Consider the following 56826-nt stretch of genomic DNA (forward strand, 5'->3'; position numbering starts at 1 on the left):
ATATCAATGGAGAAAACGGCAAAGTCGCAAAACACGAGCAAAAGAAACAAGCACATATTTCAAAAACAAAAGCGCATCAAATCGCACTGAACAAATACAAAGGCGCAGTTCAATCTTCTGATCTGAAGAAAGAAAATGGCGTTTACATCTACGTTGTAAAAGTGCTTGGCGAAGATGGCAGTACTCATACAATCCATGTCAACTGTGACAGCGGTAAAATCGTAAAACAAGAAGTGCAAAAGAAAAACGCAGCCATTACGAAAACAAAAGCACATAACATTGCCCTAAACAAATGCAAAGGAACAGTGAAATCTTCTGCTTTGAAGAAAGAAAACGGTAAATACGTTTACGTGATTAAAATCACTGCCCAAAACCACACTGAGCAAACAGTGAAAGTGAACGCTGAAAACGGAAGCATTTGCAAATAAAAATTGATACTTGCCAGCAGTGAAACAACTGCAATTCAACGTGTAACACCAGTCTTGTTTTAACACGAAGTTCTAAGTTCATGTCTACCTTTTTCTAAATACTTTTTAAACTGAACGTGCGTGACCCGCGTTCAGTTCTTTTTACATCATCATCTAAGGAGGACGTAAAAATGAATGTAAAAATATTATCAGCAGCTGCTTTAGGCGCTGTTATCTCAATCAGTTCTTTATCTTCCGCACACGCGGCTGTTCTGCATAAAGAGGACACTGCTAAAGTCCAAACACAGCAGCAGGCTTCTATTACGCTTTCTAAAGCGAAAACTGTGGCATTACACAACTGCAAAGGCGCGGTTCAATCAGCACAAATGAAGAAAGTAGACGGCGTTTATGTCTATGTCATTAAAGTGCTAGGTGAGGACGGCAAAGTTCACACCTTCAACGTCAACTGCAGCAGCGGAAAAGTCGTCAAACACCACGTTGAAAACAAACAAGCCGCAATCACAAAAGCAAAAGCTCAAAGCATTGCGCTGAACAAATGCAAAGGCACAGTAAAATCTTCTGCATTGAAGAAAGAAAATGGCATCTATGTGTACTTCATTAAAATCTCAGCCAGCAACCACACGGAACAAACCATTAAAGTAAACGCTGAAAACGGAAGCATTTGCAGCTGACAGGCACTGCCTGCTGTTTCACGTGTAACACCCATCTTGTATTTTTCTTCATATTCGATATATCCTTTTTCAACTGAACGGGCTGACCCTCGTTCAGTTTTTTTTGCATGAAAAAGCAGTCTGGCAACGGTGCCAGACTGCTTTTGTTAACTTCCTAATTGGTCTGCGGAGGAGAGCTTAATATCAACGGATTTTTCTTTTCCGCCGCGGTAAAACCTCACCTTCACCCGGTCACCGACTTTTTTCTGATAAAGCCGTTTCCGCAAATCAACAATATCATTTACTTTGTGTCCGTCAAATTCCGTGATGACATCCAGTTCCTTAAGCCCTGCTTTTCCGGCAGGTGAAAAGGCGTCGACACCCATCACAACCGCGCCATTGGTGACATCCTTAGGAAGCTTCAGTGTTTCATCCCAATGATAGCTTGCGATGTCGCTTAGCGATTTCATTTCAATGCCAAGGAACGGTCGTTTGACTTCGCCATATTTCTCCAGATCCTCTATCACCGGAATCACAAGCTTAGACGGAATCGACAGGCCAATCCCTTCAACCGCCGACTCGGCAATTTTCATTGAATTGATGCCAATGACTTTCCCGTCCATATTTAACAAAGCGCCGCCGCTGTTCCCAGGGTTAATGGCCGCATCTGTTTGCAGGACTTCTGCGTTCCAGTCAGGCTGTCCGTCATCGTTTGAATCCACTGGAATTGCCCTCTCCGTACCTGAGATGACCCCCTGTGTGACAGAGCCTGCAAACTCAAGGCCTAACGGGTTGCCAATCGCAATAACCGGCTCCCCTGATTTCACTTTATCTGAATTTCCGAAGTCGGCGACTGCTTTTATTTTATTGCTTTTCACCCGTAAAACAGCCAGGTCCATCAGCTGGTCGCTGCCGACAAGGTCAGCCGATACACGCGAGCCGTCTTTCAGGCTGATTTCAATTTGGGAAGCGCCCTCGATAACATGATGGTTGGTCACGACATAAGCGGAGTTGTCATTTTTCTTATAGATGACGCCTGAGCCGCTCCCAGCCTCGCCGCTCTCTCCCCAAATATCTGATTTTTGGATGTTCACAACACCGACAACGGCGGGCGACACATTGCTGACAATCTTGGTGACGGCGTTGTTGACACTGACATTCACCGTTCGGATTGATTCTTGGCCATTGTTGTTCTGCTGCTGATCTAAGGCGCCCGTATCTAACCCTTCATTTGACAGGTACGGCATGATAAACGCCATTAATACGGCACCGACAATCACGCCAATCAGACTAGAAAGGAAATATCCTTTTTTGCTTCTCTTTGGCTGTTCAGGAGTAGTATGTTCTTCCTCACGATCGTAATCCACCATATTCCATCCTTTCCAAGAACGTTAATATGGTTATATTGTGGGTTAGAAACTCCTATAATAGTCATGATTTACATAGAAAAATTATACAGCGCAAAGCGGCGTGGCCTTCTTCGGATCGGTGTCATACAAATCAAATGTCTCACCCGTCACAAACCCTTTAGAAGCTAATGTCTGCTGCACAGACATTCTCGCCAGCTCCTTCATGTTGTTGTCCTGGCTCAAATGTGCCAAGTAAATTCGTGACGTCTCATCGCCAATGACATCGGTCATCGCCAAGGCAGCATCTTCATTTGAAACGTGCCCCACGTCACTTAAAATCCGCCGCTTAATGCTCCACGGGTATCTTCCCATTTGCAGCATACCGACATCGTGATTGCTTTCAAACACAAACACATTCGCTGACCGGATGATCCCTTTCATCCGGTCGCTGACGTATCCCGTATCTGTCATTAATGCGAGCTTTCGGCCGTTATAATGGAATACATAAAACATGGGTTCCGCCGCGTCGTGAGAGACGCCAAACGATTCCACGTCAAGTCCGCCGAACGACTTCACCGTCTCCATCGGAAACACAAATTTTTGATCGGTGTCTATTTTGCCGATATGGTTCTCCATCGCTTTCCATGTCTTCTCATTCGCATAAATCGGAAGCTTGTACTTTCTGGCGACCACACCGAGTCCCTTAATATGGTCACTATGCTCATGCGTCACAAAAATGCCGTCTACATCATCCAGCTTACGCCCGATCTGCGCCATCAGTCCATCCATGGCTTTCCCGCTCAAACCGGCGTCCACTAAAAATGCGTGATCCTCTGTTTCGAGGTAAAACGCATTTCCCGTACTCCCGCTCGCAAGTACGCTAAATTGCAAGCTCATGTCTGTTCACTCCATTATTTTCATTGATCTGTATCTAAAATCGTACTCTCCAAAGCATTCACAGTAAAATACTCTTGTACTGTCTTTTTCTCACCGTTCACCTTTTTATCGTACTCGACCGTAATTCTCCATACCGGTGCCAGCACCTGCGTACTTGTCAGCGGATATTGTGCTACGTAGCCGAATTTACAGCTCTTCACAGTGCTGTATTCTTTTAATTGATTTTGATAGTACAATAGCTCAACCGCATCCATTTCAGTGATTAAGCTTTCTTTCTGAATTTGCTTAAAGGTCTCAAGCGTTGTCTGGTCGTACGACACAACCTCGTTTTTAGCGTTTAAGTGCAGCACCACTTGCCCGATCATATTAGAGGAATTGTCGGTCTTCTGGTAAATATAATGACCTTCATACGTTTGGAAGAAAACAATTTCTTTCTTCGATTTATCAACCTTCCAAAGCTTATATTTTTCGCCATCTTGGATTTTCGAAGAAACAAGCGTCTGAGCATCGTCCTCGATATTCTTCTTTGATAGGGCGATCGGATTCGTGAACTTCATTTTCAGGCTCGTTACTTTATGATCATCACTAGGCATGTCCATCAAAGGCTTTTGATCCTTCAGCGCCTCAATTTCCTCCTTGGTGAAGGTCTTTTGATTTGCTGTGATCCGGTAGCCTTCTGTCGCTTCCTTATTCAGGCCTTCATACGTGATATGGTCGGCCTTCATATCATGCTCGACATCATTTTTAATGACCTCATATTCCTTGCTGGTCGCCTGCCATTTTTGAAAAAACTGATAACCTAAGAAAATATCTAAAATGAGGAAGGCAACGATGAAGATTGATTTTGTCTTATTCCACTCCACTGTTTGCCCCCTCCTTCATCAATAAATCCTTTGTGATCGGCACAATTTTTCCATTTACTTTCATCGCCCAGACCGGTTCCAGTTCAACAAGAGGATCATCGTTGGTTGATGTTGATACCAATTGATAAGCAAGGAAGATCTGATCAATTTTGTCCGTATCATAAGCGGTTTGTTTGGCAAGCAGCATCTTCACCTCGCTGCCGCTCATCAGCTCTGTCTCACTTGTTTTAATCGGGTTCGTTCCGAGACTGTAATTCGGCCGCTTATAGCTGAGAATATCATCGTTCGCCCACTGCACCGTAATCGCCGATGTCGCTCCGAACGGTTTGGCGGTGCTGTTAATGACCGGCATCTGATCCATAAAGATATAGAAGCTCAGCTGCTGGCTGTCATTGATATTGAAAAATTGATAGTGATCCGTCCAGCTTCCCGTATCCTCAAGGTATTTTTGGCTCTTTTTGATTAATTCACCTGTTTGATAGGATGTGCTCTGCACTAAATTGCGCTGCTGGAATTGCACCTGGCGCTGGCTTAGATTCACATCTAACCGGCTGATCCCATCTGTCAGGACATTTCTGTTGTTGTAATTCGAATCTTCTCTTACAATGCTCGGATCGCTGAACAAAGCCTGCTTAAAGGTGTTAGTTTTAATCGATTCTGTGACAAACTCTTTTTTGTCCATCGTAAGCGGTTTGTTCGGCAGCAGGAATTCTTTTTTAGAGCCAATTGAGAACAAACTGTACGCCGGCATGTTTGATTGCCTGTTTTCCAAGTCGTTCATAATGTTCCGGTAGTTTGCCGATTCAACGGTCACTTCCAGAATGAGCTGTTTGCTGTAAGACACCAAATAGATTTTCTTGTTCGCTTTTGTTTCATTGAACGGAATCAGAATATGATCAAACGAACTGTATTCAAACGACTGATTAGACCATTTAAACAGCGTTTGGAATATATCAATAGGAATCGTGTCACTGAATTGCAAGTCAAGCTTCGCTTCATAACCGCCTATTCCATAAAACCAGCTCTTGAATCCAACCTTGTCATACTGATCAGAGATATCTTTAATTCCTTTTACATCCCAATGCGGCAAGTCAGACCAGACTTCTTCATAGAGGGCTTCATTATCCACTTTGTAATGAGCGCCGTCATCATGGATAAACATTTCCCTTGGCCTTATCGTTTCAGACAGCTTTTGGGTGTTTTTTTCGATTTTATGCTTCTCACGCACAGTAGACTCTGTTGATGATGAGCCTTCAGAAAAGTTTGGCTGGAACGTCCATATCCCCCACGTAAAAACAAGACTGATGACGACGAGTACCGTAAGTAATATCGTTTTTATATTTTCACGCTTCATCCCAATCATCCTCTTGTTCCTCTTTATATGGAAGAGTAAATGTAATCGTCGTGCCTTTTCCTTCTATGCTGTCCGCCCAAATATCTCCGCCGTGCGCCTGAACCATTTCTCTTGCAATCGCCAGCCCCAGGCCGGTGCCGCCAAGCTTTCTCGTTCTCGCTTTATCAACCCTGTAGAAGCGGTCAAAGACTTTTTCGACATCTTTTTTCGGAATTCCGATCCCTTCATCCTTGACGCTGATATAGAGGAGTTCTTCCTCTTCATTTACATCAATGGAGAACGTGACATGTCCGCCTTCCGGTGAGTATTTTAAAGCGTTGGAAATAATATTATCGAGCACCTGGGTAATTTTATCCTGGTCAATCTCGACGTACAGATTTCTGTCCGGCAGATTGCGGATAAATTCCACATGCTGTTCTTTTGTCATTTCAAAACGGTCAATAATAAGCGACATAAACCGGACAATCTGAATCCATTCCCGGTTGAATTGATAATCCTTGCTGTCAAATTTCGAAAGCTGCAGCAAGTCATTGACAAGCCGGATCATACGCTCTGTTTCATTTTGCGTCACCATTAAGAAACGCGGGGCAATGTCTTTATTTTCCCACGCACCCTCAGCTAACGCCTCTAAATAACTGCGCATTGTCGTGAGCGGCGTCCGCAGCTCGTGTGATACATTCGCAACGAATTCCCTGCGTTCCTGATCCATTTTCTCTTGCTCGGTTACATCGTAAATGACAGCGATTAAACCATCAATTTTACCATGTTCCCTCTGAATCACAGAGAAATTCACGCGAAGCACCGTTAATTGATCATCGCGCTCAATTTCAAGCAGCATAGAATCCTGCTGCTCTACTAAATCTTCAAATGTATAATTCTCTTGAATCCCCAGCAAGCTCGTAATCGGCATTTCTAAGGCTGTTTCACGTGAAACGTTCAGCAGCTCCAGCGCCGGGCTGTTTAAGAGAATAATCGCTCCGTTTCGATTTGTTGCGATAACGCCGTCTGTCATATAGGCAATAACAGAGGCAAGCTTTCTGCGCTCTCCTTCCGTCATCGCCTGGGCATCTTCAAGCTCTCTCGTTAAGTGATTAAACGTGGTGGCTAGCTGCCCAATTTCATCATGTCCATACTTTTTAACCTTCCTCGAGAAGTTCCCTTTCGCAAGCTCCATCGCCTGCTTTCTCATATCCGAAAGCGGATGGGTAATGGTTCTTGCCAGAAAAATACCGAGAAGGGCCGTCAAAACGAGTGCCAAACCAGTGCCGGACGCCAGTATCGTGTTGATGGTCTTCATTTGATTAAAGACCTCTTCCATACTCGCGACAACATAGATCGCGCCGACAACCTCTTGGTTTTCAGTCATGACGGGCTTCGCGGAAATGAGGACTCTGATTTTGCTTTTCGGGTCATAGTACTTTCTTAAATACGATTGTTTAGTAGAAAAAATTCTTTTAAAGATCAGATCGGTTGTTTGTTTCCCTGCAACTTCCTCACCATACGGTTTTGAAGAACCGACCACTTCATAGCTTTTATCTACAAAACTAATTTCCCGAACCTCATCACTTTTCGTGAAGTCATTCAAAATACGGCTGACGTCATCCTTGATGACGGTGCTGTCATTATCGCTTTTATATTCTTGTTCGATATAGTAAGAAAGGTTGTCGATTCGCTGATTCAGCGATTGTTCATAAGAGCTGATCAGCGACTTCTCTACCTGATTGACAAAATACACACCAATGATTTGCATTGCAATGATAATCAAAAGCACATAAATCAAGGTAATCTTAAATTGGATCGACCGAAAAAAACCAACCTTATTCATATGGGCATTAGTCCTGTTCTGGGTTTCTCAAGTAATAACCTACGCCGCGGCGTGTGACGATCCAATTTGGATGGCTCGGGTTGTCCTCGATTTTTTCACGAAGCCGGCGGACTGTTACGTCAACCGTTCTGACATCGCCAAAGTAATCATATCCCCAAACGGTTTGAAGCAAATGTTCACGTGTCATCACTTGTCCGATATGTTTTGCTAAATAATGAAGCAATTCGAACTCACGATGAGTCAATTCGATTGTTTCATCTCGTTTTGATACGACATACGCGTCAGGGAAGATGACGAGAGAGCCGATATGAATCTCGTTAGAGGACGACTCTTCCTCCGCAGGCGCTGTTGTCAGCTGACGGCGCAGGTTCGCTTTTACACGTGCCAGAAGCTCGCGTGTGCTGAATGGTTTTGTGACATAGTCATCAGCGCCGATTTCAAGCCCGATGACCTTGTCAATTTCTGAATCCTTTGCCGTCAGCATAATGATCGGCATATCATATTTCTTTCTGACTTCACGGCACACTTCAACGCCGTCTTTATTAGGAAGCATAATATCTAAAAGAATTAAATCAGGCTGAAGCTCTTCTACCATTTCAACGGCTTCATTTCCGTCGTGGGCACAGTGCACTTCATAGCCTTCTTTTCTTAAGTTAAATTCCAATATATCTGCAATCGGTTTTTCATCATCTACTACAAGGATCTTTTTATCCATCATTTTGATTTTCCTCCTGCCGAATAACTTCATTTCATCTATATAACATTCGTTTCATCACTTATGGCCCATGTAAACAATGGGTCCTTGTCTATTATAACGGTTTAAGGTCAAAAGATAAAAAAAATAAAGGTTTAGAAAAAAAACACATGTTTCACCTTTATCCTCCAATTGTTTATCTTTTGTCATGCTGGTCAACTTTTTTAAAAAAAGATAACTTTACTGAAACCTCCCCTCACCGGAGTGCGTCTTTATCAATGACGTCTTCTTCTTTGAACCGGCCGCAGGGCCGGTTCTCCCTTTTTCTTCTATTATAACACTCCTCATGTTTGCCTTTTTCCTAAAAGAAAAAACGCACCTACGATTGCAGATGCGTTTGGTAAGTGGCTCGGGACGGAATCGAACCGCCGACACACGGATTTTCAGTCCGTTGCTCTACCAACTGAGCTACCGAGCCAAATGTTTTATTTTTCTCTACTAAGTAAAGTAAAATGGCGGTCCGGACGGGACTCGAACCCGCGACCTCCTGCGTGACAGGCAGGCATTCTAACCAACTGAACTACCGGACCTTACAGTAATTGCCCGGAGAGCTGTCGTGTCAGCTCTCACAGACAAATAAGGAATTTAGCAATAACGCTAAAGTAAATCAATGACCCGTACGGGATTCGAACCCGTGTTACCGCCGTGAAAGGGCGGTGTCTTAACCGCTTGACCAACGGGCCTTCACGAAATGGTGAGCCATGAAGGACTCGAACCTTCGACCCTCTGATTAAAAGTCAGATGCTCTACCAACTGAGCTAATGGCTCTTAAGATGTCGGAATTTCCATAGAGCAAACGACTTGGAATATGTTCTCATCTTGTACTCTATTGAAGCAGTTTCCGTAACAACGAGATTTATAATATCACGAACAAATAGAAGTGGCAATAACTTTTTTGGTTTTTTTTCATATTTTTTTCTCAGACCAACTTATCTGCGGCTTTCAAACAAAAAACAAGCCCCTATATCAGGGGCTTGCAAGCATATTCTATTTAGTTCGCGCGGTACACGCTGCGAAGGACATTTGTTTGTGAACGGTCTGGACCGACAGAGAAAATAGAAAGCGGAATGCCTGTCAGCTGAGACACGCGCTCAAGATAGTGGCGCGCGTTTTCCGGAAGCTCGCTCAAGCTCTTCGCACCTGTGATATCCTCAGTCCAGCCCGGCATTTCTTCATATACCGGCTCACATTCAGCAAGTGCTTTAAGGCTTGCTGGGAATTCTTCAATGATTTCGCCTTTGTAGCGGTACGCCACACAGATTTTCAGCGTTTCAATTCCTGTTAAAACGTCGATTGAGTTCAAAGAAAGATCTGTAATTCCGCTCACACGGCGGGCGTGGCGGACAACAACGCTGTCAAACCAGCCGACACGGCGCGGACGGCCTGTTGTTGTTCCATATTCGCGTCCGACTTCACGGATTTGATCGCCGATTTCATCTTTCAGCTCAGTCGGGAAAGGACCGTCACCGACACGAGTCGTATATGCTTTTGATACACCGACAACGTGCTGGATTTTGGTCGGGCCGACACCAGAACCGATTGTGACACCGCCGGCAACCGGGTTAGATGACGTAACAAACGGGTATGTTCCTTGGTCAATATCGAGCATAACCCCTTGCGCGCCTTCAAACAATACACGGCGCCCTTCATCAAGAGCATCATTTAAGACAACAGATGTATCGCAAACATACTTTTTAATCTGCTGGCCGTACTCATAATATTCGTCTAAGATATCCTCAATTTTAAATCCATCTGTCTCATACATTTTCTCAAGCAGACGGTTTTTTTCTTCAAGATTGCGTTCAAGCTTCTCCGCAAACGCGTCACGGTCTAACAAATCCGCGATGCGAATTCCGATGCGGGCCGCTTTATCCATGTAAGCAGGGCCGATCCCTTTTTTCGTTGTGCCGATCTTGTTAGCCCCTTTGCGCTCTTCTTCCACCTCATCCAATTTCAAATGATACGGCAGAATGACATGAGCTCTGTTGCTGATTCTCAGGTTATCTGTACTAACGTTGCGCTCATGAAGATACGCAAGCTCTGTGACTAATGCTTTCGGATCTACAACCATTCCGTTTCCGATCACACACGTTTTATCCTTATAGAAAATTCCTGACGGGATTAAGTGAAGCTTGTATGTGATTCCGTCAAACTTGATTGTATGCCCTGCGTTATTTCCGCCTTGATAACGGGCGATCACTTCTGCATTTTCTGACAGGAAATCTGTGATTTTACCTTTCCCTTCATCGCCCCATTGCGTACCTACTACAACTACTGAAGACATGTCCGTGCACCTCCGTTAACCTTTCAAAACGATTCTATTCAAACAAATCAAGTTTATCAGTGAAGAAACAGAAAGTCAATTGTAAATCCGAACATTAAATTATTGTAAATCTATATTCGTTCGCTTTCATTCGTTTTATAAGCGTTTTCTCACCGTTTTGTCATAAAAAGCTCGCGAAACTTTCATCCTTTAGCACAAAAAAGAATCACTTGCCTGATATTCCTTTTGTATTCATAAAAACGACTCGCCAGCCATCCGGATCCTCTATCGTCACGCCGCCATGGCTCCAGTACGGATTCTCAGATTCGACCTCTTGATAGCCCATGTGTCTCAGCCTTGAAGTGATCGCTGTCAGTTCATCCACATTCGGCACATAAAAAACGAGGAGGCTGTCGGGGTGAGGAACAGGGGCACTACTTTCCTTCTCATGCTGGGTGAACTCCAAATGATAATCGGCATGCGGGAGACCGAACATGACACCGTCATACCCGTTATGCTGCGAAAATTCGCCAATTCGTTTCAAGCCCAGCCCTTCTTCATAAAAACGAATGATTTCATTAAGCTGGCCCGTAGGCCGCGCAATCCGGATTTGCGCTGCATGAAAATATGAAAAACGATTTCCCATATTACCATCTCCTTTTTGCACCATTTTATTAAAACGCTTTCAAATTTACATCGGCTGAGCGGACGGTATTTCTTCCGTCTTTCGAATGAAAAAAACCCCAAGATCAGCTCTTGGGGGTTATGCGCCGGGCGGAACACCTGCGTCATCAAAACGCCGTTCCAGGTTGACGAATTTATTGTATTCTTTTACGAACGCAAGAGACACGGTTCCTACCGGGCCGTTACGCTGTTTGGCAATAATGATTTCGATAATATTTTTATTCTCGGTTTCTTTGTCATAGTAGTCATCACGATAAAGGAACGCGACAATATCCGCGTCCTGCTCGATACTTCCTGATTCCCGGATATCAGACATCATCGGACGTTTATCCTGACGCTGCTCAACGCCCCGGGAAAGCTGAGAAAGCGCGATAACAGGGACTTGCAGCTCCCTGGCGATCGACTTCAGTTCACGGGAAATTTCTGATACTTCCTGCTGACGGTTATCCTTTGAACGTCCGCTTCCCTGAATCAATTGCAGATAGTCGATCAAAATCATGCCAAGTCCGCTTTCCTGCTTCAAGCGGCGGCACTTGGCGCGGATTTCACTCACGCGGATCCCCGGTGTATCATCAATGTAAATCCCGCTGTTCGACAGGCTTCCCATCGCCATCGTCAGCTTGCCCCAATCCTCTTCCGTCAGGTTACCGGTACGGAGATTCTGGGCATTGATATTTCCCTCGGCACAGAGCATACGCATAACGAGCTGCTCTGCCCCCATCTCTAGACTGAAAATCGCTACGCTCTCGTCGGTCTTGGTTGCCACGTTTTGTGCGATGTTCAGGGCAAAGGCTGTTTTCCCCACTGACGGACGGGCAGCCACAATGATCAAGTCGTTGCGCTGGAACCCGGCAGTCATCCGGTCAAGCTCAGTAAACCCTGTCGGAATCCCCGTGATATCGCCTTTTCGATTGTGAAGCTGTTCGATATTGTCATATGTTTGGACAAGGACGTCCTTAATATTTTGGAAGGCACTCGTATTTTTGCGCTGCGCCACTTCCATAATCGTTTTTTCCGCTTCACTGAGTAAATCCTCAACCTCATCCTCACGGGTATACCCGTCTTGAGCAATGGTTGTCGCTGTTCTGATCAATCGGCGAAGAATCGACTTTTCCTCAACGATTTTCGCGTAATATTCTATGTTAGCCGCTGTCGGCACCGAGTTTGCGATATCTGTCAGATACGAAATGCCGCCCACTTCTTCCAGCAGGTCTGTGTTCGCAAGCTCTGATGTAACCGTCACTAGATCAACCGGTTCACCTCGGTCTCCGAGCACCAGCATCGCATTATAGATTTTTTGGTGGGACATTCTATAAAAATCATCTGGAATCAATACTTCTGAAGCCAGTGTTAAAGCAGACGGCTGTAAAAAAATAGCGCCTAACACGGCTTGTTCGGCTTCTATATTTTGCGGAGGAAGCCGATCATTTAGAAGGTCTGTCATGCTAAGCACCGTCCTCTCATTAAAAAATCTCCAAACTCCATTCTACCATTTCTGCAGAAAAAAAATAGAAAAATTGTCTGTTTCCTGTTTTTTTCAGCTAGCCGATTGGATCGTTTCGGACAGTAACAGGGCGGGAAAAACGCAATAAAACGTGAGGGAGGAATGAAAGATGATAAAAAAATATGCGGTTACACCCAATGTCGATGCGGACGGCTGGTTTATTAAGGTGGAGAATGTGGCTCCGACAGCTTTGTATACATCTAAAGACGCCGCAATTGAAAAAGCCAAACAGGTGGCAAAGGAAAACAGCCCGGCAAAGCTTGTGATTTATGACCAGTTTAAAAATGTGGAAGAAGAACACTCATTTTAATGAATGAAACCCTTCGCTGCAGCGGGGGTTTTTTAGCGGATATCAGCTTATTTCATCCATTTGAAGCCTGTGTGCATCATCAGATCGGCCGCCTTTTGATACAAATCCCACTCCTCGAACGAAGCACATTTCCCCATCAGCTCCTGAAGCTTTAGCCTTACTGCTATATATTCTTCAAAAGTGACAGCTTTCTCAGTGTCTTTTTGGTGTTCCTTCAGCATTTGTTTTAATAATGACAACGGTGCATGCATAAGACCCCTCCTTTCCTCTTTTATAACGGGCATTTTCGGATTGCTCCATTCCTTTGTTACATCTTCTTACATTTCACACCTGATTCTTGTACAATGGACAGAAGAGAGGAGGGATCTTTTGTGAGACCTTTGCAAATTTCCGCTGAAACTGCACAAAAGCTTGCAGAGTCCTTGAATCTGCCGCTTGAACAGATCATGCATATGCCTCAGCATATTCTGCTTGCCAAAATGGCTGAATTGCAGAAAGAAGAAAAACAATCGTAGCATTCGTTCGCATACTTGCTTTCATCTTACGGAATTATAATTAGTATATGTTAGAAAGAAGGAGTAACTGCTTTGCCACATCCACAAAATAAAAAAATCCAATCGTTTTGGCTGATCGCCGGCATTATCTTTATCGCGTTTAACTTACGGCCTGCGATCACTTCAGTCGGTCCGGTCATCAGCTCTATCCGGGCAGAGCTGCACATGTCCAATGGGGCAGCCGGGTTTTTGACCGCACTCCCACTGCTTTCGTTTGCCATTCTTTCTCCGCTTGCGCCTAAGGTTGGACAGCGCCTCGGAAATGAGCGAACCTTGTGGCTTGGTCTCATGATACTGTTTATCGGCGTTTTGATTCGTTCTACCGGCTATACTGCCGCTTTGTTTTTCGGAACGGCACTCATCGGAGTCGGAATTGCGATTGGCAACGTACTTTTGCCAAGCTTAATCAAACATAAATACCCTGAAAAATCAGGGATCATGATCAGCCTGTATACGACATCAATGAATATATTCGCGGCTTTAGCATCGGGTATCAGCGTTCCTTTAGCAACCCAGATGGATGGCGGATGGAAGCAGGCCTTTCTCTTATGGGGCGGGCTGGCTTTCCTTGCATTGCTGATTTGGATACCTCAGCTGCGCCATCGGGATACGGCAAACCAGGCGATGAAGCTTCAATCAAGTTCCATATGGTCTTCCAAAATGGCATGGCATGTCACCATCTTTATGGGACTCCAATCATTTTTATTCTACAGCAGCATCGCTTGGTTTCCTGAAATTCTCCGTTCACACGGGATTGATACGTCAACAGCCGGATGGATGGTGTCACTCATGCAATTTGCGAGTCTGCCTTCCACTTTTCTGACACCTGTTTTAGCAGATCGCTTGAAACATCAGCGCGGCATTGTTGCGGGACTGACCGCAGTCTATCTGATTGGCCTATGCGGATTATTAGCGGGTGGCAGCCATACACTGCTTGCCATCTGGATGGTGATTATCGGTATCGGACAAGGCTCAAGCATTAGTCTGGCGCTCACCTTGATTGGTCTCCGCAGTGAAAATGCCCAGCAAGCCGCGGCACTGTCAGGCATGTCTCAGTCATTCGGCTACCTGCTTGCGGCCGTCGGTCCAATCTTTGTCGGCTATCTTTTTGACCAGACGCATTCATGGACAATGCCGATTGTGCTTCTGATTGCTGCCCTGATCGTAATGGGTGCAGCCGGGCTGGGAGCCGGACGAGATCGATACATTCTTCAGACAGAGAAACAAAGAAATTCAGCATAAAAAGCGGGGAAGATCTCTCCGCTTTTTTCTATGAAATTCTTCGAATATTTATGGTTTATTCATAAGTTTTTCATATTTGTTTTTTACAATAAGACACCATAAAGAGGTGAAAAACGATGAAAACCAAACGATTCGACTTAGTCCTTATTCTTATTTTGCTTGCAGCGGCTTTTCTGAATACGTATCACATTTGGCAGGATGACACAGCGAACCAATACTATTTAGCGGCTGTGAAAAGCATGACGCAAAGCTTCCACAATTTCTTCTATGCGTCATTTGACCCTTCCGGATTTGTAACAGTGGATAAGCCGCCTGTTGTGTTATGGATTCAAACGATTTTCGCACTGATTTTCGGCGTTCACACATGGAGTGTAATCCTTCCTCAGGCTCTCGCCGGAGTTGGATCTGTATTCCTACTCTACAGAATGATCAAACCGGCCTTTGGAATTGGAGCGGCTCGCATTGCCGCACTTGTTATGACACTGACGCCTATCGCAGCAGCCGTCAGCCGGACAAACAACATCGACAGCATGCTTGTCTTTACCTTATTGCTCGGTTCAGCTTGCCTGCTTCGGGCAGTGAAACAGGATAAGCTGGTTTGGCTGCTGACGGCATTTGCCTTGATTGGGCTCGCCTTTAACATGAAGATGATGCAAGCGTTTATGGTATTGCCTGCATTTGTGTTATTCTACCTGATTGCATCTCGGGTTTCTCTGAAGAAAAAAACCGGGTCTCTGATTCTGTCTCTTGTCCTTCTGACAGGCCTTTCGATCTCATGGGCGGTTGTGGTGGATTCAACCTCATCCTCCAGCCGGCCGTATGTAGGAAGCAGCCAGACCAATTCAGTGTTAGAACTGGCCTTCGGCTACAACGGCACCGAGCGGCTGCTTGGACAAACCACTGGCCTTGCACAAGGTGATATCAATGCAGCTGGCGGCGGTAACATGCAGAATCATAACACCATGCAAGCGCCAAACAGCAGCGAATCATCTGGAAACAGCAAGCTTGACGGAAGTGCCGCTAATCAAAACGGCAATCAATCATTCGGGAATCATTCACAGGCGCCTCAGCCGCCTACCGGACAAAACGGCACCTCCAATGGAGGCGAAGGCACACCTCCAACAGGCGGTAACGGACCTGGAAACGGAGGGCCTGGCGGTGGCGGCGGAAAAAGCATGAATATGTTCGGCACAGGCGATGCAGGACCGCTTCGTCTCTTCCAATCGGCACTTTCCGGCCAAATCAGCTGGATGCTTCCATTCGCATTGATCGGATTGCTGGGCGGAATCGTCAGCTGGTACCGTGATCGCCGCGGACAGGCAGCTGAAATGAAAGAAACGATATTCTGGGCGGCTTGGCTCGTTCCAGTGGCTGGTTTCTTCAGCATCGCAGGTTTCTTTCACCAGTATTATTTGATAATGCTGGCACCTCCGATTGCCGCCCTTTCCGGTATCGGATGGTATACGATGTACCGCTTATACAAAAACAATAAAGACTGGGCCAGCTGCCTGCTGGCGGCAGCCGTTCTGATCACAGCTGCATTCCAGGTGTATATTCTGAGCGCTTATACAAGCCAAATCGGCAGTGTATGGATGTATGTCCTGGGACTCTCAGGACTCGGCATCACCCTTGCGCTTCTGATACTTAAACGCAGCCATCCGTTCAGCAAGCAGCTGACTATCATCAGCTTATGCGTTCTGTTGCTCGCACCGGTCTACTGGTCAGCTACGCCGTTTCTATACGGAGGCAACAGCGTCCTTCCTGAATCGGGCCCGCAGCTCAAAAGCTCAGCAAACGGCGGGAACATGTTCTCCTCAGAGGTTGACACTGGACTCCTGTCCTATCTGAGAAAGCACAATACCGGCGAAGAGTATCTATTTGCTACTTTGACAACCGTAACGGCTGCGCCTTACATCATTCATGAAAATGAATCCGTTATGGCAATGGGCGGATTTAACGGCACAGATCCCATTCTGACTGTATCCAAACTGAAAAAGCTGGTCAAAGAAGGCAAAGTGAAATACTTCCTTCTTTCAGGAAATAACTCAGGTAACAGCGAACTTGTTTCCTGGATTAAGAAAAACGGAAAAGAAATATCCTCTGACGAGTACAGCAGCACAAACAGCAGCCAGCAAGGCATGAGAGGAGGACCTGGCGGAGAAAGCCAGCAAACTCTTTATCTCGTGGAATAAAAAAAGAGGCTTGGAGCAATCCAAGCCTCTTTTCTATTAAGCTTCCTCTTTCACATGTACCTTTAACACAGCCTGCACCTCTGGATGCAGCTTCACAGGCACGTTTGTATATCCTAACGCACGAATGCCATCCGGCAGTTCAAGCTTCCGCTTATCTACTTTAATCTTATGGTCTTTTTGGAGCTGTTCAGTAATTTGCTTGCTTGTTACAGAACCAAATAAACGGCCGCCTTCACCTGATTTCGCGCTGAGCTCAACGGTCAGTTTTTCTAATGTCTCTTTTAAGCTCTTTGCCTGTTCAAGCTCGGCGATGGCTTCTTTTTTCTCTTTCTGCTTTTGTCCGTTTAGCGCGCTGATGTTTGTCGCGTTCGCTTCAACTGCGAGGCCTTTTTTAATCAGAAAGTTATGCGCATAACCGTCTGCTACGTTTTTGACTTCGCCTTTTTTTCCTTTTCCTTTTACATCTTGTAAGAAAATAACCTTCATCTCTGTACGCCTCCCTCAAAATACTCATCTATGGCGTGCTTCAGCCGTTCCAGCGCTTCAGAAACTGAAATGCCGGACAACTGAGTCGCCGCATTTGTTAAATGCCCTCCGCCTTCCAGCGCCTCCATGATGATCTGAACATTTACCTCGCCAAGTGACCGCGCACTGATACAAACGGTTTGTTCATCCCGTCTCGCCACCGCAAATGAAGCCTCAACCTCACTCATCGACAGCAGCGAATCAGCCGCCTGCGCAATCAGCACTTGATCGAAGTATTCCTCTTCATTTTCAGGAAGAGAAGCGATCGCAATGTTCTCTTTATAGAGGGCCGTATGCTGGATCAGCTTCGCCCGTTTAATATAGGAATCAACGGTTTCTTTCAGGAACTTCTGCACAAGCACAGTATCGGCGCCTTTTGCCCTTAAATAAGAAGCCGCATCAAAAGTCCGCGAGCCTGTGCGGAGAGAAAAGCTCTTTGTATCCACTATTATACCAGCTAATAGGGCTGTTGCTTCAATCATATTGATTTTTAAGCGCTTTGGCTGATATTCAAGCAGCTCTGTCACCAATTCCGCTGTCGAAGAAGCGTACGGCTCCATATAAACGAGCAGCGGATCTCTGATAAACTCTTCACCCCTGCGGTGATGGTCGATAACCACGATATGTTCAATTTTATTGACCAGCCGTTCCTCCATGACAAGTGACGGCTTATGTGTATCAACGATCACAAGCAGCGTATCATCATTGGAAATTTCCATCGCTTCTTCAGGCGTAATAAACCTTGACCACAGCTCTTCATATTTTTTGATTTCCTCAATCAAACGCTGCACACTTGATCCGATTTGATTTGGGTCAATGACGATAAAACCATCTTTGTTATTTGCCTGAGCCACCTTTAAAATTCCGATCGCTGCGCCGATAGAATCCATGTCGGGGAATTTATGCCCCATAATAATCACATTGCTGCTTTCAGAGACGATTTCCTTTAAGGCATGAGAAATGACGCGGGCCCGCACCCTTGTTCGTTTCTCCATTGGGTTTGTTTTACCCCCGTAAAACTTCACCTTGCCGTTCGGCAGCTTAATGGCTACTTGGTCTCCGCCGCGCCCCAGCGCTAAGTCCAAGCTGGATTGCGCCAAATCGCCAAGTTCTTTCAGCGAGGAGACGGAAGCCCCGACACCGACGCTTAACGTCAGTGCGACACCGTCAAATGAGGTTTTTTCCCGCACCTCATCAAGGATCGAGAACTTCGCATTTTCGAGTTCAGTTAAGATATGTTCATTAAGTACAGCGATAAAGCGTTCTGAAGACGTCCTTTTCAGGAAGATCCCGTACTCCTGCGCCCAGGCGTTCAGCAAAGATGTCACCTGGCTGTTCATCGTGCTTCTCGTCTGGTCATCCAATCCTTGTGTCACATCATCATAGTTATCAAGGAAAATATAAGCCAGTACGGTTCTTTCGTTTTCATATAGCTTTTCAATCTGAGTTTGCTCCGTTACATCAAAGAAATACAGCAGACGCTCATCCCGCTTGATGACAACCTTAAACTTGCGGTCATTCAATGAAACCGTTTCCGATTCCACCTCTTGTTTGATGAGCGGCACAACTGACTCACAAGTATCGTAAAGTGATCTTCCCACTAATGTGCTTTCATTAAAGCAAGAAGAAAGAAACGGATTTGCCCATTCTATATAATATTGGTCATTAAAAAGCATGATGCCGATCGGCATTTCCATCAATGCCTCTTCACCGACTTTTTTCAACCTGTAGGATAACGTAGAAATATAAGCATCAATCTCTTGCCGAATAAGAGAATCAGCACGTTTAATAAAAAACAAAATAACTGCAAGCAGCAGCACTTCGACGGTTCCTAAAATCCAGTTAAAATAAAAGCTGATGAGGATTGTAATGATTGACAAAGCAATCAAAGCATAGATGGGATACCGAAACAGCGGTTTTTCATAAAAGCTTGGCATTTCTATCACTCCCCACCATGTGAGTAAAACTCATGTTCACTTCACCTTATTCCTTATATTAAAGCCCATATCTATAACGCCTAAAATACGAATGGCTGCCATAAAGATCGGAAGCATCAGTCCAAGAACCACCGCAATCACAGCCGCAGCCTTCGGATATTTTTTCTTATGGCAATAGAAAAAGATAAATGATAAACCTTGGATGAAAATCAGAAACCCGAGTATAAACTCCCCATTTAAAGCGATAGAGTACAGCATTTGGCCTTTTTCTAAAGGCAAAAATGAAAGCATGACAATTATTAAATACAGCACTACAACACTTTGCGGAAACTTCAACTCTCTAAAAGGCTTTAGATTAGGAATATCGGGGGAGAATCGCCTTAAGAGCGGCTTAGCGATAAAGTAACTGAGGAAAGAAAAAATAGCTCCTACCATCACAATAGCTGTTGGAAAAAGATATTGAACCATACCCAATTGTTCTTCCATCAGTTTCAATTGCTTCTCAAGCTGTTCAGCATTGCCCGACTGCTTCACTACAGTTTCTACAATATCAAGGGATTGCCGGTATTGTGTCATCGCTTCATCAATGATATTGATACCCAAAAACTGAATGCTTATCACAAAATAGAAGACAATACAAAGCATATAAATAAGAGCGCCCGAAATAATGGCGTGCCCGGGCTCTTTCCTTTTGAAAAAATGTCCCATGGCAATGCCGGCGCAAGCTGACATAAAAGCTACAATAAGTCCGTTAAAAGACCCGACTATAAAAACAACCGGAAGACTGACAGCGCCCATCCATATCCCTAACTTCAATCCATGTCTGATCGTATACAGGATCATGGGCAGCGGCAGTGCAAATAACAGAATTGTTCCAATTACAGGAACATAAACGACCAAAAGCGTGATGATCGCAAACAGACTGATTAAAATAGCACCTTCCAATAATGCTCTCGTTTGTTTCACTTAGTCACCTCGTATCATCCTGAACATACGAATAGAAAAGAGCAGCATAAACGACTGCTCTTTTTTATCGCTGCAACATGTTTTGCACCGAATGTTTTTTATATCATCTCTACATTTTGCTTTTATATTTTAACATAAGTCCAAATCGCAAGTAAAATGACGCCAATGTTTCATGTGGAACATTGCAAATGAAAAGACATTCTTTAAAAAGAATGCCCATCACGATTAATGTTTATCATCCATAAAGCCAGAAGATTCCTTGTTTTTCTTTTTCGTTTTTCTGACATACATAAAGATTAAGATGACCAGTAAAAGGGTTGTTGCCTGCAGAACGCCGCTGCTAAACAAGAAAAAGTCCTTTATCATGTCCCACATCGTGTTTCACCTCTTTTTGCATGTTCTCAACCCGTGTCCTATATAAGGTGAATTTCCCGTTTTAAAAACTTCAAAACATCATGAACAACATTAATCGTTGGGCATATGCTGATATGGAATCTGATTGATAAAGGAGAACTGTTACATGGATGAACGCAGAACATTGGCTTGGCATGAAACATTGGAAATGCATGAGCTGGTTGCTTTTCAATCAAATGGACTCATTAGACTCAAGAAAATGATAAGAGAAGTAAGAGACCCTCAGCTCAGACAGCTTTACAGTGTCTCCATTCAGGCCGTTGAGCAAAATTTAAGAGAGCTTCTCCCATTCTTCCCTCAGGCGCCGCGAGAGGATGAAGAAGAAGAACGCGCGGATGACCCCTTTTACAGTGGCGACCTGCTCGGTTTTGCCAAAACATCTGTCCGCAGCTATGCCATCGCGATTACTGAAACAGCTACACCTCAATTAAGAAACATACTGGTCAAACAGCTGAATGCTGCCATACAGTTGCATGCGCAAGTTTTTCAATACATGTATCAGCATGGATACTATCCATCTTATAACCTGTCTGAGCTGTTAAAAAATGATGTCAGAAACGCCAACAGAGCCCTTTCGATGAAATAAAACAAGCAGCAAAGGAATTCCCTTTGCTGCTATTTCTGCTGATCCTTTAGCAAACCGTTCGAACGATATGATTCCAAGACATCTCTATTGGATTCTCCCCATTCTTTCATTTGCAAAACAATCGGTTCAAGCGTTCGCCCAAATTCCGTCAGAGAGTATTCAACCTTGGGCGGTACCTGGTGATACACCTCACGATGCACGATGCCGTCCGCTTCCAGCTCGCGCAGCTGAAGGGTGAGCATTCTTTGAGTGATACTCGGGCAGATTCGGCGAAACTCATTAAACCGTTTCTTGCCATCTATCATGTGATAAAAAAGAATTCCTTTCCACTTTCCGCCAATGACATCTAGCGTAAATTCAACAGGACAGCCTTCTTTGTTCGGGTATATATTCTTTTTTTCACTCATACTAGACCCTCCAATAGTACCTTTTTTGATACTACATTACATTTTGCAACTAAGCTACCCAGTATTTTACACACCTTTCCCCCTCAGCTCAAAGAAAATGCTTCTTATTCACATCAATTTTTAAGGGTTTGTATGATTACACCTGCAGCAAGACGTGTTAAACTATATAAAGATTACACTACTTAAAAAAAGATAAGGAGCTATCATGGAAAAGATACTTATTTTCGGACACCAAAACCCAGATACAGATACGATTTGTTCTGCGATTGCTTATGCTGATTTGAAAAACAAACTCGGCTTCAATGCTGAGCCAGTCCGCCTTGGACAAGTCAACGGCGAAACACAATACGCGCTTGACTATTTTAAACAAGAAAGCCCGCGTCTTGTTGAAACAGCTGCAAACGAAGTAAACGGCGTTATCCTTGTTGACCATAACGAACGCCAGCAAAGCATCAAGGATATTGAGGATGTTCAGGTTCTGGAAGTGATCGACCACCACCGCATCGCTAACTTTGAAACAGCTGAGCCGCTTTACTATCGTGCTGAGCCTGTAGGCTGTACGGCTACAATCTTAAACAAAATGTACAAAGAAAATAACGTGAAAATCGAGAAAGAAATTGCCGGCCTTATGCTGTCTGCGATCATTTCTGACTCACTGTTATTCAAATCTCCAACTTGCACAGACCAAGACGTAGCGGCAGCAAAAGAGCTTGCGGAAATCGCCGGCGTAGATGCTGAAGAATACGGCTTGAACATGCTGAAAGCGGGCGCTGATTTAAGCAAAAAAACAGTGGAAGAACTGATTTCTCTTGATGCGAAAGAATTCACACTCGGCAGCAAAAAAGTCGAAATCGCACAAGTGAACACAGTAGACATTGAAGATGTGAAAAAACGCCAAGCTGAATTAGAAGCTGTCATTTCAAAAGTTGTGGCTGAGAAGAACCTTGACCTGTTCCTTCTTGTCATCACAGACATCTTAGAAAATGATTCACTTGCCCTTGCGATCGGTAACGAAGCAGCGAAAGTGGAAAAAGCGTTCAACGTTACATTAGAAAACAACACAGCCCTTCTTAAAGGCGTTGTTTCCCGTAAAAAACAAGTCGTTCCTGTCTTAACAGACGCAATGGCTGATTAATAAAAAAGCATCCCGTGTAGGGATGCTTTTTCTTATTCACCCAGCTTTTCAATTTGTCCCATCACATCAGTGATTTGTTTTGCGTTCTGGACAAGGTCTGACCGCTCCCATTCTTCAAGCGATACCTTGCCTTCCTCCACTTGTTTCAACACATCGTCAGCACTTTTCTGCAATGTTTCGTTATGCTCCTGAATGGTTTGATGAATCTCCGCCGCGGCATCAGGCGGCGTTAATTCATTAAAATCAGCGGCGGCCTTCTGAATCGATTCAAGCTGTGCCTCTAGTTTTTCTTTCGCCTCGGTGTCATTTACAGCCTGTTCAGCCAATTCAGGCGCTTCCTCTGCAAATGTCTTGACCTTCTCCACATAGCCCGTTGCTTCACTCGTATAGTTCAAACCGTCATTCACCTGATCAAGCATGCCGCATCCGCCTGCACTCAAAAGCCCCACTCCGGCAAGTACTGTCAAAATGATCTTCATCGTCAGCCTCCTCATCGTTTCTTCTTCATTTTTTCTTTTAAGATCGGGATCAATTTCTCTTTCGCTAATGGCAGCCCTTTTTTCACCAATTCACGCTTCAGCCACTTTTTCAGCTTAGACATCCTGACGCTCCTCTCCCTTTTTGATAAAAATGAAAAAACTCCACCGATTTGGTGAAGTTCCGAAACAAAAAGACCTTCACCAAATCAGATTTGGCAAAGGTCTCGCTAACAATTAGATTGCCAGCAAAGCCGAGGACGTCTTGTCCCGTAATGACGACTTTACTGTGAAAGCTACTCCCCTTTGGAGTGTTCATTTTTATTACTTTCATTCTAAAGCACAGGGCTTTTCCAGTCAAATTCCTGCTGTCCGTTTACGCAAAAGCACGCTGTGGTATTTAAAATTTGAATGGTATTTCCATCAGGAGATCATGCTATGACAGAGGAGGTTTTCATCATGAGTCAAGAGCGCGTGAAACGGCCTGGACATACCAGATGGTACATATCTTCGTTACTCAGCGGCATTATTATTCTTAATTATTTTGACCGAGTGGCCATCTCTGTAGCGGCCCCTGCGATACAAGATTCGTTTCATCTTACAGCAACCGAACTCGGCATCGTGTTTTCCATTTACACTTATTCCTATACACTGATGCAGCTGCCTGTCGGAAGTTTGCTGGACCGGTTTGGCGTGGCGTGGGTCACGAGGATTGGAATGACAATATGGAGCTTTTTAACGATTCTTCTTGCTTTTTTGCAAGGAAAATTGCTGTTGTATCTGTTCCGGTTTCTCATAGGGCTGACAAGCGCCTCTGCTTTCCCTGCCGCCTCTAAGGCAACCGCTCTATGGTTTCCTCCAAGTGAGCGGGGATTGGCAAACTCTCTGTTCGACTCGGCCGCCAAATTTTCAAACGTGATCGGCGCGCCATTGGTCGCCTTTCTTGTCACCACATTTGACTGGCGTGTCGCCTTTTTGACGATTGGATGCATCAATGTGCTGTTTACGATCTTTTTCTGGCAGTATTATGAGCAGCCTGAACGGCACAAACGCATTTCCAAAAGCGAATTAAACTATATTCAAAAACACAATACGATCACAACAGAGCAAATTCCTTACAAAACGGGTCCGCTTTTAAAAAAGCTTTTCGCCAACCGTAAAGTATGGGGCTTAATGATCGGATTTACAGGGTACGGCTATACATTTAACCTGCTGCTCACCTGGCTTCCGACTTTCTTTAAGCATACATACGGAATGGATCTCATGTCGTCGGGTTTATTTACAGCCGTGCCGTGGCTGATCTCAACCATCTCAGGAATCGTGGTCGGCGGATGGCTCGTCGATTACTTTATTAAGAAAGGCTATTCTAACACCAAGGTGTACCGAACCGTGATCATTGTCGGAATGAGCTTCGGCTTTTTCTTTTTAGGCTCGATTCTGACGAACAATATCACCATCGCAATTGTCTGTATTTCAATCGGCCTTGCCGGTATTTCTGCAACCGCTCCAGTCGGCTGGTCCATTTCCGCGGAACTGGCGCCGATCGGTTCCGTATCCATGCTGAGCTCCATGGTGAACCTGGCAAACAACCTGTTCGGAGGGATTATTGCTGCTTCACTGACGGGATATTTGTTTGATGTGACAGGCTCCTTTACGCTCAGCTTTCTGGTGGCCGGATTTGTGCTGTTGCTGGGATTGGTTTTTTATGTGTTTGTATTAGGGGATGTTAAACGAATTAAGCTGGAATAAAGAGTGCTTGCTGAAAGCACTCTTTTTCTGCCTCGAAAGAATACTTACGATAAGTCACTCCCAAAAATCGAAACAGTCTGGCGGTCAAATATAAACCTCTGCCCGTTCCATTTCAACACGGTTTGGACATATCCCAGCGAGTCAGCGTTATACCTCCCGGCGATCCGCTGATACGCCAGCAGTTCGTATGTGCCGTCTCTGTCAAAATCAACCGGATACAAGCCAGACAAAGGATTCACCCAGCCTTCTATCGGCATTTTCAACACACCCTGAGCAGTATAAATCTCATTCAAATATTCCCTGCCCTTGTAAGTAAGATCAAGGGTATACGTTTCGTTCTGATGGTGGCTGATGACATTTGCTTTATATTGATTTTGATAGCTCACACTGTATTTAAATTCATCATGAAACACATCCGAATTGAAAACTTGCCGGAACTGCCGGTTTAGATAGGCAAAAATATATGCATATATAGCGCCGCCGCTTCCCCCAGTATCCACCACCACTGCCACATCATCAATCTTGTCGCCTGTCATATCCCCAAGAAAAAGAGACGGATTGTATCCCATATTGTTTTGGAGCTGGATTCGCTGTTCCTGATGGGTTCTGCCGTCACGGATCACCAATGTGATATTTCGCCATAAAGGGCTGCCGGGCATTTGGGTGCCAGTAAGAAAGACTTCGTCAATAACGCCGTCTCCCGTTACATCCCCGCGGGCTGATGTAATGATTGCGCGAGAGGAAACCGGCTGCCGAAATAAGTATGGATGTTGAACAAGTCCTCCGTGCCTGCCTGCATAAAACCAATAAGGTGCCATACTAAAGTCATACAGATTCAATGGAGTCACCTTCCCTAATCAGCTGAATGAATCATTATATGCAGGAATGGCACATCGAAGACATATCTGAACGCTAAACACCAATTAAAGCCGTACCATATGAATTATCAATTGCACAAAGCCACTCGCCTTGTGCATTCTTCTTAAACACATAGGTTGCCCTTCTTTCCATCGCATACTCGGAATCCTTTTTATCCGAATCAAGCAGTGTCTGAGAAAGGACCAGTGCAGTGTCTCCTGCTTCCAAAATGATCATTTCCCCTTGTGTCGGGACAATATGATGATTGAAATAGTCCGCGATTGCCATAAACGCTTTTTTGATTTCTTCTTTACCTCGCGCGATCATGCCGGGCTTCACAACTAAAACGGCATCTTCCGTGTAATAATTCATCAGTGTATCAAAATCTTCATTTTGGATTGCCAAATCACATGCAGATATGATGTCTTTTATTTGCTGTTCCAAGAGGATTCCCTCCCAATCATCATGATGGATATATTATACATCGTTTGACCCGCCGAAGCCGTAAAAACAAAATGAAAAGTATCAATATTTCCTATATAATCAAATAGCATATATTTAACAAAGTTCCCAAGTGAAGGGGTGAATGATATTGTCTGCGGAATTATCGTTACATGACAATATACATCATGATTTAAGCGCGGATTGCCAGCATTGTTTTGGTCTGTGCTGTGTCGCCTTGCCTTATGCGAAATCAGCGGATTTTGCTTTTGATAAAGACGGGGGCACGCCTTGCCGCAACTTACAATCAAACTATCAATGTTCTATACATAAAGACCTCAGAGAAAAAGGGTTTCGAGGCTGTTCTGCTTATGAATGCTTTGGCGCCGGCCAGAAGGTATCTCAAATTACTTATGAGGGAAAGGATTGGCAAAACAACCCCGAAACAGCAAGCGAGATGTTTGACGTTTTTCCTATTATGCAGCAGCTGCACGAAATGCTCTGGTATATACATGAAGCTCTTTCTATAGAGACAGCCAAGCCGATTCATTGTGAGCTTCGGGCCTGTTTCGATAAGATAGACAAGCTCACCAGACTCAGCAAGGAAAACCTGCTGACACTGCAGGTGAACGAATATCGAGCCGAGGTTAATGAATGGCTGTTAAAAACGAGTGAGCTGGTGCGTGCCCAAGCCTGCAATCGAAAACTTCCGAAAAAAATCAGCCGGGGAAGTGTCCTGATCGGCGCAAAAATGAATGGGCTTGATCTGCGAGGAGCAAACCTAAGAGGGGCGCTGCTCATAGCTGCCGACCTGAGAAATGCTGATTTGAGAATGACAGACTTTATCGGTGCAGATGTAAGAGACGCTGATCTCAGCGGCGCTGACCTAACCGGGAGCATCTTTCTGACGCAGGCACAGGTGAATGCCGCAAAAGGCGACTCGAACACAAAGCTGCCGCCATCTCTACAAATCCCTGCCCATTGGAAATAAAAAAGGACCCGACTGCGGTCCTTTTTTCTGCCATCAATCCAATCCTTTTTCGTTACTTTTATCCGGCATTTTCACACTTCTAGCCAAGTATCCCGACAGCCCAAACGCAACCAGCAGCATGATGACAATCATACCGACGACACCCAGCCAATGAAAAGCAGACCAGAATAGCCCGCCGACCGTTCCGCAAATACTTGAACCGGCATAATAAAAGAACAAGTACAGCGATGAAGCCTGCGCTTTGTTGTGCAGGGCTCTCCTGCCTACCCAGCTGCTGGCGACTGAATGCCCGCCGAAGAAGCCGAATGTAAAGAGCGCAATCCCCAGAATTTTCACTGCTAACATACTGTTTATCGTTAATAAAGCACCTGCGATGACGATGAAGATATTCATCATCAGGATTTTCGGATAACCATATTGATCAACCATTCTTCCAATGAAAGATGAGCTGAAAATCCCTACAATCATCACAATAAAAATCCAGCTGACAATTGCTTTATTAAACGAATACGGCGGTTCCAACAGCACATACGCAATGTAGTTGAACAATGCAACATTGCTCCCGAGCAGTAAAAAACCAATGAGAAACAAGCTTAATAGTTTCCGATCCTTCAAGTGGCTGATTAAAGATATTCCCAATTGCCCGAGCTCCAATTTTCTCGGCGTGAAGTGCCTGGATGGAGGCAAATTCATAAAAAATATAATACTTGCGATCAAACTAATTACACCAATTGCCCCCATCGCCATATGCCAATTAAAAAACTCGCTCAGGAGCCCTGAAACGATCCTTCCAAAAACGGCGCCTATCGCGTTTCCGCTGATATACAGCCCCATCGCCGACCCAAGGCTTCCGGGTTCTATTTCTTCTCCGAGATAAGCCATCGCAATCGACGGAAGCCCAGCGAGCGCAACCCCTTGAATGGTTCTCAATACAAGCAGCGTATGAAAGTTCGGGCTGAAGGACGACGCCAGACAGAGAACGGATGCGGCCAGCATGGATACAGCCATAATCGGCTTGCGCCCCCACACCTCTGACAACGAACCAAAGACAAGCATGCTCACAGCTAACAGCATTGTGGTAACAGATAAAGAAAGACTCGCCGCCGTAGGCGTTACATGAAATTCTCGCGTGAATTCCTCCATGAGCGGCTGTACGCAATAAAGTATCGCAAATGTATTAAAACCCGCGGCAAAGAAAGCAAACGTAATTTTCCGAAAAACCGGTGTGCCTTTTTGAATGTATGTCATCGGGACTTTATCGGCCCCTCCGCATGTTGTTGAGCACTGCCATTCATAAACAACCATCCTTTATTTCTTACGAATTCAAACATCCTCGAGTCTGTTTATACATTTATCTTAGCACCGTTAATATATGTTGTATAATGCATATAAAATATGCTTTTCATGCTTATATGTAATATGGGAGGGATGATGATTGGAATGGGAACAACTTGAATATTTTCAAACACTGGCCCAGATGCAGCACGTGACGAAGGCGGCAAAAAGCCTCTCCATCACTCAGCCTGCGCTTTCACGCTCTATCGCCAGACTGGAAAATCATTTAGGCGTCCCGCTATTCGACAGGCAAGGACGATCCATTACCTTAAATAAATATGGGCACATCTTTTTACGGAGGGTAGAGGCGATGATGAAGGAGTACACCGAGGGAAAACAGGAAATCCAAGCCTTATTAAAGCCAGACCAAGGCGAAGTATCTCTCGGCTTTTTGCATACTTTAGGAACAACGCTCGTGCCCGATCTCATCGGCTCCTTCCAACAGGAATACCCCAACATTGCCTTCCAGTTGAAGCAAAACCATTCTTATTGGCTGCTTGAACGATTAAAATCCGGAGATCTGGACCTCTGCCTCCTCGCTTCGATCAAGCCAGAAAAACCGATCCAATGGATCAAGCTGTGGAGTGAAGAACTTTTTGTATTTGTGCCAAACGATCACCCATTAGCCAATCGTGAAAGCATTACCCTGAGTGAGATTGCCGGGGAGCGTTTTATTTTATTGAAAAAAGGCTACGCACTTCGGATGACAGTCGATGAACTGTTTGAGAAAGCCGATATACAGCCGAACATTATGTTTGAAGGGGAAGAAGCCGCCACTGCGGCAGGTTTTGTCGCTGCCGGACTCGGCATATCCATTCTGCCCGACCTAAAAGGCTTGGACCAAAGCAAAATTACAAAAATCCGCGTCAGCTGGCCGGAATGTCAGCGTGTCATAGGAATCGCCTGGATAGAAGGCCGGTTTTTATCGCCGGTTGCTGAGACCTTTAAACAATACGTCATCAGCCATTTTTCTGAGTAAGGGAGGATCACATCGTGAATGTGAAAAGAATAACATCAGAGCATGATTTACATACAGCGTTTGAAATCAGAAAAACTGTATTTGCAGAAGAACAAGGCTGTCCCGTTTCCGATGAATTCGATGAGTTCGATACACTCCGTGAAGATTGCCGGCACATCCTCGTTTATCATGAGAATAAACCCGTTGGCACTGCCCGTGTCCGTATCGTTGAACACGTGGGGAAACTGGAAAGAATCTGCATTCTGAAGCCCTATCGCAAATTCGGGCTGGGCAAAGTAATCGTCGATGCGTTAGAACGCATTGTGAAAGAACAGGGCATTTCTGCATTCCAACTGCACGGCCAGACACAGGCGGCAGGCTTTTATGAAAAGCTCGGCTATCAGACAGCTTCAGAAGAATTTATACTGGACGGCATCCCGCATGTACTGATGACAAAAAAAGATGATTCCTGCCTATGAATTGTTCACAAATTTGTCACTTATGAGCATGAGTGGTTCATTGGTATACTAATCACCGATTATGGAGAGAAGGATTGATTGTATGCCAACAAATAAAAAAGAAGGTCTTATATTTGGCGTGATGATGTGCTTTGGAATGGTCTGCGTCATGTCGATTTACAATGCTATCATCAACGGAGCCATACAGGATTTTTCACTGGTGACGGTTTCTGAAATGGTCATCGGTTTTATGGTCGCACTGCTGTTAGATTTACTATTAGTGGATCCCCTTGCCAAAAAGATTGCGTTCAGTTTGCCGTTCGACAAGTCTAAGAAATTATATGTCATCCTCGCCATGTCTACGTGTATGGTGATCGGCATGGTGCTTTGTATGTCTGTGTTCGGTTTAGTGACAGCCGCTTTATCAAATGGACTTAACGGGAACAGCCTCTTCAACGCTTACCTGATGATTGTATTGAAAAATTTCATCTTAGCTTATCCCTTGCAATTACTGATTATGGGTCCATTAGTCAGAGGGATTTTTATGAAATTTGTAAAACCAAAGCTCACAGCTGCCGTTTAAATAGAAAAGGAGTGAGCGTTACACCCGCTCCTTTTCCCACTGATTTTCAGCACACCGCCTCACGAATCGAATGTAAAACAAGCTCCGCAAAAGCCTCTGCGGCAGGCATCTGCCATTTTTTCTTTTTGATTAACATATGAGAGTAAAGCGGATCAAAGGTTTCAGCATGATGAAGGATTTTTAGCCTACCTGCCTCTACTTCTTCTTTCACTGTGATATAAGGCAAAACAGAAAATCCAAGCCCGCTCATGACCGTTTGTTTGATCGCTTCGATACTCCACAGCTCCATTGTTTGAAAGCTGCGGATGTCACTCTTCACAAGATATGTTTCAAACATGGTCCGATAACTGCAGCCCTCTTCATTTGTAATAAAGAAATGGCTGTTGTTTTCCTGTTTGTAATCATCAAAATGATCCGGTCCATCCATACTGCCCACAAGGACTATCTCCTCCTCGGTTAATGTATAATGAATGCATTTTTCAATATTGATTTCCGGATAGACCATTAACGCGACATCGACTCGTCCGCTTAATAAATCCACCTGATTCTGCCCGCATGTGCCGTTGCTTAAAATGATTTTGACATGAGGATATTTGAGCGAAAATTCCCTTATGATCGGCCCGAGTCTGGAAATGGTTAACGACTCAGGTGCCGCTACTTTCAACACACCCTTAACTTCGTGAACGTTTTGCATATTCTTGATCTGTTCATGGGTTGATAGTAAATCCTCAGCTAAAGGGATCAATTCTCTTCCTAAAGCTGTCAGTCTTAAACTCCTTTTCTCGTACGTGAATAACGCCCCGCCGATCTCCTGCTCGAGCGCTTGGACATGAGTGGTGATCGTGGATTGCGTATAACCTAGCTTCGCCGCGGCGCCAGTATAACTCCCCTGCTCTACGATGGTTTGAAACGTGATAAGATGTCTGATCTCCATACGATTTCTCCTTTTATGATCTATCGAAAAAAATGATAATGCTTTTTTATATTTCAATTTTATTTATAGATATCATTATCATACAATAAAAACTACCCCGTACGACATTAGTAAATGAAGGTGATTTTATGAGTATAATAGCTTTTCTATCGTATGTGATGTTGACATCCATTACGCCTGGCCCGAGCAACATCTTAATGATGAATGAAGCGCGGCGGTTTGGCTTTATAGGGTCATGGCGTTTCAATAGCGGCATTTTGGCAGGCTTTGCAGTCCTTGGGATTCTCAGCGGTGTATTTACGATAGGACTATACAAATGGATTCCGGTTGCAGAACCATACTTCAAAATAGCAGGTGCAGTCTATCTGCTTTATTTGGCATGGCAGGTCGGCATGTCCAAAAAAGCAAAGAAGGATTCTGAAGATGTGCATTCTTCTTTTCTATCAGGTTTTATTTTTCAAATGATCAATTTCAAAAGCATTCTGTTCTTCTTAACATTGATGAGTGCATTTATCCTGCCGTTCCAGCATTCAATGACATCGATCATTCTTTATCTCACATTAGCCATCATTCTCGGCTGGCTGGCGCTGCTGTTATGGTCAGGATTCGGCTCTGTGTTCAAAAAACTCTTTGACAAATACGATAAAATATTTCGCATCATTATGTGTTTGCTGCTAGTTTACTCTGCCGTCAGTATTTATCTGTGAACGTTCAAAAAGGAATAGAGGTACACCAAAAATGATGGCAGACATTAGTGGGATAGAGATTGGATTGATCAAACATTGCGCAATAAAGGCTGTGACATGTTAGATTCATAGATTTCTCAAGCAAGAACTAACGAATGACAGATAAAAATACAAAGGAGACGGTGAGGATCCATGGAATCGAGGGTAGCAGCCCATGCAAAGGGAAAAGTGTATGTTGATAAATTATTTGGTATAGGAATGGCTGCTAAACAAGCCATCATTCAATATGGAAAAGAAAACGTGATCGATGCTTCAATGGGAACCATTGCAGATGACGACGGAAACATCGTCTGTCTGCCTTCTGTGGAAGAATTATTTCGCAGCATACCCATTCAAGACATGATCAGCTACAGCCCGGTAGCCGGATTGCCCAGCTTTTTGGAAGCAGCCGTGACACATACTTTCGGAGAGTCCAGACCTGACGCCTATATACGGGCGGTTGCAAGCGCAGGCGGCGCCGGTGCCATTTCTAATGTGATTTGGAACTATTCAAATTTTGGCGATACCATATTAACTCACGATTGGTACTGGACACCCTATGAAACCATCTGCAAAGACACTGGGCGCCATTTGATGACCTTCTCTTTATTAGACGCTGATATGACGTTTAATCTGACATCATTCTCACATATGGTCAGCCATCTGCTCGTCAAACAGGACCATGTCGTGATCATCTTAAATTCGCCGAATCACAACCCAACGGGATACAGTATGTCAGATCATGAATGGGATGAGATCATTAAACATGTGATATTAGAATCCGCTAAAAAAAGCAGCAAAACAATCACATTGCTCATTGATATTGCCTATATCGACTTTACAAAGGACCCCGTAAACGCACGCTCATTCATGAAAAAGTTTAGCAATCTCCCTTCCAACATCGTTGTCACCTTTGCCTTCAGCATGTCGAAAGGCTTTACAGTATACGGCCAGCGGACTGGAGCTTTAATTGGAGTATCCTCCAGCAAGAGCGTGGCTGAAGAATTTGAAAACGCTGTATTGGTCACCAGCCGCTCCAGGTGGTCAAATGTCAATCGAGGCTGTATGACTTTGCTTTCTGCGATTTATAACGATAAAATGCTGCTAAACAAGGTGAACACTGAACGTGAAGCATATCAAACATTAATTGCGAAACGGGCTGAAGTGTTCATCAATGAAGCCCATCAAATTGGACTAAGCATATTGCCTTACCATTCTGGCTTTTTCATTACAATCCCTTGCATCCATCCTGATGAAGCCAGCGAGATGTTAGCTGCCCAGAACATCTTTGCACCCCCGCTTTCAAAGGGCATACGAATCGCGGCATGTTCTGTTCCGCTCGCCCAAATGCACGGCCTTGCAGCTAAAATCAAACACGCTATCACAATATCAGATGCTGTAAAGTAAAATTTCCGCAGGAGGGAATGCTCATGATCAAACGAATTGACCATTTGGTGTTAACGGTACAAAACCTTCAAGAGACAATCGACTTTTATACATCTGTTTTGGGAATGGAAGAAGAAACATTTGGCGCAGGCAGAAAAGCTTTGCGTTTTGGCAATCAAAAAATAAACTTGCATGAGGCCGGTCATGAATTCGAACCTAAAGCCAAGCACCCGCTCCCGGGATCTGCCGACTTATGTTTGATCTCTGATGAGCCTATTAGTAAAGTACTGGAGCACCTCAAGAAAACGAACGTCAATGTCGAAGAAGGGCCAGTAAAAAGAACCGGTGCACTCGGCCCGATTCTATCTGTTTATATAAGAGACCCCGATCAGAACCTCATTGAGATATCGGAGTATATTTAAATTCCCCTCTAAACATACCAATTCATTTGGTATGTTTTTTCTTATTTCTTTTAGTCCCTATACCTTAACACATAGTTTTTATACAACTCTTCGTTATAAAGAATTTCTGCGCCATGTGAAGAGCAAATGAGCGTTGGTTTGATTTCATCTATTATCGCTCCGCTGTCGATGTTCTCATTCATATCAACACTGAATTTTCTGATAGGCGGGTGTAAATCCTCCTTACTTGTGATAAAAAGGTCTCCAGTTAATAGGGTATGATCGATTTCATGATGGTACACAACATGCCCCGGGGAATGACCGGGTGTTAAATAGTATTGCAAAGGCAGGTGAGCCAGCGTTTGCTCTGTCAGCGGCTGGACAATATGGGCTACCCCTGTGTTCTCCACTTCATTTTTGTTCGGATAAGGCGCTTCTCCATTGATATACACTAGTTCTTTTTGATGCGCAAAAATCGGAATATCAAATCTCTCTAACCATTTTGATGCCCCCTGAATATGATCGCTATGGCCATGGGTAAGCAAAATGGCTTTTGGATTGCCGATCGCTAGTGCTACCCTAATTTGAGCATCAGCAAAACGTTCTATTCCCGTATCAATAATATAAACATCATCACCATCTTTCATAAACCAAGTATGAACCGGGATACGAAGAGGCACATCAAGCTCAAATTCACATTGAAAGACATGTTCTGATAATTGTCTCAAGTTCATGCAAGCCACTCCTTTTGGAAGTTTTTGATATCATTACTGTAATACATCTGAGCTAGATATGTAATTACGCACATTTTTGCAACTTACATTGTGAGGTGACGAGTATGGGTAACCGGTTAAATGGATTTGGCGCTTGCACTGCAGAAGTAAAAAAGGCTTGTCCCGTGGAAATGACGCTGCATATTATCGGAGGGAAATGGAAAGGAATCATCATCGACATCCTGTCTCACAAATCAGTCCGGTTTAATGAGCTGAAACGATTAATTCCAGGTATTACACAAAGAATCCTGACGCTGCAGCTGAGAGAACTGGAAGCAGATGGCGTTGTGAAAAGAAAAGTAGAGAATACTGTCCCCAAGAAGGTGGAATATTCTCTAACCGAACTCGGTGAAAAACTTTCTCCTATTATTGCATCCATGAGGATGTGGGGAAATGAGTATATAAGTAAAAATGGATGAAAATGACTTTAAAGATTTTACAGAAAAGAGAAGGGTTCCTTTTAAGTGAACGGAACATTTTCAAGGCAGATTATCTTGAAAATGCCCCGCACTCCAGCAGACTGGTATTTTTGAGGAGAAGCCGATTCTCGCCAGTATCAGCTCGACCTGTTACTTTGTACATTAATAGTCCCTCTTGTTCCCCTTCTTCACATATTCCCAATCACGTTCTATATTTTTCCTGACTCTGTGAACGAGTTTAAAAATGGTTTCCTTTTCCTCAGGTGTAAAACCGGACAAGGCCACTTCCATGGAGTGTTCTCCTTCTCTTCTTAACAATGGATAAACCTTTTTCCCTTTCTCGGTCGGGAACAGTTTTTTTATTTTTTTATTTTGCTCATCCGGCTGTTTTTGAATAAATCCCTGCATTTCCAATTTCTTAATGGCCCGCGCGGCTGTTGTTCGGTCCACTTTTATCATTTCCGCCAATTTTTCTTGAATAATTCCCGGATTTTCGTATATACGTACAAGATAGAGATACTGCCCTCTTGTTAAGTCCAAATCTTTAAATTCAATATTGCTTATGGAATCCAACGCTCTTGCAATCATGCCGATCTCACGCAAAATGTCATTCATTCCTAAAACCCCTCACGTATTTTTGTTGCAATTACAACAAAATTGTTTTAACCTTACTACTATAAGACCACATGCATGCTGTACAGTCCAGATTAATATCAGAAAAGGATTGATCAAATATGAATATAAAAAGAATAACAACTGAAAATGATTTACACGTTGCTTTAGATATTAGAAGAACGGTATTCATTGAGGAGCAACATGTAGCTGAATCCGATGAGTTCGATGAATTTGATACGCTCCAAGAACAATGCCAGCATATCTTGGTATATCATGAGGATCAGCCAGTTGGCACAGGCCGTGTGCGCATCGTTGATCATACAGGTAAGCTGGAAAGAATCTGCATCCTAAAACCTTACCGTAAGTATGGATTGGGCCAAGTCATCATAAGCGGGTTAGAAAACATCATGAAAGAAAAAGGAATGGCTACATTTAAGCTGCATGGGCAAACACAGGCAGCAGGCTTTTATAAAAAACTGGGCTATCAGACTTCTTCACAGGAATTTATGGAAGACGGCATCCCACACGTCTTGATGACAAAAGACATATCACGGAATATAAAATGAAATATATTTATTACGGCTTAGGTATCCTCATATTAAGTTTAGGCATTTCCTTAACCATACAATCAGGACTGGGTACATCTCCCTTTGATGCCGTTTTGGTTGGTCTTTCCGAAGAAGTCGGGCTTACCGTGGGAAGCTGGGAGGTTCTTATTTCTGTGATCCTCTTAATCTGTAACTCTATCTTAACGAGAAAAAAACCTATGTTGCTGGGCTTGATTACAGCATTTATTACTGGGATAGGCATTGACCTATGGTTGTTTATAGTAAAAACCACTATTTCTCCAAACATGTGGGTAAGCAAACTGATTTGTTTCGGTATCGGTTTGGTGCTCATCGGTCTTGGAACAGCCATCTATCTTCAGACAAAATTTGCATCTACTCCTATCGATCATTTAACACTCATTATCCGAGATATCTCCAAAAGAACGATCTTATTTTCAAGAACATTGGTATATGCTCTTTTCTTAGTATTAGCTATTATATTTAAAGGCCCTATCGGCATCGGAACCCTTTTAACGGTCTGTTTAGGAGGAATGATCCTTCACTTTTTTATGCCTTTTGTTGAACGGCGCTTCTTATCCTCGAAAATGTAAATTAATTGGTGAATACCAGTGTCTTATAAAAAAAGAAAAGAAGAGGTTAAAAAAACCTCTTCTTTCTCGAAAACGCGAGAACAAGCCGCTGCATTGGCGGTTTATATTAAATGCACTCAACAACCTCATCCAATGACAAAATAAATGGCTGACTTTTAAAAATAGCCGAGCTTTTTAAGTTCGACTATTTTTTAGGTTTGTTATTCATTCTTTGATCTCTATCCCCACTATCAATGTCACCTGAAACGGCATCAATAAAATGATCAATGGTCTTGCCGATTTTTCTTGTCTTTCCATTCCCATTACTCATATTTTCGTTCGTGTTTTTCTGATTTGGATTGTAGTATTTAATAAACCCTCCACATAAAGCACCTACAAATACAATCCAATATGGAATCTCTTCTAACCCTCTTGGCTCCAGGTACAACCAATTGATTCCAAATACCACAAAACTAATGAGTATAAGCGTCGTTCCAATAATATTTTTAATCATTCTTAAGTACCTACCTCCTGAAATACAGATATATACGTTACGTTTTGGTTATTCAAATGTTTCATTTATTTATTCAACATGATCATATCCCTTTAAATTAGTTCCCTTGGGGAGAAGAAGCCTTCGAGAAAGCAAAACGCGAAATCAAGCTGGTTCTTGTCAGCATCGGCTATTCCACATGTCATTGGTGTTAAGTTCGTATAAAATCTTAGAACAACAAGAGTCAGTTTAAAACAAAAAAAGCCCTTCTCAGCATTGAGAAAATGGACTTTTAATATTGGAAATTCCTCAATTTCAATTTCTGACACTTTCCATCAACATATAGGGAAGACAGACCAATCATTATAGTTATTCCTATCATGAACAAGGTAAATTGCGTACACTTTGAATGTGATTATGATATTCCGAAAGGGGGAGGCATTTACATTTTCCATTGTTATTATTTAACTAACATATTTCTGGAAGGTCAAAAGAGCTTCGCCGTTTTCCTGTACTTCCTAAGAAACCCGCCAAGTACTCTAAATTTGCAATTAGTTCATGGTCTCCATGGGTAGGTGTTTGACCATGATCATCATGTAGATGCAGGATACTTGTATCACCAATCCATGTTCCCTTCCATTTATAGTCCTCTTTTTGATTTATTCTCATCCAATCATTGATTCGATCGTCAACCCAACCATGCAATTTCCAGAAAATCGGATGCACATGAGCAGAGTATTCATCACCTAGCCAGTTATACTCAGGTTGATTCCAAATATCATCTATAGGATCTCCTAATTTAGGCTCAGTCATATAACCAACTTTCGATTCTTCTGACCATCGTATGTGCATACTGTTGTGAATTGTAAATTCAATATCAGAACCAAGCTGGCCAAGCGTTACACTACTTAAGTAGTCTGGATCAGTAAATTTCTTTTCAAGCCCTGAAAAATAACTCCAATATCTATCGACAGATTTTTCTAACTCGAGTCTTTCCCTTGGAATACGATGACTATCATAAGCTGGCAAAATCGGATAACTTTTATCAGAAGGTTTTGGAAGGTACCTCCACCCTTGAACCCATGGATAGTTAATATCACCTTCATCTGCTAAAATTTTATTGACGATCATAATCATCGTTCTATGCATGAAAAGGAAGTCCTCACCAGAATCATTATCCCGTTTAGGCTTTCCATCGGCATCGAGTGCTGGGCGTGGCGGCACCCAATTTGGATGAGTCTTACATAACTTTTCGCGATCTTTACAATCAAGTCCCTCCCAAGAGTTTCGAAATCCATGCCAAAGATAATGCCATAAACGATGCTTTTTTGACGCCATAGCTACAATAACTGAGTTTGGTAATCGTGATTGTCCCAATCGTTTAAACCTCCTCCAAGTTAAATTTCATGTTTAATCTTTTCTTCTTTTTTAACAGCAAGAAAGGATGCAACTTTTCCGGCTGCTCCGTCACCATGGCGTACTGTACGTTTTACATTACCAACATTTGCAGGAACTTCATTTATGCCAGCTGGCCAGTTAGATAATACTAATATTGCTATTCATACACCCATCCTGCAGTGTCGGTATTGTCACGTCCAACTCCAGTTCCATGTAGAAGCAGTCCATCAACCATCCCTTTATCTTCTATAAACTCTGCTAAATCCATATCCACGCCTTCCCCAAAACTTAAGGTAGCAGACATTCTTTTGAATCCTGTGATACAAAGGTTAATAAACCCTAGCCGGATTTTAAAGCAAGCGCCTTTTGCGGATCATTATTTACTGGATCAGTAATGAAAGCTCCTGTAAATCCACTATTATATACCAATATATTCCATATACAATAAACATATTCATTCCAAATGATTAGCTATATACTGAGTAATATTCACTTTTTTTAATTACATTCGACATTCCTTAGATAACAACAGACGTGTTTAGGGAGAGTTATTGCGTTAGCGACTGTAGAAGGTGTAGCCCCCCTGAATATTCTCCAAGCTATCTATTCCAAATGCCTTAGTTAACCCTATAGACTAAGGCATTTTTTATTATCTGTGATAACGTTATGTTATAAAGTTTTATTAAAGAAAAACACGAAAGAAGGTGATCCCATGCCCACTCACAATAAACCCAATAGATTAATCAATGAGAAGCCGCCTTATCTCCTCCAACGCGCCCACACCCCTGTGGACTGGTTCCCTTGGAGAGAAGAAGCCTTCGAAAAAGCAAAACGCGAAAACAAGCCGGTTCTGGTTAGCATCGGCTATTCCACATGCCATTGATGGCATGTTTACTCATTTCACAAAAAAAGGATCAATCTTGAATTTCTTTATCAAGATGATCCTTTAACCCTTTTAGTCATTTCTCCGCAAACGTTTATATACAATCAAGGTTACTAGCCAACTAATAGCAATGATTCCTACAAAAAGTAATAGCATATTACTGTACAAATAAGCGGAATGATCAACGTCAATAGGCAGCATCCTACGATCTAGTAAGCGGATGGATAATAAACCGCCTACAATCGCAATACCCGTTCCCTCCGATAAAAAGCTGGTGAAATTAAGCAAACTCATTCCAGCACCAGCTTCCTTTTGTTTCAAACTACTAGCCACAATTGTAGATATAACTGTTTTTGTGAAAGAAAGTCCCCCAAAAACAAAAACGAATACGATGGTCATGAGCCATGGTGTTGCATCTATAAAAAAGGCAGCGATTAAAAAGCTGGAAGACATCAATGCAATCCCAATTGTTAATACATACAAAGAACCTTTCCGATCAACAAGCACTCCTCCAATGTAACCGAAGATGATGACACTCATTGTTCCTGGAAAAATAATCCCGCTTCCAATTGCTGCAGTACTTAAATGGTAAACATCTTTCATCATATAAGGAACCATAGAGACAAATCCTGCTACAGTGCCAAATATCAGTCCTCCGCAAAGGACGCCAATCATAAATAAGACATTTTTCCCCAGAGCAGGATCAATAAAAGGTTCTTGGGCTCCCCTAATATGTTTTACAAAAATCAGGAAGGTTAGAATACTAATCATCAAAAAAGAAATGCTATATGATGTTGTAAACAGCATAAAAAATACGATACCAGCAGACATCAATATAATCCCTGCCATATCAAAGTGACCTCTTAATCTTTCTTCCTTCTTCAATAGTTTTATAAGGAATGGAACAGTGATAATTGTTACAGTTGGAATAAGAAGCAAATATGACCAATGAAAACAATGAGCAATCACTCCGCCAATAGCTGGTCCAACACCTTCCCCCATTGCTACTAGGGACCCGATCAGACCAAATGCTTTACCCCTGTTTTCTTTTGGAATATAGCGCGCAACTACAACCATCACAAGGGCTGGGAATGCGGCTGCACCAGTCCCTTGAATAAACCGGGCAAAAATGAGTATAGGAAAGAATGAGTGTCCAACAAATCCAATTATCGATCCGAAGCAATTTACCGTAATCCCAAATAGGAGCAGTTTTTTGATGCTAAGCTGATCCGATAACTTTCCATACAGAGCTGTTCCGATGGAAAAGGTTAACATAAAGGCTGTGTTCACCCAGTTCGCACTCGCTGGCAGTTTATTAAAATCGTTAGCAATATCAGGTAATGAGACGTTCAAAACCATTTCATTTAATACGCTGAAAAATGACAGAACACAAAGCCAAATTAAAACTTGGTTGTGCCGTAAAGTTGGCTGTGAATAAGACGTATTCACAATTTCCCCTCCATTAATGAGGGCAGACGTAGTTTATAGGGCCATTGATACGCTTCCCTCTTTTAATTGTACCCTTTTCATTTTATTGCACTTCATAATAACTCCCCCTACATTTGATTGATATGTCCTTATTATATATAGACTAAGGTTTAAACTTTTACTATTTTATACAACAATTTGGCCCGAATGTGGAACAAGAAAAAATTTTAATAAGCCCAAAAGTAAACTCACCAAAATTTTATTCATTTTTCTCTCCGGTGGCATAATGAAACATTATATTATGTTTTTGCATCTCTTTTATCAATAAACAGTCAGTTATTGTATTTGTTTTTGGTTACTGTGGTAACCTGAATATAACCAAATTGGAAAGAAGATGATCCCATGACAAAGAAAAATAAACCCAATAGATTAATCGCTGAGAAGTCTCCTTATTTACTTCAACACGCCCACAACCCTGTGGACTGGTTCCCTTGGGGAGAAGAAGCCTTCGAAAAAGCAAAACGCGAAAACAAGCCGGTTTTGGTCAGCATCGGTTATTCGACTTGTCATTGGTGCCATGTCTATTAAAGTAACCAAAATAGACAACCAAGGATCATTGAGTGCAAATCCCTGTGATTTTTTCAAAGATGGAATGAGAGAGAAGAAAGTAACCGTAAGTAGTTGGAGGGATGATTGAAGTATGTTAACAAGAGAAGATATCTTTAAACACGTCAAAGAAAAATACGGTACATCGCCTGATTACCCGTGGAAGAAATACCCACACTATGCTGCTTTGAGACATGAGTCAAACAAAAAATGGTACGGTCTTATAATGAATGTTCTCCCGGAAAAATTGGGATTTGATAGAAGTGATGAAATAGATATTCTGAATCTAAAATGTCCTCCTGAAATAAGTGATAGTTTAAGAAATGGGGAAAATATCCTTCCTGGATATCATATGGATAAGGAACATTGGATTTCACTTATTTTGGAACGTACAGATCCAGAAGGAGAAATTTATTACTTAATCGAGCAAAGCTTTAATTTAACCAAATCAAGCTAGATTAGTGGGCACTTTCATTTTAGGACATTGTTCTTCTCTCTATGCTACCAACGCTACTTAAAACTCTCTGGGTGTTAGTTGAAGAAGAAAGTACTGTTAACCGCCCATCATATATTATGAGTACTGATTTTCTCAAGTAAAACATTTCAAGAAAACCTGAATTTTTTCTGTAAAGCAACGTTATGACAACATGTCGAACGTAACTAAATTCGGCTATTCGACATGTCATTGGTGGCATAGGATCTTTTTTATATTAGATGCACACAACAACTTCATCCAAATACAAAAAACGAATGGGAACTATATACTAGTTGTTTTTTTATTTACAGTCTAAACAAAGTAAAGGAAGTATTACTTGAATAACTTCTACTCTCCAAACGATAGCTAGCCTTGGCCTATTCTAAAGAACATTGTCATTTATGCAAATTAGGAAACTAATTTATCATAGCTAGCCTTCAATTAAACGTTTTAACTTAAGCTCAGTTTCAGTATCCTCAACTGGAGTATAGACGCTGCATCTTAAATCAGTATCCCCATGCACTTGTAATGAAGTAAGATTAAACAACATTTTACCTACCTTAGCATGACGAAACTCAATTAATACTTCAGGAGCAGAGCTTATCTCATTTTCATTCCAAATTTTACGAAACTCAGGATATGCCTGTTCCATTTCTTGTATAAATTGCTCATACCAGTCATCAGCCACATACTGTCCATAATACGTTCTAAATATTGCGATATATCCTCTAACAAAATGCTCCCAATTCACTGCTAAACTTTTAAATTCCTTTCTTGCGAATAGTAAGCGTATTATATTCCTTTCTGCCGGATTGATTTGTTCAAAATCCAAAAATACATTAGCTGCTGCTTGATTCCACCCAACAATCTGACTTCTTCTATCTGATATAATCGTTGGGCAATAACGAAGTTCCTGCAAAATTTTCACTAAAGCCGGACTGATTTCCTTCTCCTTCTCATTTATAAAGGGTTGTTTCACTCCTTCCTCTAACGCTAGAGCATACAAATATCTCCTTTCATCGTTATTTAATTGTAATGCTCGAGAAATAGCATCTAATACCGAAGTAGATACTTTTATATCTCTGCCTTGTTCTAACCATGTATACCAAGTAAGACTTACACCGGCTAGTTGAGCCACTTCTTCTCTTCTTAGTCCTGGTGTTCTTCTGCGGGTTCCTACAGGTAAACCAACCATTTGGGGAGTAATTTTCGAACGTTGGTTCTTTAGAAATTCTGATAAAGCTTGAAGTCTTGTTTCAGGTTTCATTAAGATCTCCCTTTAAAATAGTATTAATTATACTAGGATAAACAACAACTTGTAATAGGATAACACAATAGCTAAAGTTAATAAAAACAAGGAGGGAATTATCATGAAAAGAGTTGTCATTACTGGAATGGGAGTTATTTCTCCACTAGGAAATGATGTAAATAGCTTTTGGAATCAACTAGTTAAAGGACACTCGGGAATATCTCTAATTGATTCTTTTGATACTGCTGATTATAAAACAAAGATAGCTGGAATAGTTCGTGATTTCGATGCAGATGAAATATTGGGGAGAAAAGAAGCAAAACGATTAGATCGTTTTAGTCAGTTTGCCTTAGCAGCAGCCGAACAAGCATTAGAAAATTCACAATTACAGTTACAAAATGTTGATCTTGAACGTTTAGGGGTATATGTTGGTTCAGGAATCGGAGGCATACAATCGCTTGTTGATAATGTGAATGTATTAAATAAACGAGGTCCCGCGAGAGTAAGCCCTAGCCTTGTACCAATGATGATTTCAAATGCAGCTGCGGCCCAAATAAGCATAAAATTAGGAGCACAAGGACCATCATTATCACCAGTCACAGCCTGTTCAATCGGGAACACCTCTATTGGTGAAGCTTTCAATGCTATCCGAAATGATGAAGCAGATATTATATTTGCCGGTGGAGCAGAAGCTGCAATCACACAGTTATCTTTGGCTAGTTTTGGAAACGCCCATGCACTATCTACAAGAAACCAAGAGCCAAGTCGAGCCAGCCGTCCATTCGATACAGATAGAGATGGCTTTGTTATGAGTGAAGGCGCAGGTATCTTAGTATTAGAATCATTAGAAAACGCTATTCTTAGAGATGCGCCGATATTATGTGAAGTAGTGGGGTACGGAGCTAGTTCAGATGCTCATCATATGGTAGCATCACACCCAGAAGGTAAGGGTGCCTACTTAGCAATGAAAAAAGCATTGAGAAGTGCAAATATATCAACAGGTGAAATTGATGTTATTAGTGCTCATGCAACAAGTACACAAGTAGGTGATCGTTCAGAAGTTCTAGCTATTAAGAAATTATTTGGTGAACATTCACGTGAAATTCCAACAACTGCAAACAAGTCAATGACTGGGCACATGCTTGGTGCTGCTGGCGGAGTAGAAGCAATTGCTTTAGTGGAAAGTTTGAGACGAGGAATTATTCCGCCAACTATTAATGTAGAGAATCAAGATCCAGATTGCAACTTAGATGTTGTATCAGAAGCGAGACACCTTCCATTGAAATATGGGCTATCAAATTCTTTTGGTTTTGGAGGACATAATTCAGCAATCTTGTTAAAGCATTACGATTGAAGACCCATCTTTATAGTTCAAAGGTGAAATAATGAATCTATCAAGGGTTTATAGCCCTTGATTTTCATTATGGAATACCTCACAGACAAATTATGACGGGCCTCAGCTATCTGGTATATTAAATAGAGGAAAGAGAATACTTAAAAAAACATTTAGAAAGAAGGTGATCCCATGCCAAATAAAAGTAAACCCAATAGATTAATCAATGAGAAATCACCATACTTACTCCAACACGCCCACAACCCCGTAGACTGGTATCCCTGGGGAGAAGAAGCCTTCGAAAAAGCAAAACGCGAAAACAAGCCGGTTCTCGTCAGCATCGGCTATTCAACATGCCATTGGTGCCACGTCATGGCCCACGAAAGCTTCGAGGACGCAGAAATCGCACGCCTTCTCAATGAACGGTTTGTGGCGATTAAAGTCGACCGGGAAGAGCGGCCTGATGTGGATTCTGTTTATATGAGAATCTGCCAGCTGATGACCGGGCAGGGCGGCTGGCCGCTGAATGTGTTTATTACGCCTGATCAGAAGCCGTTTTATGCGGGTACATATTTTCCAAAGACAAGTAAATTTAATCGTCCCGGTTTTGTTGATGTGCTTGAGCATCTGTCTGAGACGTTTGCGAACGATCGCGAACATGTCGAGGATATTGCGGAGAACGCCGCTAAACATTTGCAGACCAAAACAGCTGCAAAATCAGGCGAAGGCCTTAGCGAGTCAGCAACTCACCGGACATTCCTGCAGCTTGCCAACGGGTTTGATACGATCTACGGCGGCTTCGGACAGGCTCCAAAATTTCCGATGCCCCATATGCTGATGTATTTGCTTCGTTATCATCACAATACGGGGCAGGAGAATGCTTTATACAACGTGACAAAAACGCTGGACAGCATGGCGAATGGCGGCATTTACGATCATATTGGCTATGGATTCGCCCGTTACTCGACCGATGACGAGTGGCTCGTTCCCCACTTTGAAAAAATGCTGTACGACAATGCACTGCTGCTGACCGCTTATACAGAAGCCTATCAGGTCACGCAAAACAGCCGGTATAAAGAGATTTGCGAGCAGATCATCACGTTCATTCAGCGGGAAATGACCCATGAGGATGGAAGCTTTTTCTCCGCTTTAGACGCGGACACAGAAGGAGAAGAAGGAAAATACTACGTGTGGTCAAAGGATGAAATCTTGAAAACGCTCGGAGACGATCTCGGAACGCTGTATTGCCAAGTATATGACATCACTGAAAAAGGGAATTTTGAAGGCAAGAATATTCCGAATCTGATTCACACAAAGCGGGAACAACTCATAGCTGATGCCAGTTTAACTAAGGAAGAGCTTAACCTCAAGCTCGAGGACGCAAGACAACAGCTCTTGAAGATACGCGAAGAAAGAACTTATCCGCATGTCGATGATAAGGTGCTGACCTCATGGAACGCGCTGATGATCGCTGGACTCGCCAAAGCGGCAAAGGTATACCAGGAACCGAAATATCTCAGCTTGGCGAAAGACGCCATCACATTTATTGAAAACAAGTTAATCATCGACGGCCGTGTAATGGTCCGATATCGAGACGGCGAAGTGAAAAACAAAGGCTTCATCGACGATTACGCTTTTCTCTTATGGGCTTATCTGGATCTCTATGAAGCTTCGTTTGATCTTTCTTATTTACGAAAAGCGAAGAAACTGACAGACGATATGATCGGCTTATTTTGGGATGAGGAGCATGGCGGATTCTATTTCACCGGACACGATGCAGAAGCCTTAATCGTCCGGGAAAAAGAAGTATACGACGGCGCTATGCCTTCCGGAAACAGCGTGGCAGCCGTTCAGCTGCTGCGTCTCGGACAGGTTACAGGCGACTTATCACTGATTGAAAAAGCGGAATCGATGTTTTCCGTATTCAAACCGGACATCGACGCGTATCCGAGCGGCCATGCTTTCTTTATGCAAAGCGTGTTAAAGCATCTGATGCCTAAAAAAGAAATCGTTATTTTTGGCAACGCAGACGATCCAGCCAGAAAACAAATCATAACTGCACTTCAAAAGGCCTTTAAGCCCAACGACTCTATTCTGGTGGCAGAGCATCCTGATGAATGCACAGACATTGCGCCATTCGCGGCAGACTACCGCATCATAGACGGCAAAACAACCGTGTATATTTGCGAAAACTTCGCCTGCCAGCAGCCGACAACAAATATCGAAGAAGCCATCCAAACACTAATAAGCAGCAGGGATTAAGACCCTTGCTGCTTACTTTGTGATTTCTTATGGTACCACAACGCGATTCCCGCAAAAACAAGGTTGACCGCTATCGTAAATAAAGCCTCCCACATCGGGTTCCCCCGCGTAACCGTAAATAAAGAGGGAATTCCTCCATATACACTGTTTTTTTCTGTGATAAACATACACAAAAACATATTATTCGCGGCATGGGCGCCAAGTGAGATTTCAATACTGCCTGTTTTAATCGTGTAATAGGTCCACACAAAACCAAATGTTAAATACTCAATTCCTGCCCAGACAGCGCCATTGTTCATCTCTGGATTCGCAAAATGCAATACGCCAAACAAGCCACCGACAACCAATGTCAAAATAAGAGGATTTTTCGTCACTCTCCCGAAAGCTTGAAGCAAAAATCCTCTGAAAAACAGTTCCTCAGCTGAGGTTTGAAACGGAACCAAAATGAGGGCAGCCGCTAGCAGCCAGATAAACCGTGATGCATCAAACTCCTGCATTGAATAGCTGCCAGGATGAATCGCAAAATCAATCAATTGCACGGCGATCATCAGCAAGAAATAAGCAATAAAGCCAAAGAAAATTCTCCGCCAATTGATCTTTGCATTCGGTGTAATCACAGTTCGGAAAGGCCGTTTCAGAATAAAGCGAACAGCCAGCCATACTCCTGGAATCGCAAACAAATAAATAACATGAGACAAATAAAGATCAACCAGAGGATCACTCAGCACAGCTTTATCCACATCAAACGTGATATCGGGATTCACAATAACCGTAAACAGTATCGCGAAAAGGTAAGCAATATTCCCGAATACATATAACCCTACCATCACCAAAAAGGCGAAAAAATATCTCCACAACGTATTGTTTCCTTCTATAGGACGGATAAATGAATTCATTCCTTCTATGTCTCTTCCTTTCAATGAGAATATTACTATATATTTGCATAATTTGGTCTATGAATCTACTGTTTTGGAAATCTTTTTAGCAAAATGAACATAAAAAGTGCGAATTTAGTTCTTCCATCTAGTGATTTGAACTCTGTCGCCAATGAATCAAGATACTTATAATATTCCCAAGAGGGGAATTTTCAGTCTTTTCTTACTACTCAAAAGGGGGTTTTTTATGAATACGATCTTCAAACAGAAGAACACACATCCTTTCTCAAACGCAGCGAATCGTTTAGACCGCCTTCCGATTTCTCGCGTTCACTTCCAAGTATTAACCGCTCTCGGCATTGTTTATTTCTTCGATCTTGCAGATTTATTTACCCTCAGCAATGTAGCGCCGGCACTGATCGAGCATTGGGGCATCCCGCTTTCAACCATTGCCAATGTAACGGCGGCTTCGTTTTTAGGCATGTTTTTAGGCGCATCACTGGGAGGAAGGCTGTCTGATCGAATTGGCCGAAAAAAGGCCTTAAATCTTTTTGTGTTCGTTTTCTCAATCGCATCGCTATGCAATGCAGCAGCATGGGACATCCCGTCTTTAATGACTTTCCGTTTTCTCACCGGGTTTGGTGTCGCAGCGGCCATGGTCATTACCAATAGCTATTTGGCGGAATTTTTCCCTTCCAGTGTCCGCGGAAAATATATTTCTTTCTGTGCCATGATTGGATTGATCGGCGTTCCGATCACCAATATTGTGTCTGCCTTTGTCATTCCGCTCGGTTCATGGGGATGGAGGCTTGTATTTGTATGGGGTGCCGTCGGCCTTATTTATTTTTTCTTTATTCGCCGTCTGGAAGAGTCACCCCGCTGGCACGAAAATCGCGGTGAATATGCGAAAGCCGATGCGATCCTCAATCGAATTGAGGAGCAGGTTGAACAGGAGAAAGGCCCGCTTCCGGCACCAGCTCAGCCTAAAGTAAGCGAAACTGTTCAGAAACATGCGGGTTACGCAGGATTATTGAAAGGAAGAAACCTCAAAATCACCATCGTTTTATCTGCTGTATGGATTTTTGAAACGTTTGGATTTTACGGATTTGCCTCATGGGTTCCCAGCCTGCTAAAAAGCAATGGCGTTACAATGGAAAATACATTGTGGTATAACGTACTGCACTCCGTCGGCGCTCCTCTTGGCGCATTGTTTGGTTCGATGATTTCTGAAAAGTTTCAGAGAAAATGGATTTTAGCCGCCAGCGCGTTTTTGACGGCCATCGCCGGTCTCTTATATGGCATGACTTTTATTCCGATCATGATTATTGTGTTTGGTTTTATCGTCAATATCACGGAACGGGTTTTCACCTCGAACTTATACGCTTATACGTCAGAACCTTATCCGACTGAATACCGCTCGTCTGGCAGCGGTTTAGCCTATGGCCTCGGCCGCTTTTCAAACATTTTCGGCTCATTGCTCGTCGGGTTTATCGCCGTTCAGCTCGGCTATGTCAGCGTCTTCTTATTTATCGGCGGCTGCTGGCTCGCATGCTCCGTGCTGTTAATCTGCTTCGGCCCTAATACGAATGCAAAACAGATTTAAAAAAAGTCAGTGCGGATCTGCCGCACTGATCTTACTACAATTCCTTCAACATCCTCGCAGGGTTTCCGCAATGTCAAATTGTAATCTCAATCAAATTTCCTTCATCATCTTCAATCACACTTTCATAGTAACCGTCTCCAGTTGTCCTTGGGCCGTTGACTACTGCGAAACCATCCTTCTTCAATCGATCAGTCAGTTCATCAACCTTCTCCCGGCTTCCAACAGAAAAGGCAATGTGCGCCCAGCCTGTCATCGTTTGTGAAGGCGGATCAGTCACATTTCCTTTTTTCATAATTTCCAGCCTTGCTCCGGAATCAAACGTAATAAAATAAGACTTAAAATCTTTTTTCTCATTATGATACAAATCATTCGCTTTTCCATTAAAATACGTTTCATAAAAAGCCTTCATTCGCTCTAAATCTTTGACCCAGATCGCTGTATGTTCAATCCGCATTTCTTCCTCCTCCTTCACCTTCAATGAAGTTATAAGGTATGAAATGCATTTCAGTTCAAGCTTTTTTCTCGAATTGATGCTGAATTTTTATATCAATGGGTTCATCCTGCAAAAATAGAGAGAATGCTGCGATGCCGAGCTGCTCAAGATTCAAATCAAGCGACGGAAAACCAAGAACACGGCTGATAGAAGAATTCCCCTCGCCAATGATTTCAACATCCCATTTATTCTTTTGGGCAAATACATGAATTCCAGCTGCCACTTCATCACTATTTGCATAGATAGCCGTTGGAACCCGTTCGCTCGTATAAAAGTGCTCAGCTGCCCGCTCACCGTCATTCATATCGTTGCAACCGGACAGCATATGACGGTCTTCCAGGCTCCCGCAGACGGCTTTATAGGCCGCAGCTTTGTCAGCCGTGCTCGGACTCCTGTCGGCTTCTCTGACACACGTAAAAGCGATATTCTCATGTCCGCGGCTCTTTAAATAGCGAAAGCTTTCTGCATAAGCAGCTCTTCTGTCGTTGTACGCACATGGGACACCAATGTCTCCGGTATCCTCACAAGCGATGATCGGCCCATACTCCTGATATGCTAAAATGCTGTCCCAGTCATTGGCGCGGGATGTAATAATGAGACCGTCTATTTTCTTTGTTCTTAACAGCTCTAAATATTTGATTTCAATAGCGGGGTTATAATTGGTGGGGAGGAGGGTCGTTGCATACTCTTGCTGAAAAGCCGCCTTAGTGATTCCGTTTACGATTTTATCAAAGCAGGGATGATCGCTATAAGGCAGAATCACACCGACCGTATGGGTTTTCCCGCGAATGAGATCGATTGCGGTTCGATTTGGTATGTAATCTAATTCCTTCATGACTTGATGAACAAGTTTTCTCTTTTCTTCAGACACATACGGATGATGATTCAATACACGCGAAACAGTCGAAACAGATACATTTGCCAGTCTTGCAATCTCTTTTATGTTTGCCATCTCTTTCTCCTTTTTCATATAAAAAAGCAGTAAGTGTAAATTCCTTACTGCTATCTCATCATATATTGATCATAAGTTCAACAGGACAATGGTCGGAACCCATGACATCCGCTGATATGCTGGCATCCTCAATCTGATCCTTAAGCCTTTCGGACACAACAAAATAATCGATGCGCCATCCGATATTTCTGTCCCGGGCACCGGCACGATACGACCACCACGAATAAGCACCTTCAAGATCAGGATAGACGTGACGGAATGAGTCAATAAAGCCAGCTTCTAAGAAACGAGTGAATGCCCCTCTTTCTTGATCAGAAAATCCAGCGTTATTCCGGTTTGCCTTTGGATTTTTCAAATCGATCTCCTGATGAGCTACATTCAAATCGCCGCATAAAATGACCGGTTTTTTCTGATCCAATTCAAGAATATAAGATAATAAATCCTCTTCCCATTGCATGCGGTAATCGATCCGCTCCAAACCTCTTTTCGCATTGGGCGTGTAAACGGTCATCACAAACATGTTTTCAAATTCCAGCGTAATCACTCTGCCTTCTTGGTCATGCTCTTCTATTCCGATACCGTACATGACACGCTGCGGCTCTTGTTTTGAAAAAACAGCCGTGCCGGAATATCCTTTTTTCACTGCATAATTCCAATACATATGATAGCCTTCAGGCTGGAGATCAACCTGGCCGTCCTGTATCTTTGTTTCCTGAAGACATATGATATCTGCATCCTCTTCCTTCAGATAAGAGAGGAAATCCATCTTTCTCATGACAGCCCGCAGGCCGTTTACATTCCAAGAAATCAGCTTCATGTTTCATCCCCCTATAAAAAAGAGCAAGAACCCGAAGGTCCTTGCTCTTTACGTATAAGCTTACTCACCGCTTACGTACGGAAGTAAAGCCATTTGACGAGCGCGTTTGATCGCTGCAGTCAATTTACGTTGGTATTTAGCGTTTGTTCCAGTTACACGACGTGGTAAAATTTTACCGCGCTCAGAAACAAACTTTTTAAGAAGATCTACATCTTTGTAGTCGATGTGCGTGATACCGTTAGAAGTGAAATAACACACTTTACGGCGTTTCGCACGACCGCCTCTGCGTCCTCCTGCCATTGTCATTTCCCTCCTTTCTTTTTCAATTTAGGTGATAATCTCATTAGAATGGAAGATCGTCATCCGAGATGTCAATCGGTTTGCCGTCGTTGGCAAATGGGTCATCATTAAAGCTGTTCCCCTGATTGCGTCTCTGGTTGTTTTGATTTCCTCCGAATGGATTATCATTTTGGCCTCCGCCAAAGTACTGGCCTCCGCCGCTATTTCCTTCGTTGTATCCACCTGAACCAGAACCGCCGCCGTTTTTCGGCTCAAGAAATTGAACACTTTCAGCTTGGACCTCAGTCACGAAGACACGCTGTCCTTGCTGGTTTTCATAGTTTCTTGTTTGTAAACGGCCATCTACGCCTGCAAGGCTTCCTTTTTTCAGGAAGTTTGCAACGTTTTCGGCTTGTCTTCTCCAAGTGACACAATTAATGAAATCGGCCTCACGTTCTCCGGACTGGTTCGTAAATGTACGATTCACAGCAAGAGTAAACGTAGCAACAGCCGCACCGTTTGGCGTATAACGAAGCTCTGGGTCTTTTGTCAGTCTTCCGACTAATACAACTCGGTTAAGCATAAGAAAGACCACCTTTTACCATTATATATTTCAAAATTGCTTATTCTTCTTCTTTAACAACAATGTGGCGAATGATATCGTCACTGATCTTAGCTAGACGGTCAAATTCTTGAACTGCCGCAGCGTCAGATTGAACGTTTACGATTTGGTAGAAACCGTCGCGGAAATCGTTGATTTCGTAAGCAAGACGACGTTTACCCCAATCCTTTGTTCCAGTGATCTCCGCACCGTTAGAAGTCAGAACGTTGTTGAAACGCTCGATAACTGCTTTTTTAGACTCATCGTCAATGTTTGGGCGGATAATGTACATAACTTCGTACTTTCTCATCTGTTTGCACCTCCTTTTGGACTAAGCGGCCCATAATGGGCAAGGAGCAATAATTCTATTACTCACAATTTTATATTATACCAAAGCTCTTGTCCCTTTACAACTGCATCCTATACATTAAATCGGAAATGAATAACATCTCCGTCTTTAACCACATACTCTTTTCCTTCAAGACGGACTTTTCCTGCTTCTTTGGCTCCTGCCATGCCGCCGCCCGCAAGAAGATCCTCATAAGCAACAGTTTCAGCACGAATGAAGCCGCGCTCAAAGTCACTATGAATAATTCCTGCACATTCAGGGGCTTTCATGCCTTTTTTGAATGTCCAAGCTCTGACTTCCTGTTCTCCGGCTGTGAAATATGTTGCAAGGCCAAGAAGGGAGTAAGACGCTTTGATCAGCTGATCAAGACCTGATTCTTCAATGCCCAGCTCTTCCAGGAACATTTGCTTTTCTTCGCCTTCAAGCTCAGCGATTTCCGATTCGATTTTCGCACACACAACGATAACTTCCGCGTTTTCGCCGGCAGCGTACTCGCGAATTTTCGCTACATTTTCATTGCCAGACGGATCAGCCACTTCATCTTCACTTACGTTCGCCACGTACAAAATAGGTTTCGAAGTCAGTAAATGAAGCTGCTTTACAAGCTTTTGCTGCTCTTCAGTAAACTCAACAGAACGTGCAGGCTTTTCATTCTCAAACGCTTCTTTCAGTTTAGACAGAATCTCAAACTCAAATACAGCGTCTTTATCTTTTTGCTTCGCAAGTTTGCTGACGCGTGTAATCCGCTTTTCAACCGTTTCCATATCAGCGAGGATCAGCTCAAGGTTGATCGTTTCAATATCATCAATCGGATCAACTTTTCCGGAAACGTGTGTAATATTATCATCAGAAAAAGCGCGGACAACGTGGCAAATCGCGTCAACCTGGCGAATGTGAGAAAGGAATTTATTGCCGAGACCTTCTCCTTTAGATGCGCCTTTTACAATACCGGCAATATCAGTAAATTCAAAAGCAGTCGGCACAGTCTTCTTCGGTTTGACCAGCTCAGTCAGCTTTTGCAGACGTTCGTCCGGTACTTCTACAATCCCTACGTTCGGATCAATCGTACAGAACGGGTAGTTGGCTGATTCAGCACCGGCCTGTGTAATTGCGTTAAATAGTGTTGATTTCCCGACGTTTGGCAAACCAACAATTCCAGCTGTTAAAGCCATTCTTTCATCTCCTCTATATAAAACCGTCATTGTCTAAACGTATTTTGAACCTAGAGCAATTATAAGGAGGTTCACTGGAAAAGACAAGCTGACAAAACTGCATTTTCAGCCTGCCAAGTCCTTTGATTATGCTTTTTTCAAGCCTACTAAACAGTCAAAAAGCGTACTTCCCATTCCATTATCGGAATTTGTATCATTTGTCAGTGCATTGACTGAACCTCCAAAAGCCGCCCACATGCCTTCATCTATATTAATCGTCTTCGGGTGAGCCTGCTTCATCACTTTCACCTTGCCCGTCAAGCGCCCGCGGTCATTATAGATAGCAACCTCGTCTCCATCCTGAAGATCCTGCTCAGCTGCTATATCTGGAGAAATATCCACTTGAATATGCTGAAGCTTTTCAATAAACGGTATATGCTGCGAATGATTAGAGCGCTGCGGGTGAATGGACAAAAGCGTGTAAGGATACTTTCCAGCCAACTCCTCATTATGGAAAACAGATTCTTCGGGCACGTTTAATTGAAGCAAGCCGCTCAACCCTTTTTCCTCAGCTAACGACGAAGTAAATTCAAATTTTCCGCTCGGCGTCAAAAATTTATAATCATCCCACGGCACCTGCTTAACTGGAAGAGGGAGGTGGCCTTTTTCTTTCAATCGCTCTAGTGTCACATCCTCTGCTTCCAATGAAGAAAGCCCCATCTCCAAAAATTCTTCAGTACTGTATTCAAACAGTTCGCCAAATCCAAGGCGTTTTGCAAGCTCTGACCAGATCCAACTGTCCGACTTCGCTTCACCCTGCGGCTCCACAAGCTTCTTCCCGTACTGAACGTAATGATGATACATGCTGGAATAGTAGATATCCTCTTCTTCAAAAACAGTGGCTGTCGGCAAGACATAGTCACACAGCTTTGCCGTATCTGTCATAATAGAATCAATCGCCACCGTCATCGGCACTTTTTCAAACGCTTGTCTAACTTTATTGGTATTCGGCACCTGAGTCAGCGGATTTCCGCACGTCACGATAATCATCTCAATCGCTGGATCAGCAGCCGTCAACACCTCTTCAGCCTGTGTCATCATTGAGAATGAGCGTGATGCTGTTTTTAATTCCGGCAGCGTAAGCTTCGTTTTTGCAAAGCTCTCACCGATCTGAACGTTACCGAAATTCGCGCCGCCGCCTTTAATTCCAACATTTCCGCTTGCCGCAACAAGTGCATCAATCCAGCGAATCGTTTCGCCGCCGTTTTTATATCGCTGCATGCCAAGCCCCATAAAAGTAGACACCGGGCCGTCAGCATACAAACCGGCCAGATACTCCAGCTCCTCCATAGATGCTTCTGTTTTCACAATAAACTCTTCTAAGGAAACGGTGTTCAAAAGCTCTTTTACATCATCGAAACCGACAGAGTGCTCAGAAATAAACGTCTCATCCGTTCTTCCTGTCTCAATCAGAACCTTCAAAACAGCTGCCGCAAGCCAGCCGTCCATTCCCGGCTTTACAGAGATATAGCGGTCTGCAAGCTTGGCAGTCGGGTTGAAGATCGGATCAATCACTGTAAGCGTGGCACCCTTTTTCTTCACCTGCTGCAAATGATGGTATAAGTGCATATTCGTTCTGGATACATTTCTTCCCCACACAACAACATGTTTGCTGTTGTAAATATCAAGGGGGCCGTGCCCATACGATCGGCCGAAATCCCAGCTTTGCGCCTCGATACCGGAGCCCCAGCATATGCTTCCGACGATTTCAGTCACGCCGCCATATCCATTAAAAAAACGCTGATCTAGCGCTTTTAACAAACCGTTATTCGCATAATCATGGCTGTGCAAAACAGCAGTCGTTTCTGACGTTTCCTTGATCTCCCGAAGCTTATCGGCAATTTCATCAAGCGCCTGCTCCCAGGAAATCCGCACAAACTCGCCATTTTGTTTTTTCATCGGATAGCGAAGCCGTTCAGGCGAATTTGTTTTTGTCTCAAGCATTCTGCCGCGGCCGCAGATTTTGCCTTCCGTAATCGGATGGTTTGGATCTCCGTCCACTTTTGTTACCTTTCCGTCTTCAACAGTCACCAAAAAACCGCAGCTGTCCCAGCAATTCAGCGGACATGCTGACTGATGCACTTTGCTCATCGCCGTCTTCTCCTTACCTACTATATGAAAAAGCATGAGTGCAGGCCTTTTTACGAAGTAGGCTCCTCATGCTTGACTAGTACTTTTTTTAGTTTTCTTTCAAATTCTTTTCTCGGAATCATTACACTGTGAGAGCATCCCTCACACTTAATTCGAATATCCATTCCCATGCGTATAATTTTCCAGCTGTTCGCTCCGCATGGATGCGGTTTTTTCATTTCTACGATATCATTCAGGCCAAAGTCTTTATCCGCCAAGACCCTTCACCTCTTTTCATAAACTGCTGTAACTATTGTACAAAAAAACCGATCATAAGAGCAATCAAGATATCCGAAAAGAAAGATATCCT

Annotated in this window: 61 protein-coding genes, 4 tRNA genes and 4 pseudogenes (1 of these 69 cut by a window edge); 26 read left to right on the forward strand and 43 right to left on the reverse strand. The window is 43.3% G+C overall.

The window, feature by feature from the left end; all coding sequences use genetic code 11:
* Positions 1 to 428, forward strand: the 3' portion of a protein-coding gene (locus BSI_RS17075; RefSeq protein WP_003236512.1) for a PepSY domain-containing protein. Its footprint begins 472 nt before the window's first position; the window shows 428 of its 900 coding nt (coding positions 473-900); its start codon lies beyond the left edge, outside the window; the stop codon is at positions 426 to 428.
* A gap of 170 nt (positions 429 to 598) precedes the next feature.
* Positions 599 to 1099, forward strand: a complete 501-nt coding sequence (locus BSI_RS17070; protein WP_003236515.1) for a PepSY domain-containing protein — start codon at positions 599 to 601, stop codon at positions 1097 to 1099.
* A 2-nt stretch (positions 1100 to 1101) separates the two neighbouring features.
* Here the strand turns inward: BSI_RS17070 and BSI_RS22630 are convergent.
* The 14 genes and pseudogenes from BSI_RS22630 to dnaB all read right to left on the reverse strand — a co-directional run.
* Positions 1102 to 1226, reverse strand: a pseudogene (locus BSI_RS22630) (hypothetical protein); the annotation flags it as partial.
* 19 nt (positions 1227 to 1245) lie between these two features.
* A complete protein-coding gene (gene htrC / locus BSI_RS17065) occupies positions 1246 to 2448 on the reverse strand; it encodes a serine protease HtrC (RefSeq protein WP_003236516.1) in 1203 nt (400 codons plus the stop codon).
* Between the two features lie 81 nt (positions 2449 to 2529).
* Complete coding sequence (yycJ, locus tag BSI_RS17060) at positions 2530 to 3324, reverse strand: exodeoxyribonuclease YycJ (protein WP_003236518.1); 795 nt, start codon at positions 3322 to 3324, stop codon at positions 2530 to 2532.
* Between the two features lie 20 nt (positions 3325 to 3344).
* The gene (walI, locus tag BSI_RS17055) at positions 3345 to 4187 is read right to left on the reverse strand and encodes a WalRK two-component regulatory system regulator WalI (RefSeq protein ID WP_003236521.1); all 843 of its coding nucleotides are present in this window, start codon (positions 4185 to 4187) and stop codon (positions 3345 to 3347) included.
* Positions 4174 to 5541 carry a WalRK two-component regulatory system regulator WalH gene (gene walH / locus BSI_RS17050; RefSeq protein ID WP_003236522.1) on the reverse strand — a complete coding sequence of 456 codons (1368 nt, stop codon included), beginning with the start codon at positions 5539 to 5541 and terminating at the stop codon, positions 4174 to 4176. Before walH ends, walI begins: the two co-directional genes overlap by 14 nt.
* Positions 5531 to 7366 (reverse strand): cell wall metabolism sensor histidine kinase WalK, encoded by a 1836-nt coding sequence (walK, locus tag BSI_RS17045; protein ID WP_003236524.1) that lies wholly within the window; start codon positions 7364 to 7366, stop codon positions 5531 to 5533. Before walK ends, walH begins: the two co-directional genes overlap by 11 nt.
* A gap of 7 nt (positions 7367 to 7373) precedes the next feature.
* Entirely contained in the window at positions 7374 to 8081 is a 708-nt protein-coding gene (walR, locus tag BSI_RS17040) for a cell wall metabolism DNA-binding response regulator WalR (RefSeq protein ID WP_032731843.1), read from the reverse strand.
* Between the two features lie 384 nt (positions 8082 to 8465).
* Positions 8466 to 8538: transfer RNA gene (locus BSI_RS17035), tRNA-Phe, on the reverse strand.
* Between the two features lie 35 nt (positions 8539 to 8573).
* A tRNA-Asp gene (locus BSI_RS17030) sits at positions 8574 to 8650 on the reverse strand.
* 81 nt (positions 8651 to 8731) lie between these two features.
* Positions 8732 to 8803 (reverse strand) — tRNA-Glu (locus BSI_RS17025).
* A gap of 9 nt (positions 8804 to 8812) precedes the next feature.
* Positions 8813 to 8888 (reverse strand) — tRNA-Lys (locus BSI_RS17020).
* 223 nt (positions 8889 to 9111) lie between these two features.
* The gene (gene purA, locus BSI_RS17015; RefSeq protein WP_003236530.1) at positions 9112 to 10404 is read right to left on the reverse strand and encodes an adenylosuccinate synthase; all 1293 of its coding nucleotides are present in this window, start codon (positions 10402 to 10404) and stop codon (positions 9112 to 9114) included.
* 205 nt (positions 10405 to 10609) lie between these two features.
* Positions 10610 to 11029 carry a VOC family protein gene (locus tag BSI_RS17010; protein ID WP_003236531.1) on the reverse strand — a complete coding sequence of 140 codons (420 nt, stop codon included), beginning with the start codon at positions 11027 to 11029 and terminating at the stop codon, positions 10610 to 10612.
* 117 nt (positions 11030 to 11146) lie between these two features.
* A complete protein-coding gene (gene dnaB, locus BSI_RS17005; protein WP_003226923.1) occupies positions 11147 to 12511 on the reverse strand; it encodes a replicative DNA helicase in 1365 nt (454 codons plus the stop codon).
* A gap of 169 nt (positions 12512 to 12680) precedes the next feature.
* On the opposite strand from dnaB, the gene BSI_RS17000 reads away from it, so the two are divergent.
* The gene (locus BSI_RS17000; RefSeq protein WP_003236532.1) at positions 12681 to 12881 is read left to right on the forward strand and encodes a DUF2188 domain-containing protein; all 201 of its coding nucleotides are present in this window, start codon (positions 12681 to 12683) and stop codon (positions 12879 to 12881) included.
* A 47-nt stretch (positions 12882 to 12928) separates the two neighbouring features.
* Here BSI_RS17000 and BSI_RS16995 read toward each other — a convergent pair whose 3' ends face one another.
* Positions 12929 to 13132, reverse strand: a complete 204-nt coding sequence (locus BSI_RS16995) for a hypothetical protein (protein WP_003236534.1) — start codon at positions 13130 to 13132, stop codon at positions 12929 to 12931.
* Between the two features lie 120 nt (positions 13133 to 13252).
* Here BSI_RS16995 and BSI_RS16990 point away from each other — a divergent pair, with 120 nt between their 5' ends.
* From BSI_RS16990 to BSI_RS16980, 3 genes are all read left to right on the forward strand, one after another.
* A complete protein-coding gene (locus BSI_RS16990; RefSeq protein ID WP_003236536.1) occupies positions 13253 to 13396 on the forward strand; it encodes a YycC family protein in 144 nt (47 codons plus the stop codon).
* A gap of 72 nt (positions 13397 to 13468) precedes the next feature.
* Entirely contained in the window at positions 13469 to 14677 is a 1209-nt protein-coding gene (locus BSI_RS16985) for a CynX/NimT family MFS transporter (RefSeq protein ID WP_003236539.1), read from the forward strand.
* A gap of 116 nt (positions 14678 to 14793) precedes the next feature.
* The gene (locus tag BSI_RS16980) at positions 14794 to 16869 is read left to right on the forward strand and encodes a glycosyltransferase family 39 protein (RefSeq protein WP_003236542.1); all 2076 of its coding nucleotides are present in this window, start codon (positions 14794 to 14796) and stop codon (positions 16867 to 16869) included.
* Positions 16870 to 16905: 36 nt separating this feature from the next.
* Here BSI_RS16980 and rplI read toward each other — a convergent pair whose 3' ends face one another.
* The 4 genes from rplI to BSI_RS16960 form a co-directional block, all read right to left on the reverse strand.
* Positions 16906 to 17355 carry a 50S ribosomal protein L9 gene (rplI, locus tag BSI_RS16975; protein ID WP_003236543.1) on the reverse strand — a complete coding sequence of 150 codons (450 nt, stop codon included), beginning with the start codon at positions 17353 to 17355 and terminating at the stop codon, positions 16906 to 16908.
* On the reverse strand, positions 17352 to 19331 hold the full coding sequence (gene gdpP, locus BSI_RS16970; RefSeq protein ID WP_003236545.1) for a cyclic-di-AMP phosphodiesterase GdpP: 1980 nt from the start codon (positions 19329 to 19331) through the stop codon (positions 17352 to 17354). The genes rplI and gdpP overlap by 4 nt, the downstream gene beginning before the upstream one ends.
* A 36-nt stretch (positions 19332 to 19367) precedes the next feature.
* Positions 19368 to 20297 (reverse strand): YybS family protein, encoded by a 930-nt coding sequence (locus BSI_RS16965; RefSeq protein WP_003236547.1) that lies wholly within the window; start codon positions 20295 to 20297, stop codon positions 19368 to 19370.
* Positions 20298 to 20522: 225 nt separating this feature from the next.
* A complete protein-coding gene (locus tag BSI_RS16960) occupies positions 20523 to 20672 on the reverse strand; it encodes a hypothetical protein (RefSeq protein WP_003236551.1) in 150 nt (49 codons plus the stop codon).
* A gap of 145 nt (positions 20673 to 20817) precedes the next feature.
* Here BSI_RS16960 and BSI_RS16955 point away from each other — a divergent pair, with 145 nt between their 5' ends.
* Positions 20818 to 21297: a spore coat protein gene (locus BSI_RS16955; RefSeq protein WP_003236554.1), complete on the forward strand. Its 480-nt coding sequence runs from the start codon at positions 20818 to 20820 to the stop codon at positions 21295 to 21297.
* Positions 21298 to 21326: 29 nt separating this feature from the next.
* Here the strand turns inward: BSI_RS16955 and hypR are convergent, their stop codons facing one another.
* Positions 21327 to 21704, reverse strand: coding sequence for a transcriptional regulator HypR (gene hypR, locus BSI_RS16950; protein WP_003236556.1), 378 nt, complete (start codon positions 21702 to 21704; stop codon positions 21327 to 21329).
* Between the two features lie 205 nt (positions 21705 to 21909).
* Here hypR and BSI_RS16945 point away from each other — a divergent pair, with 205 nt between their 5' ends.
* A complete protein-coding gene (locus tag BSI_RS16945) occupies positions 21910 to 22839 on the forward strand; it encodes a manganese-dependent inorganic pyrophosphatase (RefSeq protein ID WP_003236558.1) in 930 nt (309 codons plus the stop codon).
* A 32-nt stretch (positions 22840 to 22871) separates the two neighbouring features.
* Here BSI_RS16945 and BSI_RS16940 read toward each other — a convergent pair whose 3' ends face one another.
* Entirely contained in the window at positions 22872 to 23318 is a 447-nt protein-coding gene (locus tag BSI_RS16940; protein ID WP_003236562.1) for a DUF6376 family protein, read from the reverse strand.
* Between the two features lie 435 nt (positions 23319 to 23753).
* Here BSI_RS16940 and BSI_RS16935 point away from each other — a divergent pair, with 435 nt between their 5' ends.
* Positions 23754 to 25064 (forward strand): MFS transporter, encoded by a 1311-nt coding sequence (locus BSI_RS16935; RefSeq protein WP_003236566.1) that lies wholly within the window; start codon positions 23754 to 23756, stop codon positions 25062 to 25064.
* A gap of 44 nt (positions 25065 to 25108) precedes the next feature.
* Here the strand turns inward: BSI_RS16935 and BSI_RS16930 are convergent, their stop codons facing one another.
* Both BSI_RS16930 and BSI_RS16925 read right to left on the reverse strand, forming a co-directional pair.
* Complete coding sequence (locus BSI_RS16930; protein WP_003236567.1) at positions 25109 to 25903, reverse strand: YybI family spore inner coat protein; 795 nt, start codon at positions 25901 to 25903, stop codon at positions 25109 to 25111.
* Between the two features lie 73 nt (positions 25904 to 25976).
* Positions 25977 to 26366, reverse strand: a complete 390-nt coding sequence (locus BSI_RS16925) for a YybH family protein (protein WP_003236570.1) — start codon at positions 26364 to 26366, stop codon at positions 25977 to 25979.
* 148 nt (positions 26367 to 26514) lie between these two features.
* Here BSI_RS16925 and BSI_RS16920 point away from each other — a divergent pair, with 148 nt between their 5' ends.
* Positions 26515 to 27354: a pentapeptide repeat-containing protein gene (locus BSI_RS16920; RefSeq protein ID WP_003236574.1), complete on the forward strand. Its 840-nt coding sequence runs from the start codon at positions 26515 to 26517 to the stop codon at positions 27352 to 27354.
* Positions 27355 to 27387: 33 nt separating this feature from the next.
* Here the strand turns inward: BSI_RS16920 and BSI_RS16915 are convergent, their stop codons facing one another.
* Positions 27388 to 28602, reverse strand: a complete 1215-nt coding sequence (locus BSI_RS16915; RefSeq protein ID WP_032731844.1) for an MFS transporter — start codon at positions 28600 to 28602, stop codon at positions 27388 to 27390.
* Between the two features lie 187 nt (positions 28603 to 28789).
* On the opposite strand from BSI_RS16915, the gene BSI_RS16910 reads away from it, so the two are divergent.
* From BSI_RS16910 to BSI_RS16900, 3 genes are all read left to right on the forward strand, one after another.
* Entirely contained in the window at positions 28790 to 29668 is an 879-nt protein-coding gene (locus BSI_RS16910) for a LysR family transcriptional regulator (RefSeq protein ID WP_003236576.1), read from the forward strand.
* A 14-nt stretch (positions 29669 to 29682) separates the two neighbouring features.
* A complete protein-coding gene (locus tag BSI_RS16905; RefSeq protein WP_003236577.1) occupies positions 29683 to 30126 on the forward strand; it encodes a GNAT family N-acetyltransferase in 444 nt (147 codons plus the stop codon).
* 82 nt (positions 30127 to 30208) lie between these two features.
* Entirely contained in the window at positions 30209 to 30688 is a 480-nt protein-coding gene (locus BSI_RS16900; RefSeq protein ID WP_003236578.1) for a DUF2798 domain-containing protein, read from the forward strand.
* A gap of 46 nt (positions 30689 to 30734) precedes the next feature.
* Here the strand turns inward: BSI_RS16900 and BSI_RS16895 are convergent, their stop codons facing one another.
* Complete coding sequence (locus tag BSI_RS16895; protein ID WP_003236579.1) at positions 30735 to 31622, reverse strand: LysR family transcriptional regulator; 888 nt, start codon at positions 31620 to 31622, stop codon at positions 30735 to 30737.
* A gap of 128 nt (positions 31623 to 31750) precedes the next feature.
* Between BSI_RS16895 and BSI_RS16890 the strand changes: the two genes are divergently transcribed.
* The 3 genes from BSI_RS16890 to BSI_RS16880 all read left to right on the forward strand — a co-directional run bounded on the left by BSI_RS16890 (position 31751) and on the right by BSI_RS16880 (position 34155).
* The gene (locus BSI_RS16890; protein ID WP_032731783.1) at positions 31751 to 32329 is read left to right on the forward strand and encodes a LysE family translocator; all 579 of its coding nucleotides are present in this window, start codon (positions 31751 to 31753) and stop codon (positions 32327 to 32329) included.
* Between the two features lie 171 nt (positions 32330 to 32500).
* Positions 32501 to 33754, forward strand: a complete 1254-nt coding sequence (locus BSI_RS16885; RefSeq protein ID WP_003236581.1) for a pyridoxal phosphate-dependent aminotransferase — start codon at positions 32501 to 32503, stop codon at positions 33752 to 33754.
* 23 nt (positions 33755 to 33777) lie between these two features.
* Entirely contained in the window at positions 33778 to 34155 is a 378-nt protein-coding gene (locus tag BSI_RS16880) for a VOC family protein (protein ID WP_003236582.1), read from the forward strand.
* A gap of 50 nt (positions 34156 to 34205) precedes the next feature.
* Here BSI_RS16880 and BSI_RS16875 read toward each other — a convergent pair whose 3' ends face one another.
* Positions 34206 to 34868 (reverse strand): MBL fold metallo-hydrolase, encoded by a 663-nt coding sequence (locus BSI_RS16875; protein WP_003236583.1) that lies wholly within the window; start codon positions 34866 to 34868, stop codon positions 34206 to 34208.
* A 104-nt stretch (positions 34869 to 34972) separates the two neighbouring features.
* Between BSI_RS16875 and BSI_RS16870 the strand changes: the two genes are divergently transcribed.
* Positions 34973 to 35326 carry a winged helix-turn-helix transcriptional regulator gene (locus tag BSI_RS16870; RefSeq protein ID WP_003236584.1) on the forward strand — a complete coding sequence of 118 codons (354 nt, stop codon included), beginning with the start codon at positions 34973 to 34975 and terminating at the stop codon, positions 35324 to 35326.
* A gap of 162 nt (positions 35327 to 35488) precedes the next feature.
* Here the strand turns inward: BSI_RS16870 and BSI_RS16865 are convergent, their stop codons facing one another.
* Positions 35489 to 35941, reverse strand: a complete 453-nt coding sequence (locus BSI_RS16865) for a MarR family transcriptional regulator (protein WP_003236585.1) — start codon at positions 35939 to 35941, stop codon at positions 35489 to 35491.
* Between the two features lie 119 nt (positions 35942 to 36060).
* Between BSI_RS16865 and BSI_RS16860 the strand changes: the two genes are divergently transcribed.
* Entirely contained in the window at positions 36061 to 36507 is a 447-nt protein-coding gene (locus BSI_RS16860; RefSeq protein WP_003236586.1) for a GNAT family N-acetyltransferase, read from the forward strand.
* Complete coding sequence (locus BSI_RS16855; protein WP_003236588.1) at positions 36504 to 37100, forward strand: YczE/YyaS/YitT family protein; 597 nt, start codon at positions 36504 to 36506, stop codon at positions 37098 to 37100. The genes BSI_RS16860 and BSI_RS16855 overlap by 4 nt, the downstream gene beginning before the upstream one ends.
* Positions 37101 to 37284: 184 nt before the next feature.
* Here the strand turns inward: BSI_RS16855 and BSI_RS16850 are convergent, their stop codons facing one another.
* On the reverse strand, positions 37285 to 37593 hold the full coding sequence (locus tag BSI_RS16850) for a hypothetical protein (protein WP_003236591.1): 309 nt from the start codon (positions 37591 to 37593) through the stop codon (positions 37285 to 37287).
* A 56-nt stretch (positions 37594 to 37649) separates the two neighbouring features.
* On the opposite strand from BSI_RS16850, the pseudogene BSI_RS23275 reads away from it, so the two are divergent.
* A pseudogene (locus tag BSI_RS23275) lies at positions 37650 to 37784 on the forward strand (DUF255 domain-containing protein); the annotation flags it as partial.
* A gap of 256 nt (positions 37785 to 38040) precedes the next feature.
* Here BSI_RS23275 and BSI_RS16845 read toward each other — a convergent pair.
* Entirely contained in the window at positions 38041 to 38949 is a 909-nt protein-coding gene (locus BSI_RS16845) for a hypothetical protein (protein ID WP_003236593.1), read from the reverse strand.
* Positions 38950 to 39127: 178 nt separating this feature from the next.
* The gene (locus tag BSI_RS22940; RefSeq protein WP_003236595.1) at positions 39128 to 39274 is read right to left on the reverse strand and encodes a hypothetical protein; all 147 of its coding nucleotides are present in this window, start codon (positions 39272 to 39274) and stop codon (positions 39128 to 39130) included.
* 408 nt (positions 39275 to 39682) lie between these two features.
* On the opposite strand from BSI_RS22940, the pseudogene BSI_RS21980 reads away from it, so the two are divergent.
* Positions 39683 to 39850 (forward strand): annotated as a pseudogene (locus tag BSI_RS21980) (DUF255 domain-containing protein); the annotation flags it as partial.
* Between the two features lie 75 nt (positions 39851 to 39925).
* Here the strand turns inward: BSI_RS21980 and tet are convergent.
* Both tet and BSI_RS23240 read right to left on the reverse strand, forming a co-directional pair.
* Positions 39926 to 41302, reverse strand: a complete 1377-nt coding sequence (gene tet / locus BSI_RS16840; RefSeq protein WP_003236598.1) for a Tet(L)/Tet(K)/Tet(45) family tetracycline efflux MFS transporter — start codon at positions 41300 to 41302, stop codon at positions 39926 to 39928.
* A 33-nt stretch (positions 41303 to 41335) separates the two neighbouring features.
* The gene (locus BSI_RS23240; RefSeq protein ID WP_109571643.1) at positions 41336 to 41398 is read right to left on the reverse strand and encodes a tetracycline resistance efflux system leader peptide; all 63 of its coding nucleotides are present in this window, start codon (positions 41396 to 41398) and stop codon (positions 41336 to 41338) included.
* Between the two features lie 285 nt (positions 41399 to 41683).
* Here BSI_RS23240 and BSI_RS16835 point away from each other — a divergent pair.
* Positions 41684 to 41863 (forward strand): annotated as a pseudogene (locus BSI_RS16835) (DUF255 domain-containing protein); the annotation flags it as partial.
* A 118-nt stretch (positions 41864 to 41981) separates the two neighbouring features.
* Positions 41982 to 42344: an MmcQ/YjbR family DNA-binding protein gene (locus BSI_RS16830; protein WP_003236602.1), complete on the forward strand. Its 363-nt coding sequence runs from the start codon at positions 41982 to 41984 to the stop codon at positions 42342 to 42344.
* Between the two features lie 448 nt (positions 42345 to 42792).
* Here BSI_RS16830 and BSI_RS16825 read toward each other — a convergent pair whose 3' ends face one another.
* On the reverse strand, positions 42793 to 43629 hold the full coding sequence (locus tag BSI_RS16825; protein WP_003236605.1) for a helix-turn-helix transcriptional regulator: 837 nt from the start codon (positions 43627 to 43629) through the stop codon (positions 42793 to 42795).
* 103 nt (positions 43630 to 43732) lie between these two features.
* Here BSI_RS16825 and fabF point away from each other — a divergent pair, with 103 nt between their 5' ends.
* Positions 43733 to 44965 (forward strand): beta-ketoacyl-ACP synthase II, encoded by a 1233-nt coding sequence (fabF, locus tag BSI_RS16820; RefSeq protein WP_003236606.1) that lies wholly within the window; start codon positions 43733 to 43735, stop codon positions 44963 to 44965.
* 171 nt (positions 44966 to 45136) lie between these two features.
* Positions 45137 to 47206, forward strand: coding sequence for a thioredoxin domain-containing protein (locus tag BSI_RS16815; protein ID WP_003236608.1), 2070 nt, complete (start codon positions 45137 to 45139; stop codon positions 47204 to 47206).
* Here the strand turns inward: BSI_RS16815 and BSI_RS16810 are convergent.
* Positions 47203 to 48102 (reverse strand): CPBP family intramembrane glutamic endopeptidase, encoded by a 900-nt coding sequence (locus BSI_RS16810; RefSeq protein ID WP_003236610.1) that lies wholly within the window; start codon positions 48100 to 48102, stop codon positions 47203 to 47205. The two genes, BSI_RS16815 and BSI_RS16810, sit on opposite strands and share 4 nt — an antisense overlap.
* A gap of 226 nt (positions 48103 to 48328) precedes the next feature.
* Here BSI_RS16810 and BSI_RS16805 point away from each other — a divergent pair, with 226 nt between their 5' ends.
* Complete coding sequence (locus BSI_RS16805; RefSeq protein ID WP_003236613.1) at positions 48329 to 49684, forward strand: MFS transporter; 1356 nt, start codon at positions 48329 to 48331, stop codon at positions 49682 to 49684.
* Between the two features lie 73 nt (positions 49685 to 49757).
* On the opposite strand, the gene BSI_RS16800 is transcribed toward BSI_RS16805, so the two are convergent.
* The 9 genes from BSI_RS16800 to BSI_RS16765 all read right to left on the reverse strand — a co-directional run bounded on the left by BSI_RS16800 (position 49758) and on the right by BSI_RS16765 (position 56734).
* Positions 49758 to 50138: a VOC family protein gene (locus BSI_RS16800; RefSeq protein WP_003236616.1), complete on the reverse strand. Its 381-nt coding sequence runs from the start codon at positions 50136 to 50138 to the stop codon at positions 49758 to 49760.
* Between the two features lie 55 nt (positions 50139 to 50193).
* Complete coding sequence (gene ccpB, locus BSI_RS16795; protein ID WP_003236619.1) at positions 50194 to 51129, reverse strand: transcriptional regulator CcpB; 936 nt, start codon at positions 51127 to 51129, stop codon at positions 50194 to 50196.
* A 58-nt stretch (positions 51130 to 51187) separates the two neighbouring features.
* On the reverse strand, positions 51188 to 51946 hold the full coding sequence (gene xth, locus BSI_RS16790) for an exodeoxyribonuclease III (RefSeq protein ID WP_003236620.1): 759 nt from the start codon (positions 51944 to 51946) through the stop codon (positions 51188 to 51190).
* A 60-nt stretch (positions 51947 to 52006) separates the two neighbouring features.
* Positions 52007 to 52246: a 30S ribosomal protein S18 gene (gene rpsR, locus BSI_RS0120805; protein ID WP_003219224.1), complete on the reverse strand. Its 240-nt coding sequence runs from the start codon at positions 52244 to 52246 to the stop codon at positions 52007 to 52009.
* A 43-nt stretch (positions 52247 to 52289) separates the two neighbouring features.
* Complete coding sequence (gene ssbA / locus BSI_RS16785; protein WP_003219228.1) at positions 52290 to 52808, reverse strand: single-stranded DNA-binding protein SsbA; 519 nt, start codon at positions 52806 to 52808, stop codon at positions 52290 to 52292.
* Positions 52809 to 52848: 40 nt separating this feature from the next.
* On the reverse strand, positions 52849 to 53136 hold the full coding sequence (rpsF, locus tag BSI_RS16780) for a 30S ribosomal protein S6 (protein ID WP_003236622.1): 288 nt from the start codon (positions 53134 to 53136) through the stop codon (positions 52849 to 52851).
* A gap of 110 nt (positions 53137 to 53246) precedes the next feature.
* On the reverse strand, positions 53247 to 54347 hold the full coding sequence (gene ychF, locus BSI_RS16775) for a redox-regulated ATPase YchF (protein ID WP_003236624.1): 1101 nt from the start codon (positions 54345 to 54347) through the stop codon (positions 53247 to 53249).
* Positions 54348 to 54473: 126 nt separating this feature from the next.
* Positions 54474 to 56477, reverse strand: coding sequence for a molybdopterin-dependent oxidoreductase (locus BSI_RS16770; protein WP_003236626.1), 2004 nt, complete (start codon positions 56475 to 56477; stop codon positions 54474 to 54476).
* 50 nt (positions 56478 to 56527) lie between these two features.
* Complete coding sequence (locus BSI_RS16765; RefSeq protein WP_003219236.1) at positions 56528 to 56734, reverse strand: DUF951 domain-containing protein; 207 nt, start codon at positions 56732 to 56734, stop codon at positions 56528 to 56530.
* Positions 56735 to 56826: the final 92 nt, after the last annotated feature.

The organism is Bacillus inaquosorum KCTC 13429 (assembly GCF_000332645.1).
In the GTDB taxonomy this organism is placed as follows: domain Bacteria; phylum Bacillota; class Bacilli; order Bacillales; family Bacillaceae; genus Bacillus; species Bacillus inaquosorum.

Coding starts and splice junctions, on each gene's coding strand:
- BSI_RS16895 (WP_003236579.1), bottom strand. CDS start 31,622: ATGGAGATCAGACATCTTATCACGTTTCAAACCATCGTAGAGCAGGGG.
- ssbA (WP_003219228.1), bottom strand. CDS start 52,808: ATGCTTAACCGAGTTGTATTAGTCGGAAGACTGACAAAAGACCCAGAG.
- rpsR (WP_003219224.1), bottom strand. CDS start 52,246: ATGGCAGGAGGACGCAGAGGCGGTCGTGCGAAACGCCGTAAAGTGTGT.
- BSI_RS16850 (WP_003236591.1), bottom strand. CDS start 37,593: ATGATTAAAAATATTATTGGAACGACGCTTATACTCATTAGTTTTGTG.
- BSI_RS16855 (WP_003236588.1), top strand. CDS start 36,504: ATGAAATATATTTATTACGGCTTAGGTATCCTCATATTAAGTTTAGGC.
- BSI_RS16865 (WP_003236585.1), bottom strand. CDS start 35,941: ATGAATGACATTTTGCGTGAGATCGGCATGATTGCAAGAGCGTTGGAT.
- BSI_RS17010 (WP_003236531.1), bottom strand. CDS start 11,029: ATGGGAAATCGTTTTTCATATTTTCATGCAGCGCAAATCCGGATTGCG.
- purA (WP_003236530.1), bottom strand. CDS start 10,404: ATGTCTTCAGTAGTTGTAGTAGGTACGCAATGGGGCGATGAAGGGAAA.
- BSI_RS16860 (WP_003236586.1), top strand. CDS start 36,061: ATGAATATAAAAAGAATAACAACTGAAAATGATTTACACGTTGCTTTA.
- BSI_RS17000 (WP_003236532.1), top strand. CDS start 12,681: ATGATAAAAAAATATGCGGTTACACCCAATGTCGATGCGGACGGCTGG.
- gdpP (WP_003236545.1), bottom strand. CDS start 19,331: ATGCCAAGCTTTTATGAAAAACCGCTGTTTCGGTATCCCATCTATGCT.
- BSI_RS16770 (WP_003236626.1), bottom strand. CDS start 56,477: ATGAGCAAAGTGCATCAGTCAGCATGTCCGCTGAATTGCTGGGACAGC.
- BSI_RS17070 (WP_003236515.1), top strand. CDS start 599: ATGAATGTAAAAATATTATCAGCAGCTGCTTTAGGCGCTGTTATCTCA.
- hypR (WP_003236556.1), bottom strand. CDS start 21,704: ATGAGTGAAAAAAAGAATATATACCCGAACAAAGAAGGCTGTCCTGTT.
- htrC (WP_003236516.1), bottom strand. CDS start 2,448: ATGGTGGATTACGATCGTGAGGAAGAACATACTACTCCTGAACAGCCA.
- BSI_RS16960 (WP_003236551.1), bottom strand. CDS start 20,672: ATGTGGGACATGATAAAGGACTTTTTCTTGTTTAGCAGCGGCGTTCTG.
- BSI_RS16885 (WP_003236581.1), top strand. CDS start 32,501: ATGGAATCGAGGGTAGCAGCCCATGCAAAGGGAAAAGTGTATGTTGAT.
- BSI_RS16890 (WP_032731783.1), top strand. CDS start 31,751: ATGAGTATAATAGCTTTTCTATCGTATGTGATGTTGACATCCATTACG.
- rplI (WP_003236543.1), bottom strand. CDS start 17,355: ATGAAGGTTATTTTCTTACAAGATGTAAAAGGAAAAGGAAAAAAAGGC.
- BSI_RS16825 (WP_003236605.1), bottom strand. CDS start 43,629: ATGAAACCTGAAACAAGACTTCAAGCTTTATCAGAATTTCTAAAGAAC.
- BSI_RS16915 (WP_032731844.1), bottom strand. CDS start 28,602: ATGACATACATTCAAAAAGGCACACCGGTTTTTCGGAAAATTACGTTT.
- yycJ (WP_003236518.1), bottom strand. CDS start 3,324: ATGAGCTTGCAATTTAGCGTACTTGCGAGCGGGAGTACGGGAAATGCG.
- ccpB (WP_003236619.1), bottom strand. CDS start 51,129: ATGGCAAACATAAAAGAGATTGCAAGACTGGCAAATGTATCTGTTTCG.
- BSI_RS16880 (WP_003236582.1), top strand. CDS start 33,778: ATGATCAAACGAATTGACCATTTGGTGTTAACGGTACAAAACCTTCAA.
- BSI_RS22940 (WP_003236595.1), bottom strand. CDS start 39,274: ATGTCTGCTACCTTAAGTTTTGGGGAAGGCGTGGATATGGATTTAGCA.
- xth (WP_003236620.1), bottom strand. CDS start 51,946: ATGAAGCTGATTTCTTGGAATGTAAACGGCCTGCGGGCTGTCATGAGA.
- BSI_RS16900 (WP_003236578.1), top strand. CDS start 30,209: ATGCCAACAAATAAAAAAGAAGGTCTTATATTTGGCGTGATGATGTGC.
- fabF (WP_003236606.1), top strand. CDS start 43,733: ATGAAAAGAGTTGTCATTACTGGAATGGGAGTTATTTCTCCACTAGGA.
- BSI_RS16870 (WP_003236584.1), top strand. CDS start 34,973: ATGGGTAACCGGTTAAATGGATTTGGCGCTTGCACTGCAGAAGTAAAA.
- dnaB (WP_003226923.1), bottom strand. CDS start 12,511: ATGACAGACCTTCTAAATGATCGGCTTCCTCCGCAAAATATAGAAGCC.
- BSI_RS16830 (WP_003236602.1), top strand. CDS start 41,982: ATGTTAACAAGAGAAGATATCTTTAAACACGTCAAAGAAAAATACGGT.
- BSI_RS16980 (WP_003236542.1), top strand. CDS start 14,794: ATGAAAACCAAACGATTCGACTTAGTCCTTATTCTTATTTTGCTTGCA.
- BSI_RS16815 (WP_003236608.1), top strand. CDS start 45,137: ATGCCAAATAAAAGTAAACCCAATAGATTAATCAATGAGAAATCACCA.
- BSI_RS16800 (WP_003236616.1), bottom strand. CDS start 50,138: ATGCGGATTGAACATACAGCGATCTGGGTCAAAGATTTAGAGCGAATG.
- rpsF (WP_003236622.1), bottom strand. CDS start 53,136: ATGAGAAAGTACGAAGTTATGTACATTATCCGCCCAAACATTGACGAT.
- BSI_RS16810 (WP_003236610.1), bottom strand. CDS start 48,102: ATGAATTCATTTATCCGTCCTATAGAAGGAAACAATACGTTGTGGAGA.
- walH (WP_003236522.1), bottom strand. CDS start 5,541: ATGAAGCGTGAAAATATAAAAACGATATTACTTACGGTACTCGTCGTC.
- BSI_RS16995 (WP_003236534.1), bottom strand. CDS start 13,132: ATGCATGCACCGTTGTCATTATTAAAACAAATGCTGAAGGAACACCAA.
- BSI_RS16875 (WP_003236583.1), bottom strand. CDS start 34,868: ATGAACTTGAGACAATTATCAGAACATGTCTTTCAATGTGAATTTGAG.
- BSI_RS16805 (WP_003236613.1), top strand. CDS start 48,329: ATGAATACGATCTTCAAACAGAAGAACACACATCCTTTCTCAAACGCA.
- walK (WP_003236524.1), bottom strand. CDS start 7,366: ATGAATAAGGTTGGTTTTTTTCGGTCGATCCAATTTAAGATTACCTTG.
- ychF (WP_003236624.1), bottom strand. CDS start 54,347: ATGGCTTTAACAGCTGGAATTGTTGGTTTGCCAAACGTCGGGAAATCA.
- BSI_RS16955 (WP_003236554.1), top strand. CDS start 20,818: ATGGATGAACGCAGAACATTGGCTTGGCATGAAACATTGGAAATGCAT.
- BSI_RS16945 (WP_003236558.1), top strand. CDS start 21,910: ATGGAAAAGATACTTATTTTCGGACACCAAAACCCAGATACAGATACG.
- BSI_RS16935 (WP_003236566.1), top strand. CDS start 23,754: ATGACAGAGGAGGTTTTCATCATGAGTCAAGAGCGCGTGAAACGGCCT.
- walR (WP_032731843.1), bottom strand. CDS start 8,081: ATGGATAAAAAGATCCTTGTAGTAGATGATGAAAAACCGATTGCAGAT.
- BSI_RS16940 (WP_003236562.1), bottom strand. CDS start 23,318: ATGAAGATCATTTTGACAGTACTTGCCGGAGTGGGGCTTTTGAGTGCA.